The organism is Cryptosporangium arvum DSM 44712 (genome assembly GCF_000585375.1).
GTDB classification, from domain to species: domain Bacteria; phylum Actinomycetota; class Actinomycetes; order Mycobacteriales; family Cryptosporangiaceae; genus Cryptosporangium; species Cryptosporangium arvum.
Genome location: NZ_KK073874.1, coordinates 2,561,674 through 2,619,344 on the forward strand (window position 1 = coordinate 2,561,674; position 57,671 = coordinate 2,619,344).

Consider the following 57,671-nt stretch of genomic DNA (forward strand, 5'->3'; position numbering starts at 1 on the left):
AGAGACAGGCCCTGCTGCTGCCGGATGGCTCGCAGCCGGGCACCGAGGGCCTTGGCGTAATCGGACATTCGTACTCCGAGGGGTAAAGCGCATGCCCGGGGAAAGCATGCGGGCGGACGAGCAGCGACATGCCGGACCACGTCACCGCGCCCGGTCGCTACGGAGAGTGACCGTAGAGCCGAAACGGCAATCCGGTCAAGAGGAATGACGAAACCGTAGCCGCCCGGCGATGTGACGTTGAACGCCCCAGTCGATTCCACGCGGTAAGCAACCGTGCCCGTTCTCGCTGCGAAGTGTGACCGGAACAGTTCATCACCCTCTCGTCACATGGTTCACATCGGTACCGGAAGTCGCGCTATCTCCCGTACGAAACGGGCCGAAAGGCTGAGGGCGTCAGCGCTGGGAAAGCGCGTGTGACGTGGGTCGCGCGAGCCTGCTGAGGGCCGTGCGCCGAACCGTCGCGCACCGTACCGGCGCTGATAGGTTTGCTCCCGACAAGCCCATCCTTTAACGACCCGTCCCGTGAGGCGGGGAAGGAGGTGGCCGGCGGTGACGCCTGCCATTGACGAAGTCCGCGAGATCCTCGACGAATCAGCGGTCGCACGCACGGTCGACCGGATCGCGCACCAGATCCTGGAGAAGACCGACGGCGGCGCCGACACGGTGCTGATGGGGATCCCCACCCGCGGCACCCCGCTCGCCCGGCGGCTGGCCGGGCGCATCGAGACGTTCACCGGCGTGGCCCTCCCGGTCGGCGCGCTCGACGTCACCCTCTACCGCGACGATCTGCGGCTGCGCGCCCCCCGCGCGCTGGAGAAGACCGATCTGCCCAGCGAGGGCATCGACGGCCGCCGGGTGGTCCTGGTCGACGACGTCCTGTTCTCCGGACGCACGATCCGGGCCGCGCTCGACGCGCTGTCCGACCTCGGCCGCCCGCAGAGCGTCCAACTCGCGGTCCTGGTCGACCGCGGGCACCGGGAACTGCCGATCCGGGCCGACTACGTGGGCAAGAACCTGCCGACCTCGCGGACCGAGAACGTGCGGGTGCAGCTGCGCGAGGTCGACGGCCGGGACGCGGTCGTGATCGCGAAGGCGGACTCGTGATCCCCCACCTGCTCTCCGCCGCCGACCTGGACGCCGACACCGCAACGCTCGTGCTCGACACCGCCACCGAGCTCGCGGCGGCCGCGGGGCGCAGCGTCAAGAAATTCCCGACGCTGCGCGGGCGCACGGTGGTCAACCTCTTCTACGAGGACTCCACCCGCACCCGGATCTCGTTCGAGGCGGCCGCGAAGCGGCTGTCCGCGGACGTCATCAACTTCTCGGCCAAGGGCTCGAGCGTCAGCAAGGGCGAATCGCTCAAGGACACCGCGCTCACGCTGCAGGCCATGGGCGCCGACGCGGTGGTCATCCGCCACCAGGCGTCCGGCGCTCCGCACAACCTCGCCCAATGGGTCGACGGTGCGGTGGTCAACGCCGGTGACGGCACCCACGAGCACCCCACCCAGGCGCTGCTCGACGCGTACACGATGCGCAGCAGGCTCGGCCGCCTGGAGGGCCTGCGCGTCGGCATCGTCGGCGACGTGCTGCACAGCCGGGTGGCTCGTTCGAACGTGCTGCTGCTCGCGACGCTCGGCGCCGAGGTGACGCTGGTGGCGCCGCCGACGCTGGTGCCGGTGGGGGTCGGCGCGTGGCCGGTGGAAGTGTCGTACGACCTCGATACGGTGCTGCCGAAGCTGGACGTGGTGATGGCGCTGCGAGTGCAACGGGAACGGATGAACGCCTCGTTCTTCCCGACCGAGCGTGAGTACGCCCGCCGCTACGGCCTCGATGCCAAGCGTCTGGCCGCGCTGCCCGAGCACGCGATCGTCATGCACCCCGGGCCGATGAACCGCGGCATGGAGATCACTCCGGAAGTAGCGGATTCCCCCCGTTCCACGATCGTCGAACAGGTCACCAACGGCGTGAACGTCCGGATGGCCGTCCTGTACCTGTTGCTCGGAGGCTCGCAGTGAACTACCTGATCCGCGGTGCGACGCTGCCCGACGGCACGACCAGGGACCTGGCCGTCCGGGACGGGCTGATCGCGGAGACGACCGACGGCGAGGTCATCGACGCCGGCGGGCTCCGGGTGCTGCCCGGCCTCGTCGACATCCACACCCACCTGCGCCAGCCCGGCCGGGAGGACGCCGAGACGATCGAGACCGGAAGCCGGGCCGCCGCGCTCGGCGGCTACACCGCGGTCTGCGCGATGGCCAACACCGACCCGGTGGCCGACGCGGCCGGCATCGTCGAGCAGGTCTGGCGCCTGGGCCGCGAGGTCGGCCTGGTCGACGTCCAGCCGGTCGGCGCGGTCACGCTGGGCCTGAAGGGCGAGCGCCTGGCCGAGCTCGGCGCGATGGCCGAGTCCGCCGCCGGAGTGCGGGTGTTCTCCGACGACGGGCACTGCGTGCACGACGCCGCGGTCATGCGCCGGGCGCTGGAGTACGTCAAGGCGTTCGACGGCGTCATCGCCCAGCACGCGGAAGACCCGAAGCTCACGGTCGGCGCGCAGATGAACGAGGGGGAGCAGTCGGCCCGCCTCGGCCTGGCCGGCTGGCCCGCGGTCGCCGAGGAGGCGATCATCGCCCGTGACGCGCTGCTCGCCGCGCACGTCGGCTCCCGGCTGCACGTCTGCCACGTGTCGACGGCCGGCTCGGTCGAGGTGCTGCGCTGGGCGAAGAGCCGCGGCATCCGGGTCACCGCCGAGGTCACGCCGCACCACCTGCTGCTCACCGACGAGCTGGCCGCCACCTACGACCCGGTGTACAAGGTCAACCCGCCGCTGCGCACCGCCGAGGACGTCACCGCGCTGCGCGAGGCCCTGGCCGACGGCACGATCGACGCGGTCGCCACCGACCACGCACCGCACGCCCGCGAAGACAAGGAATGCGAGTGGGCCGCGGCCCGCCCCGGCATGCTCGGGTTGGAGACCGCGCTCCCGATCGTCATCAAGACGATGGTGGAGACCGGCCTGCTCGACTGGGCGGGCGTCGCGGAGCGCATGAGCCACGCACCGGCGCGCATCGCGAACCTCGAGAGCAGGCACGGTCGTCCGCTGACGCCCGGTGAACCCGCGAACCTGACCCTGGTGGACCCGGCGCAGCGCTGGACGGTCACCCCCGACGGGCTGGCCAGCATCAGCCGCAACACCCCGTACACCGGGCTGGAGCTGCCCGGCGCGATCGTGGCGACGTTCCTGCGGGGGCGGGCCACGGTGCTGGACGGGAAGGCCCAGGCATGATCGCCGCCGCCTACGAACGTCCGCCGGACAACTGGACCGGCCGGATCCTGTTCACCGCCGTCGTGCTGGCGCTGTTCGCGCTGATCGTGTGGGCTGCCCGCCGGGCCTGGAAGCGCCGCGTGGCCGCCCACGCCGACCTGCTGCCGCTGCCGGCCGGAACCGTCACCGACGCCGTGGCCGCGTCCGACGGGCTCTACGCGGGCACCACGCAGTCCGGTGAGTGGCAGGCCCGCGTCTACGCCGGCGGCCTGGCCAACCGGGCCGCCGCCACCCTGCACACCGGCCCCGAGGGCGTCCGGATCGAGCGCGACGGCAGCGACCCGCTGTTCATCCCGGCCGCCGCCATCACCGCAGCCCGCCTCGACGCCGGGCACGCGAACAAGGTCGTCGGCGGCGCCGGAATGCTGGTGATCACCTGGGAGCAGCAGGGCTACCTGCTCGACACCGGGTTCCGCGCCGACCACCGGGTCGACAACGCCACCCACCTGCGTGAGATCGAGAAAGTGATCCTGGAGAAGACCGCATGAGCACCACCTCCGCACTGCTGGTCCTGGAAGACGGCCGCACGTTCCGTGGCGAGGCCTTCGGCGCGATCGGCGAGACGTTCGGCGAAGCCGTCTTCACCACCGGCATGACCGGTTACCAGGAGACCCTCACCGACCCCTCGTACCACCGGCAGATCGTCGCGATGACCGCGCCGCACGTCGGCAACACCGGCGTCAACGGCGAGGACGACGAGTCCGCGCGGATCTGGGTCGCCGGCTACGTCGTCCGCGACCCGGCCCGGATCTCGTCGAACTGGCGCGCGACCGGCGCGCTGGGCGACCGTCTGGCCGACGAGGGCATCGTCGGCATCGCCGGCGTCGACACCCGGGCGCTCACCCGGCACCTGCGTGAGCGCGGCGCGATGCGTGCCGCGGTCTCCAGCACCGGGGAGAGCCCCGCCGAGGTGCTGGAGAAGGTGCTCGCGAGCCCGTCGATGGCCGGCGCCGACCTGGTCGGCGACGTCACCACGGCCGAGCCCTACGTCGTGCCGGCCCAGGGCCAGGTCCGGTACCGCGTCGCGGCGATCGACCTCGGCATCAAGCGCAACACCCCCCGCCGGATGGCCGAACGGGGCATCGAGGTGCACGTCCTGCCCGCGACGACGGCCCCCGAGGACCTGCTCCGCCTCGCCCCCGACGGCGTCTTCTTCTCGAACGGCCCCGGCGACCCGGCCACGGCGGACGGCCCCGTCGCCCTCGCCCGGGCGTCGCTCGGCGCGGACGTCCCGACGTTCGGCATCTGCTTCGGCAATCAGGTGCTGGGCCGGGCGCTGGGCTTCGGCACCTACAAGCTGCGCTACGGCCACCGGGGCATCAACCAGCCGGTCATGGACCGGCAGACCGGCAAGGTCGAGGTCACCGCGCACAACCACGGGTTCGCCGTGGACGCGCCGCGGGACGGGGCCGCCGAGACCGAGTTCGGCCGCGCCGAGGTGAGCCACGTCTGCCTCAACGACGACGTCGTCGAGGGCCTGAACTGCCTCGACAAGCCCGCGTTCAGCGTCCAGTACCACCCCGAGGCGGCGGCTGGTCCTCACGACGCTGACTATCTCTTCGATCGTTTCGTCCGGCTGATGGAAGGCAAGAGCTGATGCCGAAGCGCACAGACATCCAGCACGTGCTGGTCATCGGTTCCGGGCCGATCCTGATCGGCCAGGCCGCCGAGTTCGACTACTCCGGCACCCAGGCCTGCCGCGTGCTGCGCGAGGAGGGCCTGCGGGTCAGCCTCGTCAACTCCAACCCGGCAACGATCATGACCGATCCGGAGTTCGCCGACTCGACCTACATCGAGCCGATCACCCCGGAGTACGTCGAGCAGATCATCGCGAAGGAACGGCCGGACGCGCTGCTCGCGACCCTCGGCGGCCAGACCGCGCTGAACACCGCGGTCGCCCTGCACGAGCGCGGCGTGCTGGAGAAGTACAACGTCGAGCTGATCGGCGCCGACATCGACGCGATCCAGCGCGGCGAGGACCGGCAGCGGTTCAAGGACATCTGCGCCTCGGTCGGCGCCGAGACGCCGCGCTCGGCGGTCTGCCACTCGATGGACGAGGTCCGCGCCACCGTCGCCGACCTCGGCCTTCCGGTCGTCATCCGGCCCTCGTTCACGATGGGCGGCCTCGGCTCCGGCATGGCCCACACGCCCGAAGACCTGGAGCGCATCGCCAGCGCCGGTCTGGCCGCCAGCCCCACCACCGAGGTGCTGATCGAGGAGAGCGTGCTGGGCTGGAAGGAGTACGAGCTCGAGCTCATGCGTGACCGCAACGACAACGTCGTCGTGGTCTGCTCGATCGAGAACGTCGACGCGATGGGCGTGCACACCGGCGACTCGGTGACCGTCGCCCCGGCGATGACGCTCACCGACCGCGAGTACCAGCGGCTGCGTGACGTCGGCATCGCCGTGCTCCGCGCGGTCGGCGTGGACACCGGCGGCTGCAACATCCAGTTCGCGGTGCACCCGGAGACCGGCCGCCTGGTCGTGATCGAGATGAACCCGCGGGTGTCCCGGTCGTCGGCGCTGGCCTCCAAGGCCACCGGGTTCCCGATCGCGAAGATCGCCGCGAAGCTCGCGGTCGGCTACACGCTCGACGAGATCCGCAACGACATCACCCGGCAGACCCCGGCCAGCTTCGAGCCGGCGCTGGACTACGTCGTGGTGAAGGTGCCGCGGTTCGCGTTCGAGAAGTTCCCGGGCGCCGACCCGGAGCTCACCACGACGATGAAGTCGGTCGGCGAGGGCATGGCGCTGGGCCGGTCGTTCCCGGAGGCGCTGAACAAGGCGCTGCGGTCGGCCGAGACGACCGCCGGTGGCTTCTGGACGACGCCCGACCCCGACAACGACCCGCTCGAGGCGCTGAAGACGCCGCACGACGGTCGCCTCTACGACGCCGAGCGGGCCCTGCGGCTGGGCGCGAGCGTCCAGGAGGTCTCGGCGGTCTCCGGCTACGACCCCTGGTTCGTCGACCAGATCGCCTCGCTGGTGGAGCTGCGGTCCGAGCTCGTCGACGCGCCCGTGCTCGACGCCCACCTGCTCGGCCGGGCCAAGCGCGCCGGCCTCTCCGACCGTCAGGTGGCGTCGCTGCGTCCGGAGTTCGCCGGTGAGGACGGCGTCCGCACGCTGCGCCACCGGCTGGGCGTCCGGCCGGTCTACAAGACCGTCGACACCTGCGCGGCCGAGTTCGCCGCGTCCACGCCGTACCACTACAGCGCGTACGAGACCGACCCGGAGGCCGAGACCGAGGTCGCGCCGAGCACGGGTGCGAAGGTGCTGATCCTCGGCTCCGGCCCGAACCGGATCGGCCAGGGCATCGAGTTCGACTACTCCTGTGTGCACGCCGCGATGTCCCTGCGCGACGCCGGCTACGAGACCGTGATGGTCAACTGCAACCCCGAGACGGTCTCCACCGACTACGACACGTCCGACCGCCTCTACTTCGAACCGCTGACGTTCGAGGACGTGCTCGAGGTCTGGCACGCCGAGGACACGTCCGGGAAGGCGGCCGGCGGGCCGGGGGTCGTCGGCGTGATCGTGCAGCTCGGGGGCCAGACGCCGCTGGGCCTGGCCCGGCGGCTGGCCGCGGCGGGCGTCCCGATCGTCGGCACGCCGCCGGAGAGCATCCACCTCGCCGAGGAGCGGGGCGCGTTCGGTCGGGTGCTGGAGGCCGCCGACCTGCCCGCGCCCAAGCACGGGATGGCCACGTCCTACGCCGAGGCGAAGAAGATCGCCGAGGCGATCGGCTACCCGGTGCTGGTACGTCCGTCCTACGTGCTCGGCGGGCGCGGCATGGAGATCGTCTACGACGACGTCACGCTCGAGTCCTACATCGCCCGGGCCACCCAGGTCAGCCCGGAACACCCGGTGCTGGTGGACCGCTTCCTCGACGACGCGATCGAGATCGACGTGGACGCGCTGGCCGACGGCACCGGCGAGGTCTACCTGGGCGGCGTGATGGAGCACATCGAGGAGGCCGGGATCCACTCCGGCGACTCGGCGTGCGCGCTCCCGCCGATCACGCTCGGCTCGGCCGACGTCGAGAACGTGCGCCGGTCGACGGCGGCCATCGCCGCGGGCGTGGGTGTGAAGGGCCTGCTGAACGTGCAGTACGCGCTCAAGGACGACACGCTCTACGTGCTCGAGGCCAACCCGCGCGCGTCGCGCACCGTGCCGTTCGTCAGCAAGGCCACGGCCGTACCGCTGGCGAAGGCCGCGGCCCGGATCATGCTCGGCGCGACGATCGCCGAGCTGCGCGCGGAGGGGCTGCTCCCGCCGACCGGCGACGGCGGTTCGCTCGCGCGCGAGCAGACGCCGATCGCGGTCAAGGAAGCCGTGCTGCCGTTCAAGCGCTTCCGCACGATCACCGGCGCCGGCGTCGACAGCCTGCTCGGCCCGGAGATGAAGTCCACCGGCGAGGTGATGGGCATCGACACCACGTTCGGCGCGGCGTTCGCCAAGAGCCAGGCCGGTGCGTACGGGTCGCTGCCGACGTCGGGGCGGGTGTTCGTCTCGGTCGCCAACAAGGACAAGCGCTCGATCGTCTTCCCGGTCAAGCGCCTGACCGACCTGGGCTTCGAGGTGATCGCGACGCACGGCACCGCGGAGGTGCTCTGGCGCCACGGCATCCCGGCGCGCGTCGTGCGCAAGCACTTCGAGCCGGCCGGCGGCGAGGACGATCACGACGTGGTCACGTTGATCCGGGCCGGAGAGGTTCAGTTGGTCGTCAACACGCCGTACGGAAACTCCGGGCCGCGCGTGGACGGCTACGAGATCCGGTCGGCCGCGGTGGCCGCCGACGTGCCCTGCATCACGACCGTCCAGGCCGCCGCCGCGGCGGTGTTCGGCATCGAGGCGCAGCTGCGCGGGGAGCTCTCGGTCCGGCCGCTGCAGGAGCTGCACCGGGCGCTGGGCCGGTGAGCGTCTACGGCGTCCTGCGGGACCGGGCGCTCTTCCGCCTCGGCGGAGGCGACGCCGAGACCGCCCACGAGCGGACGCTGTCCGCGCTGACCCGGTTCGGCCGGACTCCCGCCGCCGTCGCGGCCGCCCGCCGCTGGGCCCTCGGCGACGCTCCCGGCCTGGCCCGCACGCTGTTCGGCGTGCGGTTCCCCGGGCCGGTGGGCCTGGCCGCGGGCATGGACAAGAACGGGGTCGCGCTGCCGGCCTGGGCCGGGCTCGGCTTCGGGTTCGTCGAGGTCGGCACGGTCACCGCGCACGCCCAGCCGGGCAATCCGCGGCCGCGGCTGTTCCGGCTGCCCGAGCACGAGGCGATCGTCAACCGGATGGGGTTCAACAACCGGGGCGCCGCGGCGCTGGCGGCGCGCCTGGCCGACCTGTCCGCCGGGGGGAGCCCGCCGCTACCGATCCCGATCGGCGTCAGCCTGGGCAAGTCCAAGGTGACGCCGCTGGAGGACGCGGTCTCCGACTACGTGACCTCGCTGCGGCAGGTCGGTCGCTACGCCGACTACGTGGCGGTCAACGTCAGCTCCCCGAACACCCCGGGGCTGCGTGCGCTGCAGGACCGGGCCGCGCTCGACCAGCTGCTGGCGGCGCTCGCCGCCGAGGCGCAGATCCCCGGCCCGCGCCGCCCGGCCGGCCAACCCGTGCCACTCGTCGTGAAGATCGCGCCCGACCTCACCGACGCGGCGATCGGCGAGGTGCTCGAGGTCTGCGCGGCGCACGGCGTCGCGGGCGTGATCGTCTCGAACACCACGCTGGGTCGCGCCGGGGTCGAGACGCCCGAGGCCGGTGGGTTGTCGGGTGCGCCGCTGACCCGCCGGGCCCGCGAGCTGGTCGCGTTCGTCGTCCGGGAGACCGACGGGCGTCTGCCGGTGATCGGCGTCGGGGGAGTGCTCACCGCCGCCGACGCCACCGCGCTGTTCGACGCCGGTGCCGCGCTCGTGCAGGTCTACACCGGCCTGGTCTACCGGGGCCCCGGCCTGGTCCGGGCGATCAACAAATCCGTCACTCAGCGTGGTGTCGGGCGCCTCGGCTCCGGCGATGGTGGTTCCAGCCCGCTGAGAGCGCCCCAGAGCGATTTTCGGGGGTCGACGGAGGGCGCAGTGACCATGGAGGGGTCTGCGACGCTCAGCGGGCCCGTGGCGAGGGAGGTGTCCGAGTGACCGTTAACACGGCCGCAGCGCCGCAGGTCGCGCCGACCACGGATCACTTCGGGGCCCGCCTCGCGCGGGCCGTCGCCGACCGGGGGCCACTCTGCGTGGGCGTCGACCCGCACCCCGGCCTGCTCGACGCCTGGGGGCTGACCAGGGACGTCGCCGGGGTGGAACGGTTCGCCCGCACGGTCGTCGAGGCCCTCGCGGACCGGGTCGCGGTGCTCAAGCCGCAGTCGGCGTTCTTCGAGCAGTACGGCAGCCGCGGGGTCGCGGTGCTGGAGCACGTGATCGCCGACGCCAGGGCGGCCGGCGCGCTGGTCCTCAACGACGTGAAACGCGGCGACATCGGCAGCACGGTGGAGGCGTACGCCGCGGCCTACCTCGACCCGGCGTCGCCGCTCTGCGGTGACGCGATGACCGCCAGCCCGTACCTGGGCTTCGGCTCGCTCGCCCCGCTGATCGACACCGCGGTGGCGAACGGCAACGGCGTGTTCGTGCTCGGCCTGACGTCCAACCCCGAAGGACCGCAGGTGCAGCACGCGGTGGCCGCCGACGGGCGGACCGTCGCGCAGACCGTACTGGATTCGGTCGCCGCGGCGAACGCCGGCTGTGTTCCGGAAGCGGACGGGGCCCCCTACGGCCCGGTCGGCGTCGTCGTCGGCGCGACCGTGGGGGAGACCGGGCACGACCTGAGCCGGGTGGGCGGGCCGTTCCTCGCGCCGGGACTGGGCGCGCAGGGCGCCGGCGCCGAGGACCTCCGGGCGGTGTTCGGCGACGCCCGCCGGGCGGTCCTCCCGTCGGTCTCGCGGGAGGTGCTCCGGGCCGGTCCGAAGCACTCGGCATTGCGTTCAGCGGCATCCCGGGCAGCGGACGATTTCGCGGCTGTGCTTGCCTAGAGAAGGGTCGGTTCGAGCGCCCGGCTGAGGCGTAGGTGTTGCCTACGCCACGATGGGTACTCCCCGACCTGCATGAACCCCTCGCGGCGAACCCTCGTTGCTGTCAGTGTGGAGTGTGTCATCGATCACTGCTTTGTTCCGGTGGAGCTTGACAAAGTCGGTCATTCGCAGACAAATCGGAGTTTTCTCCGGTTTCATGCAACGATTAGTCGGGGAGCAACACCGGGCCGCATTGATTCCTGTCGCACTTCCTCGCTAGGTTCACGCGCTGGAATCGTCCGCTTCCCCAACGAACACCCGAGGTGACCTGTGGCTCTTCCGTCGTTGAGCCCCGAGCAGCGCGCTGCTGCTCTGCAGAAGGCTGCCGAGGCGCGCAAGCAGCGTGCCGCGGTCAAGGACAAGCTCAAGCACGGTGGGCTGTCCCTGTCGGAGGTCCTCGAATCGGCCGAACAGGACGACGTCATCGGCAAGATGAAGGTCTCGGCCGTCCTCGAGGCGCTGCCCGGCATCGGCAAGGTCCGTGCCGTCCAGATCATGGAGAAGTTCAAGATCGCCGAGAGCCGGCGGGTGCGTGGCCTGGGTGACAACCAGAAGCGCGCGCTGCTCACGGAGTTCGGCTCCCCTTCCGGTGGACGCTGAAATTCCCGGCCTCCCGTCCCGCGCCGCTGATGCGGCGCGGCTGACGGTGCTCTCCGGTCCGTCCGGAGTCGGCAAGGGCAGCGTCGTGGCCGAGATCCGGCGTCACCACCCCTCGGTGTGGCTGTCGGTCTCGGTGACGACGCGCGCGCCCCGGCCTGGCGAAGAGCACGGCAAGCAGTACTACTTCGTCAGCCGGGACGAGTACGACGCAATGGTGGCCGCCGGCGAACTCTTGGAACATGCGGAGTTCGCCGGCAACGGCTACGGCACTCCTCGGCGTGCGGTCGAGGAGCGCCTCGCTGCCGGTCGTCCCGCGCTGCTCGAGATCGAGCTGCAGGGGGCCAGGCAGGTTCGGGCCGCGATGCCCGAAGCGCAATTCGTCTTCCTGGCGCCCCCGTCCTGGGACGAGCTGGTCCGCCGGCTCGTGGGGCGGGGCACCGAGGACGAGGACACGATCCGCCGGCGCCTGGACGCCGCGGTCGTCGAGCTCGCCGCGGAAAAAGAGTTCGACGTGACGATCGTCAACGACAATGTCGGTCAGGCTGCCACGGAGTTGGTAGAGTTGCTCTCCGTGCCGGTCCGCTGAGGGACGGTCGGGCGCTGAGGTGGGGCGAGTTCCCCACGAGAAACCACACATTCCCGCTTACTTTTTGAGGCTGATCAGTCTTGGCTGGAACCGTCGCCGCTCCCGAGGGCATCACCAACCCGCCGATCGACGAGTTGCTGGAGAAGACCTCCTCCAAGTACGCACTCGTCATCTACGCGGCGAAGCGCGCGCGTCAGATCAACGCCTACTACTCGCAGCTCGGCGAGGGCCTGCTCGAGTACGTCGGTCCTCTGGTGGAGACCTCTCCGCAGGAGAAGCCGCTCTCGATCGCGCTCCGCGAGATCAACAGCGACATGCTCACCCACGAGGCGGTCGCCGAAGAGGGCGCAACGAACTAAGTACTTCACAAGCCTTAGGCGGACGCTCGGCAGGTGCCGAGCGTCCGTTTTGGTGTGTGCGGGGCGCGGTGTGCGCGTTAAGTTTTGAGCGTGACCGAAGTCGTGCTGGGTGTCGCCGGGGGAATCGCTGCCTACAAGGCCTGTGAGCTGTTGCGGCGGCTGACCGAATCGGGGCTGTCGGTGACCGTGGTGCCCACCGAGAGCGCGCTGGAGTTCGTGGGCGCACCGACCTGGGCCGCGCTCTCGGGGCGGCCGGTCGCCACCGACGTCTGGACGTCCGTCCACGAGGTGCCGCACGTGGCGCTGGGCCGCCGGGCCTCGCTCGTCGTCGTGGCTCCGGCCACCGCCGACCTGCTGGCGCGCGCCGCGAACGGGCTGGCGAACGACCTGCTGACGAACACGCTGCTCACCGCCCGGTGCCCGATCCTGTTCGCGCCCGCGATGCACACCGAGATGTGGGAGCACCCCGCGACCCAGGCGAACGTGGCGACGCTGCGCTCGCGGGGCGTCGTCGTGCTGGAGCCTGCGGTGGGGCGCCTGACCGGGCCGGACACCGGCAAGGGCCGGCTGCCGGAACCGGCGGAGATCGCCGATGTGGCGTTCTCGCTGCTCCGGCGCGGGGCGGCCGAGCCCGACCTGTCCGGGCGCCGGGTCGTGGTGTCCGCCGGTGGCACCCGCGAGTACCTCGACCCGGTGCGTTTCATCGGCAACCGCTCGTCCGGGCGCCAGGGCTACGCGCTGGCCCGCACCGCGGCCGCCCGGGGCGCGAAGGTGACGTTGATCGCAGCGAACACCGCGCTGCCCGACCCGGCTGGCGTCGACGTCGTCCGGGTCGTCAGCACCCGTGATCTGCAGGAGGCCGTCTTCGCGGCCGGCGCCGACGCGGACGTGGTTGTGATGGCCGCGGCTCCGGCCGACTTCCGGCCCGCCGATTACGTGGAGACGAAGATCAAGAAATCCGGTGACACCGATGCGCCGGTCGTCACGCTGATGCAGAACCCGGACATCCTCGCCGGGCTCGTCCGCCGGCGCCGCGAATCGGGCGGCGGCCCGGTGATCGTCGGCTTCGCGGCCGAAACCGGCGACACGACCGGCTCGGTGCTCGAGCTCGGCCGGGCCAAGCTCGCCCGGAAAGGCTGCGATCTGCTCGTCGTCAACGACGTCTCCGACGGCAAAGCCTTCGAATCGACCGAGAACGCCGCCGTCGTGCTCGCCGACGACGGCACCTCGACCGAGGTGCCGCACGGCCCGAAAGAGGTGCTGGCGGACACGATCTGGGATCTGGTCGCACCCCGCCTGCGCTAGTTGTTTCCGGAGGTCGACAACTTCTGGTTCAGGGCCCCGCTCTTTCCGGGGCTCACCCACCGGATCGGTAGACTCGCGCCGATACGAACCCACCCTCGACCCTGGGAGCACCGTGGCCCGCCGTTTGTTCACCTCCGAATCCGTGACCGAGGGTCACCCCGACAAGATCGCCGACGCGATCAGTGACGGCATCCTCGACGCGCTGCTGGCCCAGGACCCGCGCAGCCGGGTCGCGGTGGAGACCCTGATCACCACCGGCCAGGTCCACGTCGCCGGTGAGGTCACCACCGACGCGTACGCGGACATCCCGAGCATCGTCCGGGAGACCATCCTGGGGATCGGCTACGACTCGTCGAAGAAGGGCTTCGACGGAGCGTCCTGCGGGGTCAGCGTCTCGATCGGGTCGCAGTCGCCGGACATCGCGCAGGGCGTCGACACCGCCTACGAGGCCCGCGTCGAGGAGTCCGAGGAAGACGCGCTCGACCGCCAGGGCGCCGGCGACCAGGGCCTGATGTTCGGGTACGCCAACAACGACACCCCCGAGCTGCTGCCGCTGCCGATCGCGCTCGCCCACCGCCTCGCGCGCCGCCTCGCGCAGGTCCGCAAGGACGGGCTGATCCCGTACCTGCGCCCCGACGGCAAGACCCAGGTCACGATCGAGTACGACGGCCCCAAGGCGGTCCGTCTCGACACCGTGGTCGTCTCGTCGCAGCACGCCTCCGACATCTCGCTGGAGACGCTGCTCGCGCCCGACATCGCCGAGTACGTCGTCGCGCCCGAGCTCGCCGAGCTGGGTCTGGAGACCGAGGGCTACCGCCTGCTGGTCAACCCGACCGGTCGCTTCGAGATCGGTGGCCCGATGGGCGACGCCGGCCTCACCGGCCGCAAGATCATCGTCGACACCTACGGCGGTTTCGCCCGCCACGGCGGCGGCGCGTTCTCCGGCAAGGACCCGTCCAAGGTCGACCGGTCCGCCGCCTACGCGATGCGCTGGGTCGCCAAGAACATCGTCGCGGCCGGCCTCGCCGACCGGGCCGAGGTGCAGGTCGCGTACGCGATCGGCAAGGCGCACCCGGTGGGTCTGTTCCTGGAGACGTTCGGCACCGAGACCGTCGACCCGGACCGGATCACCAAGGCCGTCAACGAGGTCTTCGACCTGCGCCCGGCCGCGATCATCCGCGACCTGGACCTGCTGCGCCCGATCTACCGCCAGACCTCGGCCTACGGCCACTTCGGCCGCGAGCTGCCGGACTTCACCTGGGAGAAGACCGACCGCGCCGCGGCGCTGAAGGACGCCGCCGGCGCCTGAGAAGACCGAACTGGTGCGGTGTCCGCGGCGCTTAAGGACGCCGCCGGCGCCTGAGAAGGCCGAACTGGTGCGGTGTCCGCTGGGTTGAAGGACGCCGCCGGGGCCTGATCGCCCGCGTCTGTCGGAGGGTGCTGGTAGACCAGAGGCATGACGCTGCTGGACATGGAGCCCGCCGAGCCGGAAGGCACGGCGGGCTCCGCGCGTCCGGGGGCGAAGCGCGCCGCGCCGCGCCGGGCCCCGGCGCGCACCGAAGACACGGCGTTGCCCCTGGACCTGGCCCCCGCTCCCGGCGAACCACCGCCGGTCGAGGAGTCGGCACCCGCTGAGTCGGCACCCGCTGAGTCGGCACCCGCTGAGGCGGCGCCTGCCGAGGCGGCGCCTGCCGAGGCGGCGCCTGCCGAGGCGGCGCCTGCCGAGGCGGGGGCGAAGCCGGCCAAGAAGAAGCGGGCGGCCAAGCCGAAGGGTGCGCGTGAGCCCGCGGCCGAGCTGCCGGTCGCCCGGATCTGCGTCGACTTGCCGCTCCCGCACCTCGACCGCCCGTTCGACTACCTGGTCCCGTCCGATCTCGCCGACACCGCGGTCGTCGGCGGGCGCGTCCGGGTGCGCTTCGCCGGGCAACTCGTCGACGGCTACGTGCTCGACCGCGTCGCCACCACCGAACACACCGGGAAACTCGCGTACCTGGAGAAGGCCCTCTCCGCCGAGCCGGTGGTGAGCCCGGAGATCGCCCGGCTCGCCCGCACGGTCGCCGACCGGTCCGCCGGCACGCTCGCCGACGTGCTGCGCCTGGCGGTCCCGCCCCGGCACGCCCGCGCCGAAGCGGCCCGCCGCGGCGACGGCGTGCTCCCGGTCGACGAGCAGGGCCGCCACCGCCCCCCGGCCGACGGGTTCGCGCGCTACCGCGGCGGCGCCGCCTACCTGCGGCTGCTGGCCGAGGGCGGCTCACCCCGCGCGGTACTCGCCGCGCTCCCCGGCGAAGACTGGCCGCGCCGGGTCGCCGAGGCCGTCGCCGCCACCCTCGCGTCCGGGCGCGGAGCCGTCGCGGTGGTACCCGACGCCCGCGACCTCGAACGGCTCGACGGCGCCCTGGGCGACGTCCTCGGCTCGGGCCGCCACACCACGCTGGCCGCCTCGCTCGGCCCCGAGGAGCGCTACCGGCGCTGGCTGGCCGTGCGCCGCGGCGAAGTGCTCGCGGTCGCCGGCACCCGCGCCACCGCCTTCGCCCCCGTCCACGACCTCGGCCTGGCCGTCCTCTGGGACGACGGCGACGACCTGCACGCCGAACCGCGCGCACCGTACTGCCACGCGCGTGACGTGCTCCTCGTCCGCAGCCAGCTGGCCGGCGCCGGGCTGCTGCTCGGCGGGTACGCGCGTACGGCCGAGACGCAGCTGCTGCTGGAGACCGGCTGGGCCAAGCCGCTCGAAGCCGACCGCGAGGTCGTCCGCGCCGCCGCGCCGCGCGTCGTCCCGGTCGGCGACGACCGCGACCTGGCGGCCGACCCCACCGCGTCGGCCGCCCGGCTGCCCACCGTGGCCTGGCGCGCCGCCCGCGAGGCGCTCGCCGCCGACGCCCCCGTGCTGGTCCAGGTTCCCCGCCGGGGCTACGTGCCGTCGGTGGCCTGCGGCCGGTGCCGCCGGCCGGCCCGGTGCACGACCTGCTCCGGCCCGCTGGAGCTGCGGGGGAGCGGCACCGACGACGTACCGGCGTGCCGGTGGTGCGGTCACCTCGCCGGCGACTGGACCTGCCCCGAGTGCGGCCACCGCGGCCTGCGCGCGTCGATTCTCGGCGCACGGCGCACCGCCGAGGAGCTGGGCCGCGCGTTCCCCGGCGTCACCGTCCGCACGTCCGGCCGCGACGGCGTGCTCGGCTCGGTCGGCCCGGGAGCCGCGCTGGTGATCGCGACGCCCGGCGCCGAACCGGTCGCCGAGGGCGGATACGGCGCGGCGTTGCTGCTCGACACCTGGGCCCTGCTCACCCGGGCCGACCTGCGGGCCTCCGAGGAGGCGCTGCGCCGCTGGGCGAACGCGGTCGCGCTGGTGCGTCCGGCCCGCGCGGGTGGCCGCGTCGTCATCGCCGCCGACGGGGCGATCCCGGTCATCCAGGCCCTGCTGCGGTGGGATCCGGGCTGGCACGCCGGGCGTGAGCTCGCCGACCGGGCCGAGCTCGGGTTCCCCCCGGCGGTGAAGATGGCCAGCGCCACCGGCACCCCCGACGCGGTCGCCGACTTCGTCCGCCTGGCCGACCTCCCGCCCGAGGCCGAGGTGCTCGGCCCGGTTCCGGTCGCGGCCCCGCCCCGCGCCGGCGCCGAAGGCGAGGAGCTGGAACGGGCCCTGATCCGGGTGCCCCGCTCCCTCGGCCCGGCCCTCGCCACCGCCCTGCACGCCGCGGCCTCCGTCCGCAGCGCCCACAAGGCCCCGCAACCGGTCCGCGTCGAGATGGACCCCCTGGAGCTGCTCTGACGTTGCGGTCACCGCGTCCGCTGGCTCGCAGACAGGGCATATCGGCGGCGGCCGTAGAATCAAGGGCTGGCGCGCCGAGCGCGCCGGTTCCGCCATGCCTGCCGCCCGTCGCGAGAGGAACTGCGTGTCCGTCCGTCCCGTCCGGCTCTTCGGAGATCCGGTTCTGCGCACCCCCGCCGACCCGGTCGTCGACTTCGACCGTCAGCTGCGCAGCCTGGTGAAGGACCTCACCGAGACGATGCTCCAGGAGCGCGGCGCCGGCCTGGCCGCCCCGCAACTCGGCGTCGCGCTCCGGGTCTTCACGTTCGACGTCGGCGACGTCGTCGGTCACCTGGTCAACCCGGTCCTGGAATTCCCCGACGAGCAGGAGCAGGACGGCCCCGAGGGCTGCCTGTCGATCCCCGGCCTCTACTTCGACACCAAGCGCCGCCTGAACGTCGTCGCCAAGGGCCACGACATGCACGGCGAGCCGGTGCAGATCGTCGGCACCGAGATGATGGCGCGGTGCCTGCAGCACGAGACCGACCACCTGGACGGTGTCCTGTTCGTCGACCGGCTCGACGCGGCCACGAAGAAAGAAGCGATGAAGGCCATCCGCCAGGCCGAGTGGGCCGACCAGCCCGCGCCGACGGTCAAGGTCAGCCCGCACCCGCTGTTCGGCAAGATCCGATGAGGCTCGTGTTCGCCGGGACGCCGTCGGTCGCGGTGCCGCCGCTGGAACGGCTGGTGCGCAGCGGCCACGAGGTCGTCGCCGTCGTCACCCGCCCCGACGCCCCGGCCGGCCGTGGCCGCAAGCTGCAGCGCTCGCCGGTGGGGGAGGTCGCGGACGCGCACGGCATCGAGGTGCTCACCCCGGCGAAAGCCGGCGACCCGGAGTTCCTCGCGCGGCTGGCTTCGTTGGCGCCCGATCTCGCGCCGGTCGTCGCCTACGGCGGGCTGATCCCGCCGTCGGCGCTCGTGGTGCCGCGGCTGGGCTGGGTGAACCTGCACTTCTCGCTGCTGCCGGCCTGGCGTGGCGCCGCGCCGGTGCAGCACGCGATCCTGCACGGCGACGAACTCACCGGCGCCGCGGTGTTCCAGCTCGAGAAGGGCCTCGACACCGGGCCGGTCTTCGGCCAGCTCACCGAGGTGATCCGGCCCGACGACACCGCCGGGGCGCTGCTCGAGCGGCTGTCCGAGGCCGGAGCGGAGCTGCTCGCGCAGGTCGTCGACGGCATCGCCGCCGGGGCGTTGCAGGCCGTGCCGCAGCCCGCCGACGGCGTCTCGCTGGCGCCGAAACTCACCGCCGAGGACGCACATCTCGACTGGTCGGTGCCCGCGTTCGCGGTCGACCGGCGGATCCGGGCGTGCACTCCGGCGCCGGGCGCGTGGACGACGTTCCGCGGCGACCGGGTGAAGGTCGGGGCCGTGCGGACGGCGCCGGACGCGGAGCGGCTCGAACCGGGGGCGCTCCGGGTCGAGCGCAAGCGGATACTTGTCGGCACCGCGACCGATCCGGTGGTGCTGGGTGAGGTCGTGCCGCCGGGCAAGAAGGCGATGCCGGCCACTGACTGGGCGCGCGGCGCCCGCCCCGAACCCGGCGAGCGGTTCGAGTGACTTTTTCCTCCGAAGTGAAGGTGCAGCGGTGACCGAGGGCCAGGGCCGATTCCAGGGAGGCCGTTCCGACGGCGATCCCGACGCTTCCCGCGCGACGGGTCGGCCGAGTTCCGACCGGGGTTCCCGGGGCGAGGGCGGCGCGGATCGTTCCCGCGGTGAGGATCGTTCCCGCGGTGACCGGGGTGCGCATCGGCCTCGTACCCAGCGTGAGGGCGGCAGGCCCGACGGGGCGGGTGGCGATCGAGGTCGTCCGACGGGCGGCGGCCGGTTCGACAACGGGAACCGCGCCCGTGGGGGCGACAACCGCTCCGGAGGCTCCGGTCGTCCGGATCGGGATCGTGGGTCTTCGGAGGGGCGGGGCTCCGGTCGTCCGGATCGGGATCGCCCCGCATCCGGTGGTCGCCCCGACGGCGCCCGTGGCTCCGATCGCGGCTTCGGCCGCTCGGATCGCGCTCGCCCGGAGAGCGGCGACCGTGGCCGGCCGGAGAGCAATGGCCGTGGCCGCCCGGACAGTGGTGACCGTGGCCGCCCGGACCGCGGCGGCTCGAACGACCGCCCGTTCCGTGGTGATCGTGCGGCGGGTGGTTCGCGTGATGAGCGCCCGTTCCGTGGTGATCGTCCGAGCGGGGGCTCGCGTGACGAACGGCCGTACCGCGGTGATCGTCCGAGCGGGGGCTCGCGTGACGATCGGCCTGCCGGAGGGCGTGGGCCTCGTCCGGATCGCGGCGATCGCCCCACGGGTGGGTCGCGTGACGATCGGGGGTCGCGGTGGGCTCGGGACGACCGGACGGGTGGCGAGCGGGCCTCCGGGCCACGGGGGCCGCGTCCGGACCGGGGCGATCGGGCGGCGGGACCCCGCCCGGACCGTGGGCGCTCGGGCGGCGAACGGCCGCGTAACGCCGCGGGGCACGAGGGCGAGAAGCGCGCCTGGGGTTCGTACCAGAAAGCCACCCCCGACCCGGCCCGCCGCGCGGCCTTCGACGTGCTCGTCGCCGTCTCGGCCCGCGACGCCTACGCGAACCTCACCCTGCCGCCGATGCTGGTCGAACGCCGCATCACCGGGCGCGACGCGGCCTTCGTCACCGAGCTGACCTACGGCACCCTGCGCCACCGGGGCACGCTCGACGCGATCCTCGCCGCGGGGAGCAGCCGTCCGATCGACAAGGTCGACCTGCGGGTGCTCCAGGCGCTCCGGCTCGGCGCCTACCAGTTGCTCTTCACGCGCGTACCCGATCACGCGGCGGTCGCCGGCACGGTCGAGGTGGCGCGGGTCGCGCTCACCGACGGTCCGGCCCGCTTCGTGAACGCGGTGCTGCGCCGGGTCGCCGAACGGGACCTCGCCGACTGGCTCACCGAGGTCGTCCCGCCGCTCGGCGACGACCCGATCGCGCACCTCGCGATCCGCTACAGCCACCCGGAGTGGGTGGTACGAGCGTTCGCCGACGCGCTCGGCGAGGACGTCGCCCGCCTGGGCGAACCCGACAGCGAAACCGCGAAGGCGCTCGCCGCCGACAACGAGCGTCCCGGTGTCGACCTGGCCGCCCGGCCCGGTCGCATCGACCCGCTCGAACTGGCCACCGAGATCCAGACCGAGCTGACCCGCTGGACCCGCCCGGCCACACCCGAATCACCGGCCCGCCCAGCTACACCTGAATCCCCGGCCCGTCCGGCCGCGGCCGCCCCGCACCTGGAGCCCACCGCCTCGCCGGAGGCCGTCACCGCGGCGGCCGAAGCCTCGGTCCCGGAGGTCGTCACCGCGGCGGCTGAAGCCTCGGTCCCAGAGGTCGCGACCGCGACGGCCGAAGCCACCGATTCGACCCGGACCGAAGCCACCGACGCCGCCTCCCAGCGCCCGCCGGCGACCGAGGAGGCCCCGTCCGAGCAGCCGACCCCAGAGCAGCTCGCGCCCGAGCAGCCCTCAGCCGAGCAAGCCCCGGTGGAGCAAGCCCCGGTCCCCGAGATCGCGGCCGTGGCCGAGAAGCAGGCCGCACCGTCCGCCGACGACCCCGGCTCGCTCCTGGGCCGGTGGTCACCGGTCGCCGTCAGGCTCCCCGAAGGCGCCCCCGGCAACATCCCGGCCATCGCCGACGGTCGCGCGCACGTCCAGGACGAGGGCAGCCAGCTCTGCGCCTGGACCCTCGCCGCCGCACCCCTCGAGGGCCCCGACGCCCGGTGGCTCGACCTCTGCGCCGGTCCCGGCGGCAAGGCGGGCCTGCTGGCCGCGATCGGCGTCGACCGGGGCGCGCACCTCACCGCGGTCGAGGTGATCGAGCACCGCGCCGTGCTCGTCCAGCAAGCCGTGGCCGGCCTGCCCGCGACCGTCCTCACCGCCGACGGCCGCGACGTCGGCACCCACCCCGACCTGCCCGAGGGCGGCTTCGACCGGGTGCTCGTCGACGCTCCGTGCACGGGCCTCGGAGCCCTGCGCCGCCGCCCCGAGGCGCGCTGGCGCAAGGAGCCGGGCGATGTGCCGGCCCTGGCCAAACTCCAGCGCGAGCTGCTCACCGCCGCGCTCCGGGCGGCCCGCCCGGGTGGCCTGGTCGCGTACGTCACCTGCTCACCGCACCTGGCCGAGACCCGCGTGCTGGTGGCCGACGTCTGCCGTCGCACCGGCGCCGAGCCCGTCGACGTCCGCGGAGTGCCGGAAGCCGCGGCCGCCGCGGACCTCAACCCGACGCCGGAGCGGGTGAGCGCGTCCCGCGCGGCCGCCCTGCAGCTCTGGCCGCACCGCCACGGCACCGACGCGATGTTCCTGTCGCTGCTGCGCAAGCCGGTCGGAGGCCACGACTAAGCTTTCGGACGTGGAACTTTTCGTCGCACCGAGCATCCTGTCCGCCGACTTCGCCCGCCTCGCGGAGGCGGCCGCCTCGGTGGCCGGGCGCCCCGGCACGCCGGGCGCGGACTGGTTGCACGTCGACGTCATGGACAACCACTTCGTCCCGAACCTCACGCTCGGCCTGCCGGTCGTGAAGAGCATCAGGGCCGCCACCGAGATCCCGCTCGACTGTCACCTGATGATCGAGGACCCGGCGCGCTGGGCGCCGGGTTACGCCGAGGCGGGTGCGCACAACGTCACGTTCCACGCCGAGGCGACGGACGACCCGGCGGCGGTCGGGCGTGACCTGCGCAAGGCGGGCGCCAAGGCCGGGCTGGCGCTCAAGCCCGGCACGCCCCTCGAGCCCTACCTCGAGATCCTCAGGGACTTCGACACGCTGCTCGTGATGACCGTCGAACCCGGTTTCGGGGGCCAGGAGTTCATGGCCGAGGTCCTGCCGAAGGTCACCGAGGCCCGCAGGCGGGTCGAGTCCGGGCATCTCGAGTTGCGTATCGAGGTCGACGGCGGCATCAACGCCGACACGATCCACGCCGCGGCCGAGGCCGGGGCCGACACGTTCGTCGCCGGCTCCGCCGTGTACAACGCCGACGACCCCGCGAAGGCGGTCGCCGCCCTCCGCGAACTGGCGGCCCGCCGGTGACCCGCCCCGAGCCGGTGGCCACGCCGTGACCGGGCACGCGGCCGACGTCTCCGGCGGGAGCGTCGCTCGCGGTTCCGACGGGGTGATCCTCGTCGTCGACGACGACACCGACGTCGCGGCGCTGGTGGCGATGAACCTGCGCTTCGAGCGGTTCGATGTGGTCACGGCCCACGACGCCCGCGGTGCGCTGGCCGCGATCGAGCGCCACCGGCCCGACCTCGTGCTGCTCGACGTGATGATGCCGCGCGTCGACGGCTTCGAGTTGTGCCGCCAGTTACGGGCGTCCCCGCTCACCGCCGCGCTCCCGATCATCATGCTCACGGCCAAGGACCTGTCGGCCGACCGCATCCAGGGCCTCACCGCCGGCGCCGACGACTACATCGTCAAACCGTTCGACGTCACCGAGCTCGTCGCCCGGGTGAAGTCGACGCTGCGCCGCAACCGGGAGATGCGTGACGTCTCGCCGCTGACCGGTCTGCCGGGGAACACACGCATCCTCGAGGCCATCTCCGAGCGCATCGTGGCCCGGCAGGACCACGGCTGGGAGTACGCGGTCTGCTACGTCGACCTCGACAACTTCAAGACCGTCAACGACGTCTACGGGTTCTACCGGGGTGACCAGATGCTCACCGCCGCCGCCGGCGCGCTCCACTCGTCGACGATCGGGGTGGCCGGTTCGCCGCCGTTCCTCGGTCACATCGGCGGCGACGACTTCCTCGTGGTGTGCACGCCGGAGCAGGTGCGCCCGATCACCGACCGGGCGATCACGCTGTTCGACCAGGCCAGCCGCGTGCTGTACGACCCGGCCGACCTGGCCCGGGGTTACTTCGAGGTGGCCGACCGGCAGGGCCGGTTACGCCGCCACGGGCTGCTGACGCTCTCGATCGGCGTCACGGTCTCGACCCAGCGCCAGTTCGACGACCACCGTGCGGTGGTGGCCGCCGCCAGCGAGATGAAGTCGGTGGCCAAGCGCACCGAGGGGTCGATGGTGGCGATCGACCGGCGCCGTGACCCGGAGCCCGGTCGCGGCCCCGCCGCCCGCCATCAGGCCGCCCTCCAGCCGCTGCCCGACCCCGACACCCCGTAGCCGTCCGGGCGTGATCAAGGTCGCACCGGGCCGATCGGCGGTCGCCAACCGTGTCAGACTGGCGCGTAACGGTGGGATTTCGGCGACATCGGTGGCGATCTCCCGTCGGACGACGTAAGACAGAGTCAGAGCAACAGACCACAACAACGCAGTACGCGCGCTCCGGGGTCGGTGAAATTCCGAACCGGCGGTTACAGTCCGCGACCCGCAAGCCCTTCGGGGCGAGCGGTTGACCCGGTGGAACTCCGGGACCGACGGTTAAAGTCCGGATGGGAGGAAGCGCGCGGGCTGGCCGGCGTGCCCGTCCGCGGGTGACGCCGTCGCGCCCGTGCACGCCCATGTCCGCGCTCCGGAGCCTGCTCGAGGCGAGGAGGCGCACGGCGCACATGTTCACCGGCATCGTGGAAGAACTCGGCACGCTGGCCGCGGTCGAGGAACTCGACCGGGCGGCCCGGCTCCGGCTGAAAGGTCCACGCGTCGCCGTGGACGCCACCTACGGCGACTCGATCGCGGTCAACGGCGTCTGCCTGACGGTCGTGGAGAACACCGGCGACGAATTCACCGCCGACGTCATGGCCGAGACGCTCACCCGCTCGGCCCTCGGTGGCCTCGTCCCCGGCGACCCGGTCAACCTCGAACGGGCCGCGACGCTCAGCACCCGGCTCGGCGGGCATCTCGTGCAGGGCCACGTCGACGGCGTCGGCACGGTGCTCGAACGGCGACCGGACACCCACTGGGAGGTCGTGCGGATCGGCCTGCCCCCCGAACTGGGCCGGTACGTCGTCGAGAAAGGCTCGATCGCCGTCGACGGTGTCTCGCTCACCGTCACCGCCGTCGCCGACGACTGGTTCGAGGTGAGCCTGATCCCGACGACGCTCTCGGCGACCACGCTCGGCGGCCGGGAGCCCGGCTCGCGCGTCAACCTCGAGGTCGACGTCGTCGCGAAGTACGTGGAGAAGCTCTTGCCCGGACCGAAGGAGCAGTCATGACGTTCGGAAGCATCGAGCAGGCGATCGCCGACATCGCGGCCGGCAAGGCCGTCGTGGTCGTCGACGACGAGGACCGCGAGAACGAGGGCGACCTGGTGTTCGCCGCGTCGGCGGCGACCGCGGACCTGCTCGCGTTCACGATCCGGTACTCCTCCGGGGTGGTGTGCGCGCCGGTCACCGGGGCCGACGCCGACCGGCTGGGCCTGCCCCCGATGCACCACACCAATCAGGACAGCAAGGGCACCGCGTACACCGTCTCGGTGGACGCGCGGGACAAGACCACGACCGGGATCTCGGCGGCCGAGCGCGCGCTGACGATCCGCCTGCTCGGCGACCCGGCCGCGACCGCTGACGACTTCACCCGCCCCGGCCACGTGTTCCCGCTGCGTGCGGTGGACGGTGGTGTGCTCGCCCGGCCCGGCCACACCGAGGCCGCCATCGACCTCGCCCGGATGGCCGGCCGGTACCCGGCCGGCGCGGTCAGCGAGGTCGTCAACGACGACGGGACGATGGCCCGGCTGCCCGAGCTGATCGAGTTCTCGCGCGCGCACGACCTGACGCTGATCACGATCGCCGACCTGATCGCGTACCGGCGGCGCACCGAACGTCAGATCTCCCGGGAGGTCGACGCCCGGTTGCCCACCCGCCACGGCGCGTTCCGTGCCGTCGGCTACCGCAGCACGGTCGACGACACCGACCACGTCGCGTTCGTGCTCGGCGAGGTCTCCGGCGGCGACGACGTGCTGGTGCGCGTCCACTCCGAGTGCCTGACCGGGGACGTGTTCGGCAGCCTGCGCTGCGACTGCGGTCCGCAGCTGGAGACGGCGCTGGCCGCGGTCGCCGCCGAGGGGCGTGGGGTGGTCGTCTACCTGCGTGGGCACGAGGGGCGGGGTATCGGCCTGCTCTCGAAGCTCCACGCGTACCAGCTGCAGGACAGCGGCGCGGACACGGTCGACGCCAACCTCGAGCTGGGGTTGCCGGTGGACGCGCGGGACTACGCGATCGGCGCGCAGATCCTGCTCGACCTGGGCGTTCGCTCGGTGCGGCTGCTGACCAACAACCCGGCCAAGCAGGCGAGCTTGGAACGCTACGGCCTGCCCGTGGCCGGCCGGGTGGGGCTGCCCACCCACGCCCACCCGGAGAACGTCCGCTACCTCACCACCAAACGGGACCGGATGGGGCACGAGATCGTCGGCCTGCCCGACGAGATCGCGGTCGCGTCGGCCGTGCTGGACCAGGCGTCGCTGGGAGCGCCGGCATGAGCGGCGGAGGGCTCGCGGACCTCGGGCCGATCGACGCCGGCGGTGTCCGCCTGGGCGTGGTGGCCACCCGCTGGCACGCGGAGATCACCGACCGGCTGCTCGACCGTGCGCTGGCCACGGCCGCGCTGAGCGGCGTCACCGACGTGCTCACCGCGCGCGTCGCCGGCGCGGTGGAGCTGCCGGTGGTGGCGCAGGAGCTGGCGCAACGGTGCGACGCGGTCGTGGCGCTCGGCGTCGTCGTCCGCGGTGGCACACCGCACTTCGAGTACGTCTGCGACGCGGTCACGGCCGGCCTCACCCGGGTGGCGCTGGACTCCGCGACGCCGGTCGGCAACGGCGTGCTGACCTGTGACACCGAGGCGCAGGCCCGCGACCGGGCCGGCTTCGAGGACAGCGCCGAGGACAAGGGCCGCGAGGCCACGATCGCCGCTCTCGACGCGGCGCTGACGCTTCGCGATCTGCGCCGGGCGCCGGTGCCGCAGGTGGGCTTCGGTGTGAGCTAGGGCGGGTCGCCCGGGCACCGGTGGAGATCGGCGCCCGGGCGGCGTCCTGGCTCGTGAAAGACTGCGGGCGTGAAAACGTTCGATGCGCTGTTCGCCGAGCTGTCGGCCAAGGTGGCCGCCGGAACCGAGGGTTCCGGCACGGTGGAGGCGGTGCGGGCCGGCGTCCATACCGTGGGCAAGAAGGTCGTCGAGGAAGCGGCCGAGGTCTGGATGGCCGCCGAGCACGAGTCCTCGGAGCGGACCGCGGAGGAGATCTCCCAGCTGCTCTACCACCTGCAGGTCCTCATGCTGGCTCGCGGTCTGAGCCTCGAGGACGTCTACGCCCACCTGTAGTTCACCCCCGCACTGGAGGAACCCGGCATGCTGCGCATCGCCGTCCCCAACAAGGGATCGCTCTCCGAGCGGTCCACCCAGATGCTCGTCGAGGCCGGCTACAGCCAGCGTCGCGACCCCAAGGAACTGGTACTCACCGACACCGAGAACGAGGTCGAGTTCTTCTACCTGCGCCCCCGCGACATCGCGGTGTACGTGGGCTCGGGCGACCTCGACCTCGGCGTCACCGGCCGTGACCTGCTGCTCGACTCGGGCGCCGACGCCGTCGAGATGCTCGCGCTCGGGTTCGGCCGGTCCACGTTCCGGTTCGCGGCCCGCCCCGGGACGGTCGAGTCGGTCACCGACCTGGCCGGTCGCCGGATCGCGACGTCCTACCCCGGCCTGGTGCGCGCCCACCTGGCCGAGCACGGCATCACCGCGGAGGTCATCCGTCTGGACGGTGCGGTCGAGACCGCGATCCGCCTGGGCGTCGCCGACGTCATCGCCGACGTGGTCGAGACCGGAGCGACGCTCCGCCAGCAGGGGCTGGAGATCGTCGCCGAGCCGATCCTGCGGTCCGAGGCCGTGGTGATCCGCGGCAAGGGCCGGGCCGAGACCGGCGCCGACCACCGCATCGACCAGCTCACCCGCCGCCTCAACGGCGTCCTGGTCGCCCGCCGGTACGTCATGCTCGCGTACGACGTCGAGCTGGCCCGGCTGGACGACGCGGTGTCGCTCACGCCGGGCATCGAGGGCCCGACGATCTCGCCGCTGCACAAGGACGGGTGGGTGGCCGTCCAAGCGATGGTGCCGCGCGACGAGACCAATCGGATCATGGACACGCTCTACGACCTCGGTGCGCGGGCCATCATCGTCACGTCGATCCACGCCTGCCGGCTGTGACCGTGACCAGTCCGGAGGCCGACGTCGTCCGGTCGCGGCCGCACCGGCTGACGATCGTGTGCTGGATCCTCGCGATCGCGGTGATCGTGATCTTCAGCGTCGTCGCCGTGCTGCTGGGGCGGCCGACGACGACGGTGGACCCGGAGGTCGGGCCCCCGTTCGGCCTCGGCGACCAGATCGGAATGGTCTTCCTCGGCGTGCTGCTGGCCGGGGGAGTGCTCTCGCTGACCCGCCCCCGGATCGTCGCGGACGCCGAGCAGGTCACCGTGCGCAACGTCGTCGGGGGCGTCACCGTGCCGTGGACGCTCGTGCGGGGGGTGCGGTTCGACCGCCACTCCCCGTGGGCGGCACTGGAGCTCCTCAACGACGAACTCGTCTCGGTGCTCGCGGTTCAGGCCGCCGACAAACACCGCGCGGTCGACGCGGTGCGCGGCCTGCGCCGGCTGCACGCCGCGGCCTGGGAGGGCAAGGAGCCCCCGCCGGCCTGACATGCCGCGACCAACGCCGCCCGGCTTCCTGGCCCGAGCGGCGTTGACGTGTGCGAAGGATGTACTGGGCTACACCACGTTGGTGACGAATGCGCTCATGCCGCTAGCAATGTTCACCAAGCCGTCACCGAGTGATCGGACGACGCCGGCGGCATCCGCGGGCTGAGTGACGACGAAGAACACCAGCAGGGCAATCGCTCCCCATTTGAGGACCTTCTTCAACATGCCACGCCTCCTCGTTGCGGGGGTTGGCGCCTACGTGCACGCTTGCCGCAGAGTCACAGCCCATATACCAACAGTTAGAATCTAACACGCAGTTGTGACGCAGAGACTCTCGAGCTTCATTGTGTCGGATGACGAAGCGCGGCGTGTAGTCGCCCCTCGATTCACTCATGCTCACGTTTGGGGCGGATTACACACGGGGCCGGTCGACGTCTAGTTGACACTGTTCTCATCAGTGAGAGGCGTGTCCGGGTCGTCGGGCAGGACCGTGAGTTCGGCCGCGCCGGCCCGGGTGAGCTCACCGACGGGCGCCTCCGGTCCGTCCGGGTCGATCAGGGCGAACGACGGCAGTCCTAACAGGGTGCAGGAGCCGCCCACCATGCCGACCGCGAGGAACCAGTCGTCGGATTCGTCGTGGTACATCCAGCCGGCGTCCAGGTCTCCCCATCGGGGATCGCCGCTGGTCATCTCGGCCGCCTCCACTGTGGGTGCCGGGTCGCCGGCGGTCCCGGTCGGGGTGCTGAAGTCGGTGGGGTAGCCGACGCGGGGATCGTCCGAGGTCGGAGCGGTGGTCTCGGGCGGGGTGCTGGCGTTCTCGGGTGCCCGGGGTGCCGGGTCGGGTGCTGGGTCGTGCTGGGCCGGAATGTGGGGTGCGGCGTGGTCGGGTCCGGGCGCCGTCCGGTCGGGCGCCGGGGGTTCGGGCGCGGCGATGGCCGGTGGCGGGGCGTCCGGTACAGGGGTTCGCGGCGGAACCGGGACCAGGGGCGTGGCGTACCCGAGGGCCGTGGACTCGGCCGGCGGCCGGGGCCGGGGCAGGGCCGCCGGTCGGGCGCGCTCCTCGGTCGCGGGCGCGGCGGCCGTCAGCGCCGCCCGGCGCGGTGGCGGTGAGATCGGACGATGCACTTCGTCCGGCACCTTCAGCAGCCGCCGCTCCTCGACGCGGTCCGCGACCCGCGCGAATCCGGCCCCCACCAGGGCGAACAGGATCACGCCCGCGACGATCGCCGCCCACACCGCGGTACCGCCCCGCTCCGGAACGAGCCGCCAGCACAGCACCGCACCGGACACACTGGTGAGCAGGAACCCCAGCAGGGCCGAGAGCGCGGCCGGGAACTGAGTGATCGAGCCGCGTTGTGGACGGTCGGCACGCACCGCGGCGCGCGCGTGGGCGAGGATCACCGAGCCGCCACCGGCGAGCAATAACCCCAAGCCGAGCGCGACGGCTGCGACCAGAGTCGTCCTGTCCACCGGTTTCCTCCGCGCATCCTGCGCATTCCACGCCGCCGACGGTCGCCGGGCCACGTGTGAAACAGGGTAACGGGTCGCACGCCGGACACCGGTGACTGATGGTGGCGATGATCGTCCGTACCGACGAGCAGCGCAGGGCCGGTCGGGGTGATTCACCGGGCTCAACAGGTGAACGGTGTTATTACCAACTCTCCGGACGTAGCGGTAGCGTGTCTTAGCGTCACCAGAGAGGTGGTGGTACGTCGGCATGCCGATCGACGGATGCGGGAACCCAGTAGTGTCCGTGGCCGTGTAAGGGCCGAGGAGTCGGCGTACCAATGCGGGAGGTACAAATGCTGACCCACGTGATCCAGGCGACCGCAGGGATTCCTGACGAGATCCTTGCCGCGGCTGACCCGGGCGGCACCACGCTGAACACCGACGGCATCGTCGGCTTCATCGTGTCCAAGATCGTGCCGATCCTGCTGGCAGTCGTGGGCGTCATCATCCTGAGCCGGTCGGGCAAGGGCCAGTGGTCGGCGGCGCTGACCACGGGCGGCATCGCCCTGCTCGGCATCGTCTTCATCGCCGGCGCCGGGCTGCTCTTCGCGTTCGGGCAGAGCTTCGCCGAGCTCGTTCTCGGGGGCTGACCCGGATGCGGCTACGCCCGGACGACGACATCTACCGCGCGAAACTGCTCTTCCTGGGTCCGAAGGGCTTCACGCTGCCGGTACACCTGCCCTATGTGGCGTATCCACTGTTCGCGGTGGTACTCGCCGTCATCATCTTCATCCGGTACCTGTTGACCCAGGAAGTCGACTACTTCCCCGCGATCGAGATCGCCCTGTCGATCGTCCTGACCTCAGTGATCCTGCGCCAGGTCAGTCCTGACCGGCCGGTCCGCGCAGTGCTGCGCACCGCCGCGACCGACTGGCGCCGGGACCGCACCGCCGGCGAACGCGGCGGCCGGGCCCGGTCGAGGATCGTCGTTCGGGAGACCATTCGATGAGCGGACGTCACGCCCGGGGAGACGCCGACGCGGCGGCCGCCCGGGGCGCCCAGAGCAGCGCCGAGGAGTCGGCCGAGAAGGCCGCGGAAAACGGCGCCGAGGAGCGGGAGAGCGTGTCGGCGGGAGCAGGTCGGGGGAGAGCGCGCCGCTCCGGTTTCCCGGTGTTCCGACCGGCCGGTGCGAGGCAGCGGTCAGGTTCGTCTTCGGACGTGTCTTCTTCGGAGGGGGCGTCTTCGGAGGGGGCGTCCGCGGGGTCGTCCTCGGCTTCGTCGTCCGGGGAGGCGTCTTCCGAGGGTCCTTCTTCTTCGGGGTCTGCTTCGTCCGAGCGTGCTTCGTCCGAGCCTGCTTCGCTCGGTTCCTCGGTGGAGCCGTCGGCCGGGGAGCCGGATTCGGCTGGGGAGCCCGGTGCGGGTAAGGAAGCGGCGGACTCGGCCGAGGGGTCGGGTGGCCCGGTCGCGCCGGGTGGCCGGAAGGGTGGCCCCACCGCGGCTGATCCGTACGACGCCGATCTGGAGTCGGCGATCTCCGACGCACTGCAGCTGGTGCCGCCGGCCACCTCGGCTCCGGAGCCGTCGAGCACGCAGGAACCGGTACCGCCCCAGCAGGGACGCCCGATCCCGTCCAGCGGCCCGCCCGGAACGGGTGCGCCCTACGCCGGGCCCGTGCAACCGTGGCCGGGGGAGCCGGTCGCGCCGGCGGAAAGCTCCGCGCAGGCCGTCGCCCCGGCGGCTCCGCCGTCCCCGTCAGGCGCCCACTCCGCGCCCGAGGTGCCCGGTCAGTATCCCGAGGCACCCTCCGGGGGTCCGTCCTCCTCCGGCGCGGCACCGCCGCGGTTCAGTGGTCGGCCGCCGGGCTCGCATCCGGGAACCCCCCAGTCCGGCCCGCCCCACCCCACAGTGTCCCAACCGGGCGTATTCGAAGCGGGCGCGTCCCATCCAGGCGTCTTCCGCGCGGGCGGACCTCAATCGGGGGCGACTCAACCGGGTGGGCCTCAGGAGGGTGTTTCCTCTCCGGGTGGGCCCCAGCAGGGCGTTTCCCAGCAGGGCGTTTCCCAGCAGGGCGTTTCCCAGCAGGGCGTTTCCCAGCAGGGCGTATCCCAGCAGGGCGTATCCCAGCAGGGCGCGCCTCGTCAGGGCGGGCCCGCACCGGGTGGGGTGCAGTCGGGCGCGTTCCAGCACGGTGGACCTCAGCAGGGTGGTCTCGCCGACCCTGCCGATCCCGAGGCGTCGCAGTACGGGGCGCAACGCTCGGCCGGGGCGCCAACCGGACCCGGTGAGCCCGGACCGGCAGAGGGCAGCGGGCCGGTCGGGCCGCAGTCGGCACCCCCGAGCCGTCCAGGACCCTTCCCCCCGCGGATCATGCCGCCCGGCGCCCGGCCGAACTACGGCCAGCCTCCGGTGGACCCCCGTGCGGTCAGCGGGCCGTCCGGTGCGCACCGGATCATCAACCAGCCGTCCGGCGCCTACCCCGTGCTCCCACCGAACCAGGTACCGCCGGGTGTCGGTCAGCCCTCGGGTGCACACCGGATCGTGCCGCCCAACGGCCCACCCCCCGGCCCCGTTCCACCCGGTGGCGCCCCTTCGCACGGCACTATCCCCCCGGGCCACATGGGCCCCGGCAGTGTGGCGCCCGGCAATGTGCCTCCGGGCAACGTGCCGCCCGGCAATGTGGGCTCGGGATATGTGCCGCCCGGTAGCGGGGGTCCCGGTCACATGGGTCCTGGTAACTCGAGCTCCGGCAACGTGGGCCCCGGCAACGTAGGCCCTGGCGGCGTGGGCCCTGGCGGCGTGGGGCCCGGCAACGTTCCGCCTGGTGTCGGGCAGCATTCCGGGGCGCATCGTGTGCTGCCGCCGAACGGAATGCCTCCGGGCAACGTCCCGCCGAGTGTCGCCCAGCAGTCCGGTGCTCATCCGGTTCTCCCGCAGTCCGGCCCGACACAGGGCCACCCCGGCCGATCGGCTGGCCCCGGTGGCCCCGGTGGCCCCGGCCAGCGTCCGGGCTCCCGTGGACCGGCGCCGCAAGGTGCTGGACCGGGATCGGGCCCTCAGGGTGCCGGACACGGCTCGGGCCCGGACTACCCAGGGCAGGGCTCCCAGGGCCAGCCGCCCCAAGGCCACGCTCCTCACGGCCAGCCACCCCACGGCCAGTCGACCTATGGTCAGGCGCCCCACGGCGCGGGACCTCACAACGCGGCCACCCAGGCGCAGGCATTCCATGGGACCGGCCCGCAGGGCAACCCAGCGGAGGGGAACGCGCCGCACGGCTCGCGGACCGGTGGGCCACAAGGACACGCAACTCGTGAACAGCAGGGCCCCCCGGGGTCCGGGCCGCAGTCGCAAGGCGGCCCGCAGTCGCAGGGCCAGGAGCCACAGGGTCCTGGTTCGCTACCGCAGGGTTCCGGCCCGCAGTCGCAGGGCGGCCCGCAGTCGCAGGGTGGGCCGCAGTCGCAAGGTCCCGGGCCGCGGTCGCGAGGACCTGAGGCTTCGGGACCCCACGGACCTCAGGGACCTCAAGGACCCCAGGGATCTCAAGGACGGCCGGTCGCCGGTCAGCGCGGCCCGGGCGGTGGGCGTCCCGGGGGCCAGATCGCACCGAACTCCGCCCCGCCCCGCCCCGGCGTACCGCGCGGTGGCGGTTACCCCACCCCGGGCGGCCCCTCCACCGGTCCGGTGTCCGGCCCGGCCGCACGTCCCCTGTCCGGACCGGCCGACCACCCCGTCTCCGGCCCCACCGCACACCCGGTGTCGGGCCCGGTCGGTCGCCCCGCACCCGGCTCGGGTGAACCCCCCGTGTCCGGCCCCGGCGGACGCCCCGTCTCCGGCCCCGTGGGCCGCCCGGTCTCCGGCCCGGTCAGCCGCCCGGTCTCCGGCCCCACCGCACACCCCGTGTCGGGCCCGGTCGGCCACCCCATATCCGGGCCCGTCGGACGCCCGGTCTCCGGGCCGGTCGGCGCGGACGGACTGGAGCACGGCCCAGGCCCCGCGCCCTGGCCGGTACAGCACCCGATGAACGCCGCGCCGCGGAACGCCGCGCCGCCCTCGACCTTGCCCACGCACCCCGCGTCGGTCGCGGTCGCGCCGCCCGCGCGGATGCCGAGCCGCCCGGTGACCGGCATCCCCACCTCGGCGCCGCCGCAGTCGAGCCCGCCGGCCCCGCTCTACGTGCCCGCGCCCGAGCGTTACCCCGCGATCGATCCCCCCGAGTCCGACGACGCGAAAACGGCGCGCGACGAACGTCGGCAGAAGAAACGCAAGCCACGACGGGTGCGGAGCCGCCCGCCGAAGGAGCAGAAGGACCGGCAGGCGGTTCATGAACTCGAGCTGCGTGAGATCGCCGGGCACCTGACCTTCACCCGCAACGACGTGACGGCCTGGTACCACCTCCCGGACATCCAGTGGGCGTTCCGGGCCGACAAGGAGCGGACCTCGATCCTGCTCGGCATCGCGGCGCAGTACGCGGCGCTGGGCGGCTACCGGCTGCACATGCGGCGCACCAACCGGCCGTACCCGGCCGTGGGCTGGGCGCGCCGGATGGCCGCGCTGACGCCGCACCCGGTCCCGGACGTCCGGGGCGCGCCGAGCTGGTCGGACCATCTCGAGGCGGGTCAGCGCCGGCTGCACGCCACCAGCCTCGCCGAGGGCGAGGTGTACCTCGGTGTCGTGTTCCAGCGCCGGACCATGCGTGAGCAAATGGTCGAGACCCTCAACGCGCTGCGCAAGCGCGGCTCCGGCAACGCGGAGCGGGCGCGTCTCGAACAGCTCGTCGGACGGTTCGACGAGGTGCTCGGCGCGTTCGGCATGCAGGCCCGGCCGGCGACGTCCAAGCAGGTGGAGTGGCTGATCCACCGGTCGGTGGCGCTGTGCATGCCCCCGCCGCCCGCGCTCTCGCCGGCCGAGGCCGGTGGCTGGGAGACCGGCGACCTGCTCGCGTTCACCGAGCACACGATGCGTTACCGGTCGCCGTACGGAAGCACGGTGAAGCTGCTCTCGCGGATCGGCGACGAGCACGTCGAGCGACACGTCGCGGTGCTGACGTTCGGTCGTATGGAGGAGCTGTCGATCCCCGAGCGGCACGAGCCGTGGCTGCACTTCCACGAGCAGTTGCCGTGGCCGATGGAGCTCTCCAGCCGCGTCGACGTGCTCGGCCAGGGCGACGCCCTGCGCTCGCTGGAGCACAAGTTGCTGACGATCCGGTCGCAGCAGCGCGACTACCACGAGCACGAGATGGACGCTCCGCCCGAGCTCGAGCGGCTCGCGCAGCGCGCACTGGACATCTCCGACGAGATGTCGACGGGTCTCGACCTGGACGCGGCCCGGGTGCACGGCTGGCACCGGATCGCGGTGTCGGGACGCACCGAGGAGGAGTGCCTCAAGCGGGTCCGCGCGCTGACCGACCACTACCGCTCGATGCGCATCACCCTGAACCACCCGCGTGACCAGCTGCGGCTGCTCGACGAGTTCATCCCGGGCCAGCCGGTGGCCAACACCGGTTACCTGCGTCGCATGCCCGCCAAGTACTTCGCCGCCTCGATCCCGCAGGCCGCGGCAGCGATCGGTGACCGGCGCGGACCGATCATCGGCGAGACGTGCGGAACGTCGCACCGTCCGGTCATGTGGGATCCGCACTACGCCACCGAGGTGCGTGAGCGGTCGGGTCTGACGGTGTTCGTCGCCGAGCCCGGCGGTGGTAAGTCGACGCTGATGGGCGGTATCGCCTACCTGGCGGCCCGACGCGGTGTGCAGTGCACGATCCTCGACCCGTCCGGCCCGCTGGCCCGGCTGGCGACGATGCCGGAGCTGGCGCCGTACTCCAAGGTGTACAACCTGACCCGGGGCGAGCCGGGCACGCTGGCGCCGTACGGCTTGATCCCGACCCCCCGGCGCGAGCACTTCGCGTCGGACGAGTCGGGCACGGCGGAGTGGAACTCGGCCGTCGCCGCGGCCCGCGCGGAGCGGAAGGCGCTGGCCACCGACATCTGCATGATGCTGCTGCCGCCGCAGATCCAGCGGGAGCGTTCGTCGCCCATCCTGCTGCAGCGGGCGGCACGTCAGGTGGAGCCGGAGGAGTCCGCGACCCTCGACGATCTGGTCGCCACCGTCGCCACGTTCGGCGAGGAGGGCGCCGAGCTGGCCGAGACGCTCGGCGACGTCCGGGACATGCCGCTCTCGCGGTTGTTCTTCGGGCGGTCAACGGCCCAATACGGTCAGGACGAGGCGGTGCTGACGATCATCACGATGGCCGGCCTCGCATTGCCCGACCTCTCGATCGACCGTGAGTTCTGGCAGCTCGAGGAACGCATGGCGCTGCCGATGCTGCACCTGGCCACGGCGTTCACCACCCGGCGGGCCTACGGCCGGGCGATGAGCGACCGGAAACTCGTGGCGCTCGACGAGACGCACTTCCTGGCCGGCTGGGGCTCGGGCCGGGCCCTCTTCACCCGCCTGGCCCGCGACTCCCGTAAGTGGAACATCGCTGCCCTGGCCGCGTCGCAGAACCCCGTGGACATTTTGGGGCTGGACGTCCAAAATCTAGTGTCGACGGTGTTCGTGGGGCGTATCGCCGAGGATCCCGAGATCGCGGCTCAGGCCCTTCGGATGCTCGGTGTACAGCGTGGAATCGGCTACGAGAACACGCTGGCGCAGTTGTCGGTTGCGGATACTCAGAACGACCAACGGCTCGGCTACCGGGAATTCGTCATGCGTGACGTTGACGGCCGGGTCCAGAAATTCCGGGCGGACCTGGCTTACGTGGCCGGGCTGCTCGAACACCTTGACACCACCGCCGATCCGCTCGGCGATGTGGGCCGGAACTCCGGCCAGGAGGGTGATGCCCGGTGACCCTACCTTCGGTGCCCAGGGGCGATGGTAGTCCCGAGGGAGTGGTGAGGCGTTCCGGCCCGAACCGGCGGGTGGTGCCGGCGGGCCGGTTGGTGGCGTGGGTCCTGACGGTGCTGGTGGTGGCAGTGGCGACGCTGTTCGCATCGCCGGGGGTCAGGCCGGCGCAGGCGGCATGCGGTCCGTCAGATCCAGCGGCGTGTCTGCCGAGCAGCAGCGTGGTCGACTGCCTAGACCCCCCAACCCCAGCCATGCCCGACACGGGCGTTTCCCGGTTTTTCTTGACGGCACCTGGAGACACGCCAGGTGATGGGCGATTGCATGCCACTTCGCGGTATGACGATTATGGCTATGCTGGCTTGCAATTTCACACGTACGACCTCGGGTGTGGCCCGGACGGTGCTGTGGCGCCCGATGCTCTCGTTAACAACTCAATCGCGAATATGATGCTTGGGGTTGCCACTTTTGTTGTCGGGCTCACCAACTCTGTAAGGGAGCATGCGTACGATCCGCAGGAGATGTGGGGTTGGACTGACGACCTAGTCGGCTCCGCAAGCGGTGCTCTATACGAACGGCTTTTTACGGCGCTCGGGGTTGTATCCGTCGTTATCGTCGGTGGCTGGCTGCTTTGGAGTGCACGGCGAGGTGATATGTCCAATGCGGCGACGACTGCTGGTTGGGCGGTTTTGGTTATGGTAGTAACCACCGCCATTGCTGCTTGGCCGGTGAGGGCAGCGTCGGTTGCTGACGGTGCTCTGACCGGATCGCTAGGTGCAGTCAATAGCGCCCTTCATCCGAATAAGGACGAAGTTTGTGGAACTACTCGGTGTGTGGACGATCGGACGCCTCAGCGACAAGCAAGCGGGGTAGTCTCGGAAGTTGTTCTTTATCGGCAATGGCTAAGTGGCGAGCTGGGTTCAGCAGATAGTCAGACTGCTAAGAAGTACGGTGAGCGACTTTACGCGGCGTCCGCATTTACTTGGCAAGAGGCCGAAGAAGTCCGCCGGGATCCTACGCGGCGCGAAGAAATTGTTAAACGCAAAAACCAGGAATGGAAAGACACTGCGGCCGAGATTAAGAAATCGGACCAGGATGCGTACGAGTATTTGACTGGCAAGCAAGGTACTGATCGGATGGGGGCCGCTTTTACTGCCCTGATTTCCGCGGCGGTCGCGGCGCCGTTCGACTTGATTTCATCAATTCTGATCATTATAGCGTTCCTCGTAATCCGATTGGCGGTCGTTTTCCTACCTGCAATCGCGACGATCGGGATAATGCGCCCAGCATCCGGTCCGCTTCGAGGACTGTTCCGAACCGTTGTGGCCGCGATTATCAATTGTGTGATCTTCGGGGTGGGTGCAAGCGTTTATCTCTTGGCGCTTGATTTGATAACCAGCACCGCCTCCCTGGCCGGCTGGCAACAGATCCTGCTGATCTTCCTCACCGGCCTCGTCATGTGGTTACTGCTCCGTCCTTTCCGCCGCCTTACCAGCCTGGCCGGCGGCAATCCGTTCCACGATCTCGTCGGTGGGCTCGGTGCGGTTCGACGCCGGGCCTTCGGTGACGCTCGTACGGCCGGTATCGCCGCCGCGGGCGTCTTCATCGGCAACAAAGCCGCCGAAGACGACGACAAACGCAGCGACGCCCGCCCGGAGTCCTGGAGCCGCGACCGTTCGTTCGTCCGGGTCGCCGACAGCCCGGCCGAGGCCGAGTCGGCCACCACCTTCACCCGCGCCAACGCCGGCGGCGGCCGCCTCTCCGACGAATCCCCGGTCGTCATGGCCGGCCGCAGCGCCCGCCCCGAGAACGGCACCACCGGCTCGTACGCCGGCGCCGGTTCGTACTCCGGCACCGGGCGGACGGACAGCGACGGCGATCAGATCACCCCCGCCGGCGCGCGTCCACCGATGCGTGTCCCCGCCGGCCCGGCGCGCCCCGAAAACGGGTCCGGCCTCGATTACCGCGATCCCTCGTACTCGGTGGCCACCCGCGGCGAGTCCGTCCCGGTCGAAGCCGAGGAGCGGTTCGTCGTCTACCGGCCTGACAGCGGTTACCGCACGGTGGAACCCGACATCCGTCCGGAGTCCCGCCCGACCCCGCGGCAGAGCGCCGACGCCACCGCGGGCAGTCGACCTGAGTAAGCGAGAGGAGTTCGTTCATGGCGCGGCTGCCGGCGGGCATCTACCTACGCCGGCCGGGTTACCGGATTCTGTCCGCGCTCGTGCTGGGCGTCATCGTGGCGGGCGTCGTCCTGCTGGCGCGGTTGTTCGGGTCGGTCACCGCGGACGGTACGGAGGCGGCCCCCGTGCCCGCGCCGTCGCGGACGGTCTCGTCCACCGAGGGCGACGACAGCGTCTACGCCGAGAAGAGCGCGTCGACGGCCCCCGCGGCCGGGGTCGGTGAGGCGTTCGTGCGTGCCTGGCTGCAGCCGACCGACGGACGTTCGCAGGGCCAGTGGTACGCGGGCCTGGCCCGTTACGCCCTCCCCGACCTCGCGGCGCAGCTCAAGAACGCCGACCCGACGACGAATCCCGCCACCGCGGTCACCGGTGAGCCGACGACGACCGTCATCAGCGAGACCAGCGCCCAGGTCGTCGTGCCGACCGACGCCGGAAAAGCGTCGACGCTGTGCGTACTGACCGAGGACGGTTGGCGCGTCGCGACGATCGACCTGGGGAAGTGACGCATGGCTGTCGACCTGCGTCCGGACGCTGACGAGACCCCGCCGCCGGAGAAGTCGCGGCTACGCAAATTCGTGGTCATCGGTATTGCGCTCGCGGCCGTCAGCGCGCTGCTCTGCCTGGGTTTCACGCCGATGGTCTTCAACTCGGTCGTACAGAGCATGCGTGACTCGGCCGAGAACGCTCAGCAGGGCTGCGGATCGCTGGGCTTCAGCGTCGACGACAACGTGAAAATCGACGGGTTGGCCGCTGACCAGTTGCAGAACGCGGCCACGGTCATCGGCGTCGGACAGAAAATGAAAGTGCCGCCGCGCGGGTGGGTGATCGCGTTGGCCACGGCACTGCAGGAAAGCCTTCTGCACAATTACACGGTCGCCACCGACCACGACTCGGTCGGCCTGTTCCAGCAGCGTCCTAGTAGCGGCTGGGGGAACGCGCCGGCGAATGCGAGCGACACCCGCACACCGGCTCAGCGGCTCACCGACCCGGCTTACTCGTCGGCGAAATTCTACGAGAAGCTCCTGCGGACGCCGAGCTGGAACTCTCGCCGGCTGGCCGACGTGGCCCAGGCCGTGCAGATCTCGGCCTTCCCGGAGGCCTATGCCCGCTGGGAGGGGTTCGCGACGCTGCTGGTCAACCGCATCACCAAGGGCGCCGCGAACGGTGTGGTCGCGAGCCAGGGCGATCCCATCCGCTGCGCCACGCCGGGCCAGGTGAGCGGCGCGGGCTGGACGGTGCCGGCGCTCGGTCACGTCGGTAGCGGTTTCCGGACGGCGGACCGGCCCGGGCACGCCGGGGTGGACATCATCGTGCCGCGCTACACCGTGATCCACGCGGCCAGCGCGGGCATCGTCGTCACGTCGACGTGCAACGCCTCGACGGACAACTGCGACGTCGACGGCAGCCCGGCGGTCAAGGGGTGCGGCTGGTACGTGGAGATCGCGCACACGACCGGACTCACCACCCGCTACTGCCACATGGTCGAACGGCCGGCGGTCGTCGTCGGCCAATCGGTGGAGGCGGGGCAGCCGCTGGGGAAGGTCGGCTCGTCGGGCAACTCGTCCGGGCCGCACCTGCACTTCGAGACCCGGGTGAACGGCGACGCGGTCAACCCGATCGCGTTCATGTCCGCCCGCGGCGCCCCGCTGGGCGAATCCCAGCGGTGAGCCGCGAACGAATCAGTAGACCGGGCCGGTCAGCTTCTCGCCCGGACCCTGCCCCGGCGGGTCAGGGATCACCGACGACTCCCGGAACGCCCGCTGCAGGCTGGACAGGCCGTCGCGCAGCGGCGCGGCATGGGCGCCGAGGTACTCGACCGATGACATGATCAGGCCGGCGAGGGCGGTGATCAGGCGTCGGGCCTCGTCGAGGTCGCGGTGCGGGGACGAGTCCGGGTCGTCGGACGCGAGGCCCAGACGCTCGGCGGCGGCACTCATCAGCATGACGGCGGCTCGGCTGATCACCTCGACCGACGGGATCTCCGCGAGGTCACGGATGTCCGGTTCGAGGGAATGCGCATCGCTGGCTGGGTGTTCGGAACTCATGCCTGGTACCCTGGCAGAACGACCAGCCGTCCGCGCAGCGGGTGGCAGCCAAGAGGAGCCCCGCTCCCACCCTCGCCGCCGCAAGGTAGCAGGGTCCGGTCACAGTTTGACGTGGTGAAACACGCCAAAGGACCGGTCGAGTGGGCCCCAGCATGCGCTGGGGCCTTCACGTGTTGTGGGGCTTCGGGCAGGCAGGTCAATGACTAGAAGTACGTCCGAGGAGGTCCCATCAGCGTAGAGCTGCGTGTGAACGACCAGATCCGCGCCCGCGAGGTGCGTCTCGTCGGTCCTGAAGGAGAGCAGGTCGGCATCGTTCCGGTTGCCGAGGCCCTGCGCCTCGCCCAGGACACCGACTTGGATTTGGTCGAGGTCGCGCCGACCGCGCGGCCGCCCGTCTGCAAGCTCATGGACTACGGAAAGTTCAAGTACGAGAGCGCGCAGAAAGCACGGGAGGCGCGGCGTAACCAGAGCCTCACCGTGATCAAGGAAATGAAGCTCCGGCCGAAGATCGACCCGCACGACTACGAGACCAAAAAGGGTCACGTCGTGCGATTCCTCAAAGCCGGCGACAAGGTCAAGATCACGATCATGTTCCGTGGGCGTGAGCAGAGCCGCCCCGAGCTGGGTTTCCGGCTGTTGAAGCGGCTCGCGGACGAGGTGACCGAGCTCGGCTTCGTCGAGTCGGCTCCCCGCCAGGACGGCCGCAACATGATCATGGTGATGGCCCCCCACCGAGCTTTGAAGACCGTTGGCCAGCGTGGCTCCGGGGAAGACACGGAGGCGGACGCCCCAGCGGACGTCTGACGCGTGACGGGAGGCGCGGCGCCCGGACAGCGGGCGCCGCGCCCCGGTACGCCCTGAGTAGGTAACCGAACAAGGAAAACTGATGCCGAAGAACAAGACCCACAAGGGCACCGCCAAGCGAGTGAAGCTGACCGGTACCGGCAAGCTGCGTCGCCAGAAGGCGAACCGGCGCCACCTGCTGGAGCACAAGTCCAGCACCCGCACGCGTCGTCTGGACGGCACGACCGACTTCGCGCCGACCGAGACGAAGCGCATCAAGCGCCTGCTCGGTATCTGAGTCTCTTTACTTCCCTTGACCATTGATCGTCGCCGCCCGACAACGGGGACCGGACGACGACCGCAAGAAGGACAGGTGTACCCGTGGCACGCGTGAAGCGGGCGGTCAATGCCCAGAAGAAGCGCCGGACCACCCTTGAGGCCGCGAAGGGTTACCGCGGCCAGCGCTCGCGGCTCTACCGCAAGGCCAAGGAGCAGCTCCTCCACTCCGCGACGTACTCCTACCGCGACCGCAAGGCGCGCAAGGGTGACTTCCGCCAGCTTTGGATCACTCGCATCAACGCTGCGGCTCGGGCCGAGGGTCTGACCTACAACCGTTTCATCCAGGGTCTGCGTCTCGCCGAGATCGAGATCGACCGCAAGGTCCTCGCCGACCTGGCCGTCAACGACGCCGCTGCGTTCGCGGCGATCGTCGCGGTGGCCAAGGCCGCGCTGCCGGAGGACACGTCGGCGCCGCGTGAGGACGCAGCCTGACCAGGTCTTCTGATCGTTTGACGCGACCCGAGGATCCACCGCTCGCGAGCGGTCGGACTCCTCGGGTCGCTGCTGCTCGGCGCCTGACGCGCCGATCGCGCCGCGACGACGTCGGCCAGTTCCTGGCCGAGGGACCGCAAGCGGTCCGGGAAGCGTTGGCGCTCCCGCCGGGTGCTCCGGGTGCACCGTCGTTGGTCTTCGGTACAACCGCAGCGTTGCGACGCTACGAGCAGCTCGTCGCCGGCGCGTCGGTACCGGTTGTTCCGGTCGACGAGGCGGGCATGGCCGGGCTCTCGGAGACCGTGTCGCCGCAGGGCCTGGTGGCGGTGTGCTCGTTCCTGGACGTGCCGCTCTCGGCGGTGTCGGGGCCGCTGGTGGCCGTGCTCGCGGAGATCCAGGACCCCGGGAACGCCGGAACCGTGCTGCGCACCGCGGACGCGGCCGGCGCGGGTGGCGTCGTGTTCACCGACGGCAGCGTGGATCCGTACAACGGGAAGTGTGTCCGCTCGTCGGCGGGAAGTCTGTTTCATCCACCGGTGGTGCGCGGGGTCGCCGCTTCCGAGGCGATCGTTTCGCTGCGTGACGCCGGGCTGCAGGTGCTGGCGGCTGACGGCTACGGCGAGGACGACCTCGACGACCTGGCCGACGCCGGGGAGTTGTCGCGGCCGACCGCATGGGTGTTCGGCAACGAGGCGCGGGGGTTGCCCGACTCGCTGGCCGCGCTGGCGGACCGGCGGGTGCGGATCCCGATCCACGGACGGGCCGAGAGCCTCAACCTGGCCGCCGCGGCGGCGGTGTGCCTGTACACCTCGGCACGGGCACTGCGTTTCCACAGCCCCGCGTAGCGCGGCGAATCGGGTCGGTCCGATCCGCTAGAGTTCCAGGCAATGACGACGTACGAGGAGGGGCGAGCGGTGCGCTATCGGCACGAGTTTCGCCGGCCCGCCGGTCGGGCCTGACGCTCCGAACCCCGGCGGGCTGCGGCTGAGCCGCCCGATCCTTGTCATTCCGCGCGCGCTGTAGTGGCGTTTGCTCTCGCGTGCGCTCAGTCGGAGGACGGAACCCCACCCGCATGTCTGGACCCAACGACCCCTATGACCCCAAGCAGGTCGCGCTGCTGAGCGCTGAAGCGCTCGGCGACGCCACGCTCAACGCCGAGAAGGCGTTCGCGGACGCCGCCGACCTCGACGGCCTGCACGCGGCGAAGAGCGCGCACCTCGGCGACCGGGCCCCGGTGTCCCTGGCCCGCCGTGAGCTCGGCGCGCTCCCGCCGCAAGCCCGCGCCGACGCCGGCCGCCGCGTCAACGAGACCCGCAAGGCCATCCAGGCCGCCTACGACGCGCGCGAGGCGATCCTGATCGTCGAGCGTGACGAGCGGGTGCTGCGCGACGAGGCCGTCGACGTCACGCTGCCGTTCGACCGGCGCCCGCGCGGCGCCCGGCACCCGATCGCCGCGCTCATCGACCGCGTCAGCGACCTGTTCATCGGCATGGGCTACGAGATCGCCGAAGGCCCCGAGATCGAGGCCGAGTGGCTCAACTTCGACGCGCTCAACATCGCGCCCGACCATCCGGCCCGCACCATGATGGACACGTTCTTCGTCGAGCCGCCCGAGGGTGGCCTGGTGCTCCGGACGCACACGTCCCCGGTGCAGGCGCGCACGATGCTCGACCGGCGGGAACCCCCGATCTACATCGCCGCGCCCGGGCGCGTGTTCCGCACCGACGAGCTCGACGCCACCCACACGCCGGTGTTCAGCCAGGTCGAGGGCCTCGTCATCGACAAGGGCATCACGATGGCGCACCTGCGGGGCACGCTCGACCACTTCTCCAAGGCGATGTTCGGCCCCGAGGCGGTCACGCGCTGGCGCCCGTCCTACTTCCCGTTCACCGAGCCGTCGGCGGAGTTCGACGTCTGGTTCCCCCAGGCCAAGGGCGGTCCACGGTGGATCGAATGGGGCGGCTGCGGCATGGTCAACCCGCGCGTGCTGATCGCGTGCGGCATCGACCCCGACGTCTACACCGGCTTCGCGTTCGGCATGGGGCTGGAGCGCGCCCTGCAGTTTCGGCACGAGGCCACCGACATGCGTGACATGGTCGAGGGCGACGTGCGCTTCTCGACCGCTTTCGGGATGGAGATCTGATGCGCGTCGCCGTGTCCTGGCTCGGCGAGTACCTCGACCTCTCCGGTCGTTCGGCCGAGGAGATCGACACCGCCTTCGTCCGGGCCGGGCTCGAGGTGGAGGCCGTGCACCGGCCCGGAGCGGAGATCTCCGGCCCGCTGGTGATCGGCCGCGTGCTCTCGGCCGAGGAACTGACCGGCTTCAAGAAGCCGATCTGGTACTGCCGCGTCGACGTCGGTCCCGAGCACAACGGCGACGAGGGGAGCCGCGGCATCGTCTGCGGCGCACCCAACGTGGCCACCGCGGAGTACGTCGTCGCCTCGCTGCCCGGCGCGGTGCTGCCCGGCGGATTCGCGATCGCGGCGCGCAAGACCTACGGGCAGGTCTCGGACGGCATGATCTGCTCCGGCCGTGAGCTAGGAATCAGCGACGACCACAGCGGGATCATCGCCCTCTCCGCGGCCGAGTTGCCGGCCGGCGTGGAACCGGGGTCGGACGCCGCGCCGGTGCTCGGGCTCGACGACGTCATCTTCGAGCTGGCGATCACGCCCGACCGGGGTTACTGCTTCTCGGTGCGTGGTCTGGCGCGGGAGCTGGCGTCCTCGCTGGGTGTGCCGTTCCGCGATCCGGCGTCGCTGGTCTCCGTGCCCGCCGCGTCGGGCGAGGTGCCGCACCCGGTGGTCGTGGAGGACACGGTCGGCTGCGACCGGTTCTACGCTCGGGCCGTCCGGGGCCTGAACCCCGCGGCGCCGTCGCCGCTGTGGATGAAGCGGCGGCTGCAGGCGGCCGGTGTGCGCTCGATCTCGCTCGCGGTCGACGTCACCAACTACCTGATGCTTGAGCTCGGGCAGCCGATGCACGCGTTCGACCGGGCGCGGGTGACCGGCCCGATCGTGGTGCGCCGTGGGCGGCCCGGGGAGCGGGTGACCACGCTGGACGGCGTCGACCGGGCCGTCTCCACCGAGGACCTGCTGATCACCGACGACACCGGCGCGATCGGCCTGGCCGCGGTGATGGGTGGCGAGACCACCGAGATCGGCCCCGACACCACCGTCGTGCTGATCGAGGCGGCCCACTGGGACCCGGTCACGGTCGCCCGCACCGCCCGGCGGCACAAGCTGCCCAGCGAGGCGTCGAAGCGCTTCGAGCGGGGCGTCGACCCCGAGATGACCGCGGTCGCGGCCGAAGCCGCGGTGCGGCTGCTCGTCGAGTACGGCGGCGCGGTCGCCGATCCCGGCGTGCTGGACCTGGACGCCCGTGCCGCCGTCGAGCCGATCCGGCTCCCGGTGGGGCTGGCGACGCGGGTCGTCGGGGTCGAATACTCGCGCTCGGTGGTGGAGCGGCGCCTGCGTGACGTGGGCTGCACGGTCACCACGGGCGGCGAGGACGAGCTGTGGGTGCTGCCGGCGTCGTGGCGGCCCGACCTCACCGACCCGATCGACCTGGTCGAAGAGGTCGCGCGGCTCGAGGGGTACGACAACATCCCGTCGATCCTGCCGCCGACGCCGTCCAGCCCCGGTCTGACCGACGACCAGCGCCGCCGCCGCACGGTGGCACGGGCCCTGGCCGAGGCCGGGTACGTCGAGGTGCTCAGCTACCCGTTCGTGTCACCGTCGATCCACGACGCGTTCGGCCTGGAGGCCGACGACCCCCGCCGCGCCGCGGTTCGGCTGGCCAACCCCCTGTCCGACGCCGAGCCGGAGATGCGCACCAGCCTGCTGCCCGGGCTGCTCAAGGCCGCGCAGCGCAACATCGGCCGGGGCCAGCGGGACGTGGCGCTGTACGAACTGGGCCTGGTCTTCTCCGCGTCCGGTGCCGGCCCGGCGCCGCGGCTCGGCGTCGACCGCCGTCCGACCGACGAGGAACTGGCCGCGCTCTACGCGGCGGTCCCGTCGCAGCCACGGCACGTGGCGGTCGTGCTCGCCGGCGACCGGGACCCCGCCGGTTGGTGGGGCGCCGGCCGGCCCGCGTCCTGGGCGGACGCGATCGAGTCCGCCCGACTCGTGGCCGCGGCCGCCGGCGTCGCCCTGACGGTGCGACGCGGCGAACTGGCGCCGTGGCACCCCGGGCGCTGCGCCGAACTCGTCGTGGACGGCCAAGTGGTCGGGCACGCGGGTGAGCTGCACCCGCGGGTCGTGACGGCGCTGGAGCTACCGCCCCGCACGGCGGCGATGGAGCTGGATCTCTCCGCCCTGCCGGCTCCGCGGGTCGCCACTGCTCCCGTGATCTCCCCGTTCCCGCCGGCGCTGCTGGACGTAGCCCTGGTGGTGGCCGAGTCGGTGCCGTCGGCGGAGGTCGAGAAGGCCCTCGTGGAGGGGGCGGGGGAGTTGCTGGAGTCGGTGCGGTTGTTCGACGTGTACACGGGGGCGCAGGTGGGAGAGGGCCGAAAGTCGCTGGCGTTCGCCCTGACCTTCCGCGCCGCAGACCGCACCCTGACGGTAGAAGAAGCCACGACGTCCCGAGACGCCGCCATAACCCAAGCCACCACCACCCACGGCGCCTCTCTACGAGCGTAGGTGGGCAGGTAGCAGATGCGGGAACGAGTTCGGCTGGTGGTGCTTAGGCGCCACCAGCCGAACTCGTTTAGGAATGAAGATTGCAAACCTTCCACTCGCGACCTTTACGCAGATCTGCAGTCAATATCCTGCGATCGACTTGTCGGGCGTTGTTTACATCAGCGACGACTTCGAGCGAGATGCGAATCTCGGCAGAGTCGTCGTCCCTGGAACTTTCGGAGACTGTCCAGCGTACGTCCGTTACTGTGCCGCCACTCGCCTCCGCAACTCCCAGTACTTGACGCTTAGCTCCAGCGTAGTCTATGGACGAAGCGTCGCAGATTGCAGCGGTTGCGGCGTTAGAGTCACCGGACTCGATTGCTGACATCAATTTATCGGCGGCCTCCGTTGGGGTCGATGACATTCCCTCCCTGTAGCGGGAGATGAATACACCAATCACGGCACATGCAATCGCCAGGAATATGATCGTCGTTGAAATTGCCACAACGGCCATCGGCTTATTGATCCGCGCGCTGTGCGGTCTGCGTGAAGGCGGGGGCTGGGGTGTCATGAATGCCTCGATTGGTTGCCCTTTGGGGGACGCACAACAGGGTATCGATCGACGCCTCGCGCCTTCAGGTATCTCGGTTGCATAGGAATCCGAGCTCGTGCATACTCATACGTAACCCAACGAGCGGAGGACGTAGTGTGCGTGCGGGCGGCCATCGCTGGAGCCAGCGGCTATGCCGGAGGCGAACTGCTGCGCCTCCTCCTCTCCCACCCCCACATCGAGCTCGGTGCCCTCACCGCCGCCTCCAGCGCCGGCACCACTGTCGGCGAGCACCACCCCCACCTCGCCCCGATCGCCGACGTGGTCCTCCAGCCGACCACCCTCGACGTCCTCCAGAACCACGACGTCGTCTTCCTCGCGCTGCCGCACGGTCACTCCGGTGAGATCGCCAACGTGCTCCCGGCCGAAACCATCGTCATCGACTGCGGGGCCGATTTCCGCCTCGCCGACCCGGTCGCCTGGAAGCGCTGGTACCAGTCGGACCACGCCGGCACCTGGCCCTACGGCCTCCCGGAACTTCCCGGCGCCCGGAAGCAGCTCGAGAAGGCGACCCGGATCGCGGTCCCGGGCTGCTATCCCACGGCGGCCAGCCTGGCCCTCGCCCCGGCGTACCAGGCCGGCCTGGCCGAGCCCGACGCGGTGATCGTGGCCGCCTCCGGCACGTCCGGAGCGGGTAAGTCGCTCAAGCCGCACCTGCTCGGCGCCGAGGTCATGGGCTCGCTCTCCGCGTACGGCGTGGGCGGCGCGCACCGCCACACGCCCGAGATCATCCAGAACCTGAGCCAGGCGGCCGACGAGCCGGTCACGGTGTCCTTCACGCCGGTGCTCGCGCCGCTGCCTCGGGGCATCCTCGCCACCTGCAGTGCGCTCGCGAAGCCCGGCGTCACCCTCCAGAAACTGCGAGAGGCGTACGCCGACGCCTACCGCGAGGAGCCGTTCGTGCAGCTCCTGCCCGAGAACCGCTGGCCGTCCACGGCGGCGACGCTCGGCGCCAACACCGCCCAAATCCAGGTCGCTCTCGACGAGGACGCCGGGCGGATCGTCGTCGTCGCCGCGATCGACAACCTGACGAAGGGCACCGCGGGCGCCGCGGTGCAGTGCCTGAACCTGGCTCTCGGGCTGCCCGAGACCACCGGTCTTCCGATGACGGGAGTAGCACCGTGAGCGTCACGAGCGCGCAGGGATTCGGAGCCGCGGGGGTCGCGGCCGGTCTCAAGACCAGCGGTGACCGCGACGTGGCGCTTGTCGTCAATCACGGTCCGCTCGACGCCGCGGCCGGTGTCTTCACGTCCAACCGTGTCAAGGCTGCGCCGGTGCTGTGGAGCGAGCAGGTGCTCAAGTCCGGCCGGCTGACCGCGGTGGTGCTCAATTCGGGCGGCGCGAACGCCTGCACCGGCCCGGAAGGTTTCCAGGACACCCACGCCACTGCCGAGCGCGTCGCGGAGCGGCTCGGCTGCGGCGCGGCCGACGTCGCCGTCTGCTCCACCGGCGTCATCGGCGAACGCCTCAACCTGCCCGCCCTCCTCCGCGGCGTAGACACCGCCGCCGCAGCGGCAGCCAGCAAGCCCGCCGCCATAGCGGCAGCCGACACGCCCGCCGCCATAGCGGCAGCCGACACGCCCGCCGCCGCAGCGGCAGCCGACACGCCCACTGCGGCAGCCAACAAGCCGACCGCTGCGGCAACAGGCAAGCCCGCCGCAGCAGCCAGCACACCCGCAGCAGCCAGCACACCCGCAGCAGCAGGCACCCCCACCGCCACGGAGGCATCAACCAAACCCGCCGACAAAAGCGCCACCCCCGACAACAGCGGCGGCCAAGCCGCAGCTCAAGCCATCATGACCACCGACACCCACCCCAAAACCGTCACTATCGACAACAAAACCTGGGTCGTCGGCGGCATGGCCAAAGGCGCCGGCATGCTCGCCCCCGCCCTCGCCACCATGCTCTGCGTCCTCACCACCGACGCGGTCGCCGACGCCGACGCCCTCGACACCGCCCTCCGCGCCGCGACCAAAACCACCTTCGACCGCATCGACTCCGACGGCTGCATGTCCACGAACGACACCGTCCTCCTGCTGGCCAGCGGCGCCTCCGGCATTAGCCCCACCCAAACAGAGCTGAACCAGGCCGTCGAAGCAGCCTGCGCCGACCTCGCCCGCCAGCTCATCGGCGACGCCGAGGGCGCCTCCAAGGAGGTCGCGATCACGATCACCGGCGCGGCCAGCGAGGACGAAGCGGTCACCGTCGCGCGCAGCATCTCGCGCAACAACCTCCTCATGTGCGCGCTGTTCGGCAACGACCCGTACTGGGGCCGGGTCCTGGCCGCGATCGGCACCACCGACGCCACCTTCGACCCCGACCGCGTCGACGTCTCCTTCAACGGCGTCAAGGTCTGCGTCAACGGCACGAAGAACCCCGAGGTCGAGGCCCCCAACATCGAGGACCGGCACCTCGAGGTCCACGTCGAGCTGAACGCCGGCGAGCACACCGCCACGGTCCATACGAACGACCTCACATTGGCGTACGTCCACGAGAACTCGGCTTACACCTCGTGAGCACGGAGATGCTCTCCGCCCGGGACATCGAGGCCGCCCAGCGCAAAGCCCGCGTGCTCATCGAAGCGCTGCCCTGGCTCAAACGGTTCAACGGCGCCGTCGTCGTCGTGAAGTACGGCGGTCATGCGATGACCGACGAGTCGTTGAAACGGGCCTTCGCCGCCGACATGGTGTTTCTGCGCTATGCCGGCGCGCGGCCGGTCGTCGTGCACGGCGGCGGCCCGCAGATCTCGAGCATGCTCGGGCGGCTCGGCATCGACAGCGAGTTCCGCGGCGGCTTCCGGGTCACCACACCCGAGACGATGGACGTCGTCCGCATGGTGCTCGTGGGGCAGGTGGGGCGCGAACTCGTCGGCCTGATCAACGAGCACGGACCGTTCGCCGTCGGCATGTCCGGTGAGGACGCGCACCTGCTGACCGCGACCCGCCGGTCGGCCACCGTCGACGGCGAGGAGGTCGACGTCGGCCTCGTGGGCGACGTCGCCACCGTCAACCCCGCCGCGGTCTGGGACCTGATCGAGTCCGGCCGCATCCCGGTCATCTCCACGGTCGCGCCCGACGCCGACGGCCAGGTGCACAACCTCAACGCCGATACCGCGGCCTCGGCGATCGCCGTCGCGCTCGGCGCCCAGAAGCTCGTGGTGCTCACCGACGTCGAAGGGCTCTACACCCGCTGGCCGGAGACGGACTCGCTGGTCAGCCAGATCGGCACCGAGGAGCTGGCGCAGCTGCTGCCGTCCCTGTCGGCGGGCATGATCCCGAAGATGGAGGCCTGCCTGCGCGCGGTCCGCGGGGGCGTGCCGCAGGCCACGGTCATCGACGGCCGGGTCGCGCACTCCCTGCTCCTGGAGATCTTCACCGAGGAAGGATTCGGCACGATGGTGGTGTCCTCATGAGCGACATGTCCGCCCGGTGGCGCGCCGCCCTCATGGACAACTACGGCACGCCGGCCACCGCCCTGGTCAAGGGGGACGGCGCGGTCGTCTGGGACGACAACGGCAACCAGTACGTCGACATGTACGCCGGCATCGCGGTCAACGTGCTCGGGCACGCCCACCCCGCGATCGTCGAGGCCGTCTCGGCCCAGGTCGCCACGCTCGGCCACGTGTCGAACCTCTTCGCGAACGTCCCGGCGATCACGCTGGCCGAACGCCTGCTGGGGATCTCCGGCCGCGACGGGCGCGTCTACTTCTGCAACTCCGGCGCGGAGGCCAACGAGGCCGCGTTCAAGCTGTCCCGGCGCACCGGCAAGACGCACATCGTCGCGACGCAGGGCGGCTTCCACGGCCGGACGATGGGCGCGCTCGCGCTCACCGGCCAGCCCGCCAAGCAAGACCCGTTCCGCCCGCTGCCCGGCGACGTCACCCACGTCCCGTTCGGCGACGCCGAGGCGCTCGAGCAGGCCGTCACCGACGAGACCGCAATGGTCATCCTTGAGCCGACGCTCGGTGAAGGCGGTGTCGTCCCCGCCCCGCCCGGCTACCTCGTCAGAGCCCGCGAGATCACGCAGAAGCGCAACGCACTGCTCACCATCGACGAGGTGCAGACCGGCATCGGGCGCACCGGCTTCTGGTTCGCCCACCAGGCCGACGGCATCCAACCCGACGTCGTCACGCTCGCCAAGGGGCTCGGTGGCGGCCTCCCGCTCGGGGCCACGCTGGCCTTCGGCGAGGCGGCGGCGCTGTTCGGCCCCGGCAGCCACGGTTCTACCTTCGGCGGCAACCCGGTGTGCTGCGCCGCCGCGCTGGCCGTACTCGACACGATCGTCCAGGACGACCTGCTCGCCCGGGCCAAGCACCTCGGCGAGCGCCTCCGCGCCGGGATCACGCACCCGGCGGTGGTCACCACCCGAGGGTCCGGCGCCCTCCTCGGCATCGTCCTCGCCGAGGACGTCGCCAAAGCCGCCGAGGCCGCCCTGGCCGAAGCCGGATTCCTCGTCAACGCGATCGCCCCCGGCGTGCTGCGGCTGGCCCCGCCCCTGATCCTCACCGACGACCAGGTCGACGCGTTCCTCGCGGCCCTCCCCGCCGCCCTCGACACAGCCACCGGAAAAGACACATGACCCGCCACTTCCTCGCCGACGACGACCTCAGCCCCGACGAGCAGGCCCAGGTGCTCGCGCTGGCCGCCGACATGAAGGCCGATCGGCACAAGTTCACCCCGTTCCAGGGCCCCAAGAGCGTCGCGGTCGTCTTCGACAAGCCGAGCACCCGCACCCGGGTCTCGTTCGCGGTCGGTATCGCCGAGCTCGGCGGATACCCGCTCGTTCTCGACGCCGGCACCAGCCAGCTCGGCCGCGGCGAGACGATCGAGGACACCACGCGCGTGCTCGACCGGCAGGTCGAAGCGATCGTCTGGCGGACGTTCGGCCAGGAGCGCGTCGAGGCGATGGCGAGCGTCAGCGCGGTGCCGGTCGTCAACGCGCTGACCGACCAGTTCCACCCGTGCCAGATCCTGGCCGACCTGCTCACGATCAAGGAGCGGTTCGGCACGATCAAGGGCCGGACGCTCGCCTACCTCGGTGACGCCGCCAACAACATGGCGCACTCGTACCTCGTCGGCGGGGCCGTCGCCGGGTTGCACGTGAAGATCGGGGCCCCCGCGAACGCCCAGCCCGACCCGGCCGTCGTCGAGCGCGCGAAAAAGATCGCCGAACGCACCCAGAGCACGATCACGGTGACCGACGACCCGGTGGCGGCAGCGACGAACGCCGACGTCCTGGCCACCGACACCTGGGTATCGATGGGGCAGGAGTCGGCGAGCAGCACCGAGCGCCTCGCAGCCCTCGCGCCCTACCAGATCAACGCCGAAGCGCTGAAAAACGCCAAAGACACCGCGATCGTGCTGCATTGCCTTCCCGCCTATCGTGGCAACGAAATCAGTGCCGACGTCCTCGACGGGCCGCGGTCGGCGGTCTGGGACCAGGCCGAGAACCGGTTGCACGCCCAGAAGGCCCTCCTCACATGGCTGGTTGAACAACGACGATGAGCAACCCGGTGACCAAGGCGGCGCGTCACGCCCGGATCAGCGAACTGGTCCGCACGACGCCCATCCCCTCCCAGACCGTGCTGGCCCGGTTGCTGGCCGACGAGGGAATGGCCGTCACCCAGGCCACGCTCTCCCGCGATCTGGAGGAGCTCGGCGCGGTGAAACTCCGCGGCGCCGACGGGTCACCGGCCTCGTACGTCCTGCCGGAGGAGGGGGCCGCCCCGATGCGCCCCTCGGTCAGCCCGCCCGACCAGCTCATCCGCCGGCTGCAGGAACTGCTCACCGGCGCCGAGGCCAGCGGCAACCTCGTCGTGCTCCGCACCCCGCCCGGCGCCGCGCAGTTCCTCGCCTCGGGGCTCGACCGGTCCGGGTTGCCTGACATCATCGGAACGATCGCCGGTGACGACACGATCCTCGTCATCACCCGCGAGACCGACGGCGGCGAGGCGTTCGCGGGCAAGGTCCTCGACTGGGCGCACCAGCGGGGCAGCGCCACGGTCGAGGTCAACACGTCGGGCCACCACCACGCCGCAACACTTCTCAAGGAAACCCAGTGACCGATACCGAAACCACCCGCCTCTGGGGCGGCCGCTTCTCCGGCGGCCCCGCCGAGGCCCTGGCCCGGCTTTCCGTCAGCGTCCACTTCGACTGGCGGCTGGCCCCGTACGACCTGGCCGGCTCGCGGGCCCACGCGCGTGTGCTCAACCGCGCCGGGCTGCTCACCGCCGACGAGCTGCACCTGATGCTCAAGGCGCTCGACGAGCTCGAGAAGGACTGCGCCGACGGCGCGTTCACCCCGACGATCGACGACGAGGACGTGCACACCGCGCTCGAACGCGGTCTCCTCGAGCGGCTCGGCGCCCTCGGCGGCAAGCTGCGTGCCGGTCGCAGCCGCAACGACCAGGTCGCCACCGACCTACGCCTCTACCTGCGCGACCACGCGCGTGGCGTCGCCCAGGGCCTGACTGATCTGGCCACGGCCCTGCACGAGCAGGCCGAAACACACAAAGCCGTCCCCGCCCCCGGCATGACCCACCTCCAGCACGCGCAGCCGATCCTGTTCAGCCACCAGCTGCTCGCGCACGTGCAGTCGCTGCTGCGCGACCTCGACCGGCTCGTCGACTGGGACAAACGCGCCGCGGTCAGCCCGCTCGGCGCCGGCGCGCTGGCCGGCTCCTCCTTGCCGCTCGACCCGGAGGCGGTGGCCAAGGAACTCGGGTTCACCCGGAACGCCGAGAACTCCATCGACGCGGTGAGCGACCGCGACTTCGCGGCGGAGTTCCTGTTCATCGCCGCCCTGATCGGCGTACACCTCTCCCGCCTCGGCGAGGAGGTCGTGCTCTGGACGTCGCAGGAATTCGGCTGGGTCACGCTCGACGACGCCTATGCGACCGGCAGCTCGATCATGCCGCAGAAGAAGAACTCGGACATCGCCGAGCTCTCCCGCGGCAAGTCCGGCCGCCTGATCGGCAACCTCACCGGCCTGCTCGCCACGCTCAAGGCGCTCCCGCTCGCCTACGACCGTGACCTCCAGGAAGACAAGGAGCCGGTGTTCGACGCGGTGGAAACCCTCGGCCTGCTCCTTCCGGCGCTCACCGGCATGATCGCCACGATGCAGGTGCACACCGACGTGCTCGAGAAGTCCACCCCCACCGGGTTCGCGCTCGCGACCGACGTCGCCGAATGGCTCGTCCGCAAGGGCGTGGCGTTCCGCGACGCGCACGAGATCGTCGGCGCGATGGTGGCGAAGGCAGCCCAGCGCAACGACGAGCTCGACGACCTCACCGATGACGACCTCGCCCAGGTCAGCCCGCACCTCGACCCGTCGGTCCGCGAGGTGTTGTCCGTGGAGGGTGCCCTCCGCGCCCGCACCACGCCCGGCTCCACCGGACCGGAAGCGGTCGCGGTCCAGCTGACCAACGCCAAGACCGCGATCGCCGGGTTCACCGACTGGGCTCAGGAGCAGGTTGTCCCTCGCTGAAATCCTCAACGGACCGCCCGAGGACGCCGCCCCGGCAATCCTCGGGCGGTACGTGCGCGCGAACGGCGTCACGCTGCGCATCACCGAGACCGAGGCGTACGCCGGGACTGCCGGTGACCCCGCGTCCCACGCCTATCGGCGGCGCACCGTGCGTAACGCGAGCATGTTCGAGGGCCCCGGCACGCTGTACGTCTACTTCAGCTACGGCATGCACTGGTGCGTCAACATCACCTGCGGGCCGGTCGACGTCGCGGCCGCCGTGCTCCTGCGCGCCGGGCGGGTCGTCGACGGGCTGGAGGAAGCCCGGCGAGGGAGGACTGTCAAGGATCGTGACCTCGCCCGCGGCCCCGCACGCCTCACCAGGACCCTGGGCATCGATCGCGAAGCCGACGGCACGAACCTGCTCGACGGCAAGGGACCGCTGATCCTGGTCGACGGACCGCGGGAGCCCGTCGGCACGATCCGGCGGGGCCCCCGGACCGGGGTCTCGCAAGGCGCCGACACCCCGTGGCGGTTCTGGATCGACGGCGACGAAACGGTGAGCCCGTATAGGCGTTCGCCCCGCGCCCCGGCGATACGGAATGATGCTCTCCGTGAGTGAATTCCTCGACGAACTGCGCTGGCGCGGTCTGATCGCACAGACCACCGACGAACAGGCCCTGAGCACGGCCCTCGACAATGCCCCGCTCACGGTCTACGCCGGGTTCGACCCCACCGCGGCGAGCCTGCACGCCGGTCACCTCGTCCCGCTGCTCACGCTCCGCCGTTTCCAGCAGGCCGGCCACCGCCCGATCGTCCTCGCCGGCGGTGCCACCGGGCTCATCGGCGACCCCAGCGGCCGCTCCTCCGAACGCGTTCTCAACACACCGGAAAAGGTCCGCGAGCTGGTCGAGAAACTGCGTCCGCAGCTCGCCAAGTTCGTGGACTTCGAACAGGGCGCGATTCTCGCGAACAACCTCGACTGGACCGCCAACATCTCCGCGCTCGACTTCCTGCGCGACGTCGGCAAACATTTCCCGGTCACACAAATGATGGCGCGCGAGTCCGTCTCCGCGCGCATCAACTCCGGCGGCCTGAGCTACACCGAATTCAGTTACCAGCTCCTGCAGGCCAACGACTACCTCCAGCTCTACCGCGACCAGAATTGCCGCCTCCAGATCGGCGGCAACGACCAGTGGGGCAACATCACCGCGGGCCTCGACTACATCCGCCGGGTCACCGCGAACGAGGGCGGCCACGCGCACGCCCTCACGCTCCCGCTGCTCACCAACGCCAGCGGCGAGAAGTTCGGCAAGAGCACCGGCGGGGGATCGGTCTGGCTCGACCCCGACCTCACCAGCCCCTACGCCTGGTACCAGTTCTGGTTCAACACCGACGACCGTGACGTCGTCAGCCGCCTCAAGACGTTCACGTTCCTCGACCGCAAGGAGATCGAGGAGCTCGAGGCCGCGGTCGCCGAACGTCCCGCGGCCCGGCTGGCCCAGCGACGTCTGGCCGAAGAGATGACCACGCTGGTCCACGGCGCCGACGAGACCGCCGCCGTCACCGCAGCGAGCGGTGCGCTGTTCGGCCGCGGCGAACTCGGCGGCCTCCCCGCCGACACCCTCCGCGCCGCACTCGCCGAGGCCGGCCTGCACGAGGTCAGCGGCGAGCTCCCGTCCGTCGCCGCGCTGTTCCAGGCCTCCGGGCTGGCGGCCAGCCTTTCCGAGGCGCGCCGCACGGTCCGCGAGGGCGGCGCGTACGTCAACAACACGAAGGTCACCGACGGCGAGGCTCCTCCCTCCCGGGAGGAACTGCTCCACGGCCGGTGGTTGGTGCTCCGCCGCGGCAAGCGCACCGTCGCCGGGGTAGAGGTCAAGGCCTGAGCGGATTACGCCTGCCGGGCGCGCGCCGGTGCCTTCCGGCTCCGACGCGCTCCGGCTGCCGCGCGTTACGCACGGCACGCCCGGGCCGGTACCGGAGGGGTCCTCACTCCGGTCACCGCCACCGTGCGGGAGTGTGGCGCGGACCACGTCTCCACGGGTTTGCGTATCCGGCCGGAGCCGCGTAGATTTCATCGGGCCCGCAGGGGAGACGGACACGAGCCGGACGCGCAAGCGTCGGAGTGGACGGCCCGCGGGAAAGCAGCCGATCCGACCGGTGCGAACCGGTCGACTAAGTTGCGTCCGGGCGAGGTAGGGCCGATTTGGCACTACGAACTCGACCGGATACCGTAGGAAGCCCGATCGAAACGGCGCCTAAACGGCGCGGGTTCGTGACGGTCCCCACCAGGAAGAAGGCTTACCGCGAATTTGGCGGAAAGAATTCGGCCGGGTAAGGTGGGAAAGAGCAAGGCCCCGATAGAGGAAACAGAGCGAATTTGGTTCTGGAAATCGGATCGGGTACAGTAAGAAACGCAGGACAAGCCCTGAGTGAGGCTCGAGAGAGCGGATCCGGTGCGCGTGTGTTGTTTGAGAACTCAACAGTGTGTTTGAAAGTTAGTGCCAAGTGTTTGACCTCGGCTCACCATTTTTGGTGGGTTCAAGGTTCCTTTGGTTGGACTGACTAGCCCCTGCCAACGTTGGGGTGATGTTGGTTCTGCTAGGTAAATGGATTCTCTAAGGGTATTGGCACCGTTGCCTTCGCCGGCTGGTGCTGATGAAAAACCTTGATGGAGAGTTTGATCCTGGCTCAGGACGAACGCTGGCGGCGTGCTTAACACATGCAAGTCGAGCGGAAAGGCCCTTCGGGGTACTCGAGCGGCGAACGGGTGAGTAACACGTGGGCAATCTGCCCCTCGCTCTGGGATAACTCCGGGAAACCGGGGCTAATACCGGATACGACCACTTTAGGCATCTTCGGTGGTGGAAAGTTTTTCGGCGAGGGATGAGCCCGCGGCCTATCAGCTTGTTGGTGGGGTAATGGCCTACCAAGGCAGTGACGGGTAGCCGGCCTGAGAGGGCGACCGGCCACACTGGGACTGAGACACGGCCCAGACTCCTACGGGAGGCAGCAGTGGGGAATATTGCGCAATGGGCGAAAGCCTGACGCAGCGACGCCGCGTGAGGGATGACGGCCTTCGGGTTGTAAACCTCTTTCAGCAGGGACGAAGCGCAAGTGACGGTACCTGCAGAAGAAGCACCGGCCAACTACGTGCCAGCAGCCGCGGTAATACGTAGGGTGCAAGCGTTGTCCGGAATTATTGGGCGTAAAGAGCTCGTAGGCGGCTTGTCACGTCGACTGTGAAAACCCGGGGCTCAACTCCGGGCCTGCAGTCGATACGGGCTGGCTTGAGTGCGGTAGGGGA

General features: G+C 71.2%; 49 protein-coding genes, 1 rRNA gene, 1 pseudogene and 1 riboswitch (2 of these 52 only partly in view). Of the genes and pseudogenes, 47 read left to right on the top strand and 4 right to left on the bottom strand.

Going from position 1 to position 57,671, the window contains the following annotated elements:
- Nucleotides 1–68, bottom strand: the beginning of a protein-coding gene (gene bldD / locus CRYAR_RS11980) for a transcriptional regulator BldD (protein WP_035850614.1). Its footprint begins 409 nt before the window's first position; 68 of the gene's 477 nt are visible here — the first part of the coding sequence; the start codon lies at nt 66–68; its stop codon lies off the left edge, out of view.
- A 481-nt stretch (nt 69–549) separates the two neighbouring features.
- On the opposite strand from bldD, the gene pyrR reads away from it, so the two are divergent.
- The 25 genes and pseudogenes from pyrR to CRYAR_RS12110 all read left to right on the top strand — a co-directional run bounded on the left by pyrR (nt 550) and on the right by CRYAR_RS12110 (nt 27,602).
- Nucleotides 550–1,104: a bifunctional pyr operon transcriptional regulator/uracil phosphoribosyltransferase PyrR gene (gene pyrR, locus CRYAR_RS11985; RefSeq protein ID WP_035850616.1), complete on the top strand. Its 555-nt coding sequence runs from the start codon at nt 550–552 to the stop codon at nt 1,102–1,104.
- Entirely contained in the window at nt 1,101–2,015 is a 915-nt protein-coding gene (locus CRYAR_RS11990; RefSeq protein ID WP_035850618.1) for an aspartate carbamoyltransferase catalytic subunit, read from the top strand. Before pyrR ends, CRYAR_RS11990 begins: the two co-directional genes overlap by 4 nt.
- Nucleotides 2,012–3,283, top strand: a complete 1,272-nt coding sequence (locus CRYAR_RS11995; protein ID WP_035850620.1) for a dihydroorotase — start codon at nt 2,012–2,014, stop codon at nt 3,281–3,283. Before CRYAR_RS11990 ends, CRYAR_RS11995 begins: the two co-directional genes overlap by 4 nt.
- A complete protein-coding gene (locus tag CRYAR_RS12000; protein WP_084700369.1) occupies nt 3,280–3,810 on the top strand; it encodes a PH-like domain-containing protein in 531 nt (176 codons plus the stop codon). Before CRYAR_RS11995 ends, CRYAR_RS12000 begins: the two co-directional genes overlap by 4 nt.
- Complete coding sequence (gene carA / locus CRYAR_RS12005) at nt 3,807–4,919, top strand: glutamine-hydrolyzing carbamoyl-phosphate synthase small subunit (RefSeq protein WP_035850621.1); 1,113 nt, start codon at nt 3,807–3,809, stop codon at nt 4,917–4,919. Before CRYAR_RS12000 ends, carA begins: the two co-directional genes overlap by 4 nt.
- A complete protein-coding gene (gene carB, locus CRYAR_RS12010; protein WP_035850623.1) occupies nt 4,919–8,239 on the top strand; it encodes a carbamoyl-phosphate synthase large subunit in 3,321 nt (1,106 codons plus the stop codon). The genes carA and carB overlap by 1 nt, the downstream gene beginning before the upstream one ends.
- Nucleotides 8,236–9,282 (top strand): annotated as a pseudogene (locus CRYAR_RS12015) (quinone-dependent dihydroorotate dehydrogenase); the annotation flags it as partial. The gene carB and the pseudogene CRYAR_RS12015, both read left to right, overlap by 4 nt.
- A 155-nt stretch (nt 9,283–9,437) precedes the next feature.
- Nucleotides 9,438–10,328 carry an orotidine-5'-phosphate decarboxylase gene (gene pyrF, locus CRYAR_RS12020; protein ID WP_051570061.1) on the top strand — a complete coding sequence of 297 codons (891 nt, stop codon included), beginning with the start codon at nt 9,438–9,440 and terminating at the stop codon, nt 10,326–10,328.
- A 309-nt stretch (nt 10,329–10,637) separates the two neighbouring features.
- Nucleotides 10,638–10,967, top strand: a complete 330-nt coding sequence (gene mihF / locus CRYAR_RS12025) for an integration host factor, actinobacterial type (RefSeq protein ID WP_035850625.1) — start codon at nt 10,638–10,640, stop codon at nt 10,965–10,967.
- Nucleotides 10,957–11,553: a guanylate kinase gene (gene gmk, locus CRYAR_RS12030; RefSeq protein WP_035850628.1), complete on the top strand. Its 597-nt coding sequence runs from the start codon at nt 10,957–10,959 to the stop codon at nt 11,551–11,553. Before mihF ends, gmk begins: the two co-directional genes overlap by 11 nt.
- Nucleotides 11,554–11,633: 80 nt before the next feature.
- On the top strand, nt 11,634–11,912 hold the full coding sequence (gene rpoZ, locus CRYAR_RS12035; RefSeq protein ID WP_035850630.1) for a DNA-directed RNA polymerase subunit omega: 279 nt from the start codon (nt 11,634–11,636) through the stop codon (nt 11,910–11,912).
- A gap of 90 nt (nt 11,913–12,002) precedes the next feature.
- Nucleotides 12,003–13,217: a bifunctional phosphopantothenoylcysteine decarboxylase/phosphopantothenate--cysteine ligase CoaBC gene (gene coaBC / locus CRYAR_RS12040; protein WP_245620440.1), complete on the top strand. Its 1,215-nt coding sequence runs from the start codon at nt 12,003–12,005 to the stop codon at nt 13,215–13,217.
- Between the two features lie 112 nt (nt 13,218–13,329).
- Nucleotides 13,330–14,526: a methionine adenosyltransferase gene (gene metK, locus CRYAR_RS12045; protein ID WP_035850633.1), complete on the top strand. Its 1,197-nt coding sequence runs from the start codon at nt 13,330–13,332 to the stop codon at nt 14,524–14,526.
- A 147-nt stretch (nt 14,527–14,673) separates the two neighbouring features.
- Entirely contained in the window at nt 14,674–16,986 is a 2,313-nt protein-coding gene (locus tag CRYAR_RS42970) for a primosomal protein N' (protein WP_211247403.1), read from the top strand.
- A gap of 124 nt (nt 16,987–17,110) precedes the next feature.
- Complete coding sequence (gene def / locus CRYAR_RS12055; protein WP_035850635.1) at nt 17,111–17,659, top strand: peptide deformylase; 549 nt, start codon at nt 17,111–17,113, stop codon at nt 17,657–17,659.
- Nucleotides 17,656–18,582 (top strand): methionyl-tRNA formyltransferase, encoded by a 927-nt coding sequence (gene fmt, locus CRYAR_RS12060; protein ID WP_035850637.1) that lies wholly within the window; start codon nt 17,656–17,658, stop codon nt 18,580–18,582. Before def ends, fmt begins: the two co-directional genes overlap by 4 nt.
- A 28-nt stretch (nt 18,583–18,610) precedes the next feature.
- Entirely contained in the window at nt 18,611–21,373 is a 2,763-nt protein-coding gene (locus tag CRYAR_RS48565; protein ID WP_281174569.1) for a transcription antitermination factor NusB, read from the top strand.
- Between the two features lie 10 nt (nt 21,374–21,383).
- Nucleotides 21,384–22,058, top strand: a complete 675-nt coding sequence (gene rpe, locus CRYAR_RS12075) for a ribulose-phosphate 3-epimerase (RefSeq protein ID WP_035850643.1) — start codon at nt 21,384–21,386, stop codon at nt 22,056–22,058.
- 25 nt (nt 22,059–22,083) lie between these two features.
- Entirely contained in the window at nt 22,084–23,145 is a 1,062-nt protein-coding gene (locus tag CRYAR_RS12080) for a response regulator (RefSeq protein WP_063725703.1), read from the top strand.
- A 153-nt stretch (nt 23,146–23,298) separates the two neighbouring features.
- Nucleotides 23,299–23,432, top strand: a riboswitch (FMN riboswitch).
- 99 nt (nt 23,433–23,531) lie between these two features.
- Nucleotides 23,532–24,134: a riboflavin synthase gene (locus CRYAR_RS12085; protein ID WP_035850645.1), complete on the top strand. Its 603-nt coding sequence runs from the start codon at nt 23,532–23,534 to the stop codon at nt 24,132–24,134.
- Entirely contained in the window at nt 24,131–25,396 is a 1,266-nt protein-coding gene (locus CRYAR_RS12090) for a bifunctional 3,4-dihydroxy-2-butanone-4-phosphate synthase/GTP cyclohydrolase II (protein WP_035850647.1), read from the top strand. Before CRYAR_RS12085 ends, CRYAR_RS12090 begins: the two co-directional genes overlap by 4 nt.
- Nucleotides 25,393–25,899, top strand: a complete 507-nt coding sequence (ribH, locus tag CRYAR_RS12095; protein ID WP_035850650.1) for a 6,7-dimethyl-8-ribityllumazine synthase — start codon at nt 25,393–25,395, stop codon at nt 25,897–25,899. Before CRYAR_RS12090 ends, ribH begins: the two co-directional genes overlap by 4 nt.
- 69 nt (nt 25,900–25,968) lie before the next feature.
- A complete protein-coding gene (locus tag CRYAR_RS12100; protein WP_035850653.1) occupies nt 25,969–26,232 on the top strand; it encodes a phosphoribosyl-ATP diphosphatase in 264 nt (87 codons plus the stop codon).
- Between the two features lie 27 nt (nt 26,233–26,259).
- Complete coding sequence (gene hisG / locus CRYAR_RS12105) at nt 26,260–27,114, top strand: ATP phosphoribosyltransferase (RefSeq protein WP_035850655.1); 855 nt, start codon at nt 26,260–26,262, stop codon at nt 27,112–27,114.
- 2 nt (nt 27,115–27,116) lie between these two features.
- A complete protein-coding gene (locus CRYAR_RS12110; protein ID WP_035861933.1) occupies nt 27,117–27,602 on the top strand; it encodes a PH domain-containing protein in 486 nt (161 codons plus the stop codon).
- Between the two features lie 69 nt (nt 27,603–27,671).
- Here CRYAR_RS12110 and CRYAR_RS47995 read toward each other — a convergent pair whose 3' ends face one another.
- Entirely contained in the window at nt 27,672–27,827 is a 156-nt protein-coding gene (locus CRYAR_RS47995) for a hypothetical protein (protein WP_169745020.1), read from the bottom strand.
- 210 nt (nt 27,828–28,037) lie between these two features.
- On the bottom strand, nt 28,038–29,072 hold the full coding sequence (locus tag CRYAR_RS46960) for a hypothetical protein (protein ID WP_157017602.1): 1,035 nt from the start codon (nt 29,070–29,072) through the stop codon (nt 28,038–28,040).
- Between the two features lie 332 nt (nt 29,073–29,404).
- On the opposite strand from CRYAR_RS46960, the gene CRYAR_RS12120 reads away from it, so the two are divergent.
- From CRYAR_RS12120 to CRYAR_RS12145, 6 genes are all read left to right on the top strand, one after another.
- A complete protein-coding gene (locus CRYAR_RS12120) occupies nt 29,405–29,701 on the top strand; it encodes a hypothetical protein (RefSeq protein ID WP_051570063.1) in 297 nt (98 codons plus the stop codon).
- Between the two features lie 5 nt (nt 29,702–29,706).
- Nucleotides 29,707–30,060 (top strand): hypothetical protein, encoded by a 354-nt coding sequence (locus CRYAR_RS12125; RefSeq protein ID WP_035850660.1) that lies wholly within the window; start codon nt 29,707–29,709, stop codon nt 30,058–30,060.
- Nucleotides 30,061–33,065: 3,005 nt separating this feature from the next.
- Nucleotides 33,066–35,897, top strand: a complete 2,832-nt coding sequence (locus tag CRYAR_RS12130; protein WP_051570064.1) for an ATP-binding protein — start codon at nt 33,066–33,068, stop codon at nt 35,895–35,897.
- Nucleotides 35,898–36,724: 827 nt separating this feature from the next.
- Nucleotides 36,725–38,035: a death domain-containing protein gene (locus CRYAR_RS46965; RefSeq protein ID WP_157017604.1), complete on the top strand. Its 1,311-nt coding sequence runs from the start codon at nt 36,725–36,727 to the stop codon at nt 38,033–38,035.
- 17 nt (nt 38,036–38,052) lie between these two features.
- Nucleotides 38,053–38,577 (top strand): hypothetical protein, encoded by a 525-nt coding sequence (locus CRYAR_RS42985; protein ID WP_051570066.1) that lies wholly within the window; start codon nt 38,053–38,055, stop codon nt 38,575–38,577.
- Nucleotides 38,578–38,580: 3 nt separating this feature from the next.
- Entirely contained in the window at nt 38,581–39,741 is a 1,161-nt protein-coding gene (locus tag CRYAR_RS12145; protein WP_051570067.1) for a M23 family metallopeptidase, read from the top strand.
- Between the two features lie 12 nt (nt 39,742–39,753).
- On the opposite strand, the gene CRYAR_RS12150 is transcribed toward CRYAR_RS12145, so the two are convergent.
- The gene (locus CRYAR_RS12150; RefSeq protein ID WP_035850663.1) at nt 39,754–40,119 is read right to left on the bottom strand and encodes a DUF1844 domain-containing protein; all 366 of its coding nucleotides are present in this window, start codon (nt 40,117–40,119) and stop codon (nt 39,754–39,756) included.
- 246 nt (nt 40,120–40,365) lie between these two features.
- Here CRYAR_RS12150 and infC point away from each other — a divergent pair, with 246 nt between their 5' ends.
- From infC to CRYAR_RS12230, 16 genes are all read left to right on the top strand, one after another.
- Nucleotides 40,366–40,923, top strand: a complete 558-nt coding sequence (infC, locus tag CRYAR_RS12155) for a translation initiation factor IF-3 (RefSeq protein WP_051570068.1) — start codon at nt 40,366–40,368, stop codon at nt 40,921–40,923.
- Between the two features lie 82 nt (nt 40,924–41,005).
- Nucleotides 41,006–41,200: a 50S ribosomal protein L35 gene (gene rpmI / locus CRYAR_RS12160; RefSeq protein ID WP_035850665.1), complete on the top strand. Its 195-nt coding sequence runs from the start codon at nt 41,006–41,008 to the stop codon at nt 41,198–41,200.
- A gap of 83 nt (nt 41,201–41,283) precedes the next feature.
- Complete coding sequence (gene rplT / locus CRYAR_RS12165; protein ID WP_035850667.1) at nt 41,284–41,673, top strand: 50S ribosomal protein L20; 390 nt, start codon at nt 41,284–41,286, stop codon at nt 41,671–41,673.
- On the top strand, nt 41,670–42,518 hold the full coding sequence (locus tag CRYAR_RS12170; RefSeq protein ID WP_051570069.1) for a TrmH family RNA methyltransferase: 849 nt from the start codon (nt 41,670–41,672) through the stop codon (nt 42,516–42,518). The genes rplT and CRYAR_RS12170 overlap by 4 nt, the downstream gene beginning before the upstream one ends.
- Nucleotides 42,519–42,745: 227 nt before the next feature.
- On the top strand, nt 42,746–43,816 hold the full coding sequence (gene pheS / locus CRYAR_RS12175) for a phenylalanine--tRNA ligase subunit alpha (protein WP_035850672.1): 1,071 nt from the start codon (nt 42,746–42,748) through the stop codon (nt 43,814–43,816).
- Nucleotides 43,816–46,311 carry a phenylalanine--tRNA ligase subunit beta gene (gene pheT / locus CRYAR_RS12180; protein WP_035850674.1) on the top strand — a complete coding sequence of 832 codons (2,496 nt, stop codon included), beginning with the start codon at nt 43,816–43,818 and terminating at the stop codon, nt 46,309–46,311. Before pheS ends, pheT begins: the two co-directional genes overlap by 1 nt.
- Before the next feature lie 685 nt (nt 46,312–46,996).
- Nucleotides 46,997–48,025 carry an N-acetyl-gamma-glutamyl-phosphate reductase gene (gene argC / locus CRYAR_RS12185; protein ID WP_035850677.1) on the top strand — a complete coding sequence of 343 codons (1,029 nt, stop codon included), beginning with the start codon at nt 46,997–46,999 and terminating at the stop codon, nt 48,023–48,025.
- The gene (locus CRYAR_RS12190; RefSeq protein WP_035850679.1) at nt 48,022–49,416 is read left to right on the top strand and encodes a bifunctional glutamate N-acetyltransferase/amino-acid acetyltransferase; all 1,395 of its coding nucleotides are present in this window, start codon (nt 48,022–48,024) and stop codon (nt 49,414–49,416) included. The genes argC and CRYAR_RS12190 overlap by 4 nt, the downstream gene beginning before the upstream one ends.
- Before the next feature lie 8 nt (nt 49,417–49,424).
- Nucleotides 49,425–50,312: an acetylglutamate kinase gene (argB, locus tag CRYAR_RS12195; RefSeq protein WP_035861949.1), complete on the top strand. Its 888-nt coding sequence runs from the start codon at nt 49,425–49,427 to the stop codon at nt 50,310–50,312.
- Entirely contained in the window at nt 50,309–51,478 is a 1,170-nt protein-coding gene (locus CRYAR_RS12200) for an acetylornithine transaminase (protein ID WP_035850681.1), read from the top strand. The genes argB and CRYAR_RS12200 overlap by 4 nt, the downstream gene beginning before the upstream one ends.
- Entirely contained in the window at nt 51,475–52,404 is a 930-nt protein-coding gene (gene argF, locus CRYAR_RS12205; protein ID WP_035850683.1) for an ornithine carbamoyltransferase, read from the top strand. Before CRYAR_RS12200 ends, argF begins: the two co-directional genes overlap by 4 nt.
- Nucleotides 52,401–52,961, top strand: coding sequence for an arginine repressor (locus CRYAR_RS12210; protein ID WP_051570070.1), 561 nt, complete (start codon nt 52,401–52,403; stop codon nt 52,959–52,961). The genes argF and CRYAR_RS12210 overlap by 4 nt, the downstream gene beginning before the upstream one ends.
- Complete coding sequence (gene argH / locus CRYAR_RS12215) at nt 52,958–54,385, top strand: argininosuccinate lyase (RefSeq protein WP_035850686.1); 1,428 nt, start codon at nt 52,958–52,960, stop codon at nt 54,383–54,385. The genes CRYAR_RS12210 and argH overlap by 4 nt, the downstream gene beginning before the upstream one ends.
- Nucleotides 54,372–54,986 carry a DNA-3-methyladenine glycosylase gene (locus tag CRYAR_RS12220; protein WP_035850688.1) on the top strand — a complete coding sequence of 205 codons (615 nt, stop codon included), beginning with the start codon at nt 54,372–54,374 and terminating at the stop codon, nt 54,984–54,986. The genes argH and CRYAR_RS12220 overlap by 14 nt, the downstream gene beginning before the upstream one ends.
- On the top strand, nt 54,979–56,250 hold the full coding sequence (tyrS, locus tag CRYAR_RS12225; protein ID WP_035861953.1) for a tyrosine--tRNA ligase: 1,272 nt from the start codon (nt 54,979–54,981) through the stop codon (nt 56,248–56,250). Before CRYAR_RS12220 ends, tyrS begins: the two co-directional genes overlap by 8 nt.
- A 782-nt stretch (nt 56,251–57,032) precedes the next feature.
- A 16S ribosomal RNA gene (locus tag CRYAR_RS12230) occupies nt 57,033–57,671 on the top strand; it runs 876 nt beyond the window's last position.

What these genes read in the sequence shown, in the direction of transcription:
- CRYAR_RS12150 (WP_035850663.1), bottom strand. Translation starts at nt 40,119, where the DNA reads ATGAGTTCCGAACACCCAGCCAGCGATGCGCATTCCCTCGAACCGGAC.
- CRYAR_RS12085 (WP_035850645.1), top strand. Translation starts at nt 23,532, where the DNA reads ATGTTCACCGGCATCGTGGAAGAACTCGGCACGCTGGCCGCGGTCGAG.
- pheT (WP_035850674.1), top strand. Translation starts at nt 43,816, where the DNA reads ATGCGCGTCGCCGTGTCCTGGCTCGGCGAGTACCTCGACCTCTCCGGT.
- rpmI (WP_035850665.1), top strand. Translation starts at nt 41,006, where the DNA reads ATGCCGAAGAACAAGACCCACAAGGGCACCGCCAAGCGAGTGAAGCTG.
- argF (WP_035850683.1), top strand. Translation starts at nt 51,475, where the DNA reads ATGACCCGCCACTTCCTCGCCGACGACGACCTCAGCCCCGACGAGCAG.
- CRYAR_RS12130 (WP_051570064.1), top strand. Translation starts at nt 33,066, where the DNA reads ATGAACGCCGCGCCGCGGAACGCCGCGCCGCCCTCGACCTTGCCCACG.
- CRYAR_RS12120 (WP_051570063.1), top strand. Translation starts at nt 29,405, where the DNA reads ATGCTGACCCACGTGATCCAGGCGACCGCAGGGATTCCTGACGAGATC.
- CRYAR_RS12145 (WP_051570067.1), top strand. Translation starts at nt 38,581, where the DNA reads ATGGCTGTCGACCTGCGTCCGGACGCTGACGAGACCCCGCCGCCGGAG.
- CRYAR_RS47995 (WP_169745020.1), bottom strand. Translation starts at nt 27,827, where the DNA reads ATGTTGAAGAAGGTCCTCAAATGGGGAGCGATTGCCCTGCTGGTGTTC.
- carB (WP_035850623.1), top strand. Translation starts at nt 4,919, where the DNA reads ATGCCGAAGCGCACAGACATCCAGCACGTGCTGGTCATCGGTTCCGGG.
- argB (WP_035861949.1), top strand. Translation starts at nt 49,425, where the DNA reads ATGCTCTCCGCCCGGGACATCGAGGCCGCCCAGCGCAAAGCCCGCGTG.
- fmt (WP_035850637.1), top strand. Translation starts at nt 17,656, where the DNA reads ATGAGGCTCGTGTTCGCCGGGACGCCGTCGGTCGCGGTGCCGCCGCTG.
- CRYAR_RS12200 (WP_035850681.1), top strand. Translation starts at nt 50,309, where the DNA reads ATGAGCGACATGTCCGCCCGGTGGCGCGCCGCCCTCATGGACAACTAC.
- CRYAR_RS12000 (WP_084700369.1), top strand. Translation starts at nt 3,280, where the DNA reads ATGATCGCCGCCGCCTACGAACGTCCGCCGGACAACTGGACCGGCCGG.
- CRYAR_RS42970 (WP_211247403.1), top strand. Translation starts at nt 14,674, where the DNA reads ATGACGCTGCTGGACATGGAGCCCGCCGAGCCGGAAGGCACGGCGGGC.
- CRYAR_RS12125 (WP_035850660.1), top strand. Translation starts at nt 29,707, where the DNA reads ATGCGGCTACGCCCGGACGACGACATCTACCGCGCGAAACTGCTCTTC.
- ribH (WP_035850650.1), top strand. Translation starts at nt 25,393, where the DNA reads ATGAGCGGCGGAGGGCTCGCGGACCTCGGGCCGATCGACGCCGGCGGT.
- CRYAR_RS42985 (WP_051570066.1), top strand. Translation starts at nt 38,053, where the DNA reads ATGGCGCGGCTGCCGGCGGGCATCTACCTACGCCGGCCGGGTTACCGG.
- hisG (WP_035850655.1), top strand. Translation starts at nt 26,260, where the DNA reads ATGCTGCGCATCGCCGTCCCCAACAAGGGATCGCTCTCCGAGCGGTCC.
- CRYAR_RS12090 (WP_035850647.1), top strand. Translation starts at nt 24,131, where the DNA reads ATGACGTTCGGAAGCATCGAGCAGGCGATCGCCGACATCGCGGCCGGC.
- pheS (WP_035850672.1), top strand. Translation starts at nt 42,746, where the DNA reads ATGTCTGGACCCAACGACCCCTATGACCCCAAGCAGGTCGCGCTGCTG.
- carA (WP_035850621.1), top strand. Translation starts at nt 3,807, where the DNA reads ATGAGCACCACCTCCGCACTGCTGGTCCTGGAAGACGGCCGCACGTTC.
- CRYAR_RS12210 (WP_051570070.1), top strand. Translation starts at nt 52,401, where the DNA reads ATGAGCAACCCGGTGACCAAGGCGGCGCGTCACGCCCGGATCAGCGAA.